We start from the raw sequence: 57,138 nt of genomic DNA, 5'->3' as shown, positions 1-57,138 counted from the left end.
TACAACGGCTGAACCGGCCGACCCGTCAATTGACGTGCCTGCGCCGTCCGGGCCGCCGCAGCCACCCGGGCGGCCCGGGCGGCGCAGGCACCGAACACGTACAGCAGCGGAAGGAAACAGGTCACCGTGCGGATGCGGACGCTGGGACGGACCGGCATCGAAGTCAGCGCCTACTGCCTGGGCACCATGATGTTCGGCAAGATGGGCAATCCGGAACACGACGACTGCGTGGACATGATCCACCGGGCGCTCGACGCGGGCATCAACTTCGTCGACACCGCCGACGTCTACGGCTACAGCGAGACCGAGGAGATCGTCGGTAAGGCCCTCAAGCGACGCCGCGACGAGGTCGTGCTGGCAACCAAGTTCAACGGGCCGATGGGCGAGGGCCCCAACCGCGGCGGCAGCTCCCGGCGCTGGATCGTCCAGGCGGTCGAGGGCTCGCTGAAACGGCTGCAGACCGACTACATCGACCTCTACCAGATCCACCACCCCGACCCGCACACCGACATCGAGGAGACCCTCTCCGCGCTCACCGACCTCGTGCGTACCGGGAAGGTCCGCGCGATCGGCTCCTCCAACCTGCCGGCCTCGGAAATCGTCGAAGCCCAGTGGGTGTCCCGACAGCGCTGCCTGCACCCGCTGCGCACCGAGCAGCCCACCTACTCCATCCTCAACCGCGGCATCGAGCGCGAGGTCCTGCCCGCCTGCCGCCGCCACGGCATGGGCGTCCTGGTGTGGAGCCCGCTGGCCATGGGCCTGCTCACCGGCCGCTACCGCAAGAACACCCCGCGGCCCGCAGGCGCCCGCATGCAGTGGGTCCCCCGGCACCTCACCGACGAACACAAGCTGGAAGCCGTCGAGCAGTTGCTCACCCTCGCCGAAGAAGCCGGCCACTCCCTCACGCACCTGGCCATGGCCTTCGCCACCAGCCACCCCGACGTCACCGCAGCCATCATCGGCCCGCGCACCATGGACCAGCTGGACGACTTGCTCGTCGGCGCCGCCCTCACCCTCGGCGACGACATCCTCGACAAGATCGACGCAATCGTCCCGCCCGGCACCGACATCAGCCCTCTGGACGTCTCCTACGTGCCTCCCTCCCTCACCCGCACGGACCTGCGCCGACGCCCGCCCCACGAGCGAGCCGCGGCCTGAGAACGCCCCGACCGTCTCAACAGCCGAGCCCTCGACCGCGCCGCCCCCGACCGCCGGCACCTGCTGGTGCGGCCTCATGGGGCTTCCCGCCACCCGTCACACACCCGGCCCGACGAGTGAGCGGCACGCCGTGCGTGCGCACCGTGTTCGTCGCGCCCGCCCCGGGGCGGGCTACCAGTCGTGCAGCGTTCCGTCGACGGTCAGCCGGCTGACCGGCAGGTACGCGGCCCGGTAGGGGAAGGCCGCGGCGGCTGCGAGATCCATCTCGACCCCCAGGCCCGGGCCGTCCCCGGGATGCAGGAGACCGTCCTCGAACCGGTAGCTCGTCCGGAACACCGTCAGCGTCTCCTCGCTGTGCTGCATGTGTTCCTGGATTCCGAAGTTGTGGATCGCCAGGCCGAGATGGAGCGCCGCGGCCATGCCGATGGGCGACACGTCGGTGGGGCCGTGCATGCCGGCCTTGATCTGGTGCATCGCGGCGAAGTCGAGGAGCTTGCGCAGGGCCGTGATGCCGCCGGTGTGGGTCACCGACGAGCGGACGTAGTCGATGAGCTGCTCGCTGATCAGTGTGCGGTAGTCCCAGACGGTGTTGAACGTCTCGCCGAGCGCGAGCGGCGTCGTGGTGTGCCCGCGCACCAGGCGCAGGCCCTCCTGGTTCTCGGCCGGGGTGCAGTCCTCCAGCCAGAACAGGTCGTACGGTTCCAGGCGCTTGCCCAGTTGCGCGGCCTGGAGCGGTGTCATGCGGTGATGGCCGTCGTGCAGCAGCGGCAGTTGCGGTCCGTACTTGGCCCGGACGGCCTCGAAGACGGTCGGCACATGGCGGAGGTAGGCGCCGGTGTCCCACTGTTCTTCGGACGGGCGGGCGCCGGCCCGCGCCGGCTCGTGGTCGTAGCGCTGCTCGTTCCCGCCGCTCGCCACCCCGTATATCTGACCCAGCTCCGGGACGCCCGCCTGGATACGGATGGCCTTGTACCCGGCGTCGAGGTGCTGGTCGATCGAGTCGAAGAGGTGCGGCAGGTCGACTCCGCTGGCGTGTCCGTACGCGAGGAGACCCCGCCGGCTCCGGCCGCCGAGGAGTTCGTAGAGCGGCATCCGGGCGTACTTCGCCTTGATGTCCCACAGCGCCACGTCCACGGCGGCGATGGCGGCCATCGTGACGGGCCCCCGGCGCCAGTAGGCGCCGCGGTAGAGGTACTGCCAGGTGTCTTCGATCGGGCCCGCGTCACGGCCGATCAGGATCGGGTTCACGTGTTCGGTGAGGTAGGCGGCCACGGCGTGGCCGAGAAACATCGGGTGACTTCGTCTCAGGTCGGGCAGTCCGGTGAGATCACCGCCGGGCGGCACCGGCCCCGCCGCGGAGCCGGTGCCGCGGCAGAACCACGGCTCCTGTGTCGGCTCCGGCTCCGGCAGCGAATCGAGCGACCGGCGCACCGGCCCGCGCGGGTCCGTCAGCCGACGCGGCGCAGAGCGTCCGGCGTGAGGTCCGCGAGGGTCGGGTACCCGTCGACCGCCATCAGCAGATCCGCCTCGGCGAGCAGGGAACGCAGGACGTGCACCAGCCCGTCGACGCCGCCGAGTGCGAGCCCGTAGGCGTAGGGGCGGCCCACGGCCACCGCACGCGCACCGAGGGCGAGAGCCTTGACGACGTCCGCGCCGCCGCGCACCCCCGAGTCGAAGATGACGGGCAGGTCCTGCGCCGCATCCACCACCCCGGGCAGCGCGTCCAGCGCGGCCAGGCCGCCGTTGGCCTGCCGGCCGCCGTGGTTCGAGCAGTAGATCCCGTCCACGCCCCCGTCCCTGGCACGGCGCACGTCCTCCGGATGGCACAGGCCCTTCACGATCAGCGGCAGTGCGGTCAGCGACCTCAGCCACGGCAGGTCCTCCCACGTCAGCGGGTTGCCGAAGACACCCGCCCAGTGCAGCACCGCACCCGGCAGGTCCTCCTCCACCGGCCGGGCGAGCGCGGCGCGGAACACCGGGTCGGTGGTGTAGTTCGCCAGGCAGTGCCCCCGCAACTGGGGGAAGTTGCCCGTCGACAGATCCCGGGGACGCCATCCGGTCACCCATGTGTCGAGGGTGACCACGATCCCGCGGAACCCGGCGGCCTCCGCGCGCCGCACCAGGCTGGCGGCCAGGTCCCGATCGGTGGGCGTGTAGAGCTGGAAGAACCCCGGTGTCGCACCGAACTCGGCGGCGACCTGTTCGAGCGGATCCACCGACAGCGTCGAGGCGATCATCGGCACACCGGTGGCGGCGGCGGCCCGCGCCGCGGCCAGATCGCCGTGCCCGTCCTGCGCGCACAGCCCCAGCACCCCGATCGGCGCCATCATCAGCGGCGAGGGAAAGGACATCCCGAACATCGAGACCGACAGGTCCCGTTGCTTCGCTCCCACGAACATCCGCGGGATCACTCCGTACCGGGTGAACGCGGCGGCGTTCGCCCGCTGCGTGTGCTCGTCACCGGCCCCGCCCGCCACGTACGACCACACCGAAGGGGACATCGCCGCACGCGCCCCTTCCTCCCACCCCTCGTACGTCATCGGGAAGCGCGGCACCACTCCGCGCAGCCCGTCGAGATAGATCTCATCCTGGTACCCGCCGAAATCGGCCACTGTCGACTCCCACCTCTTCTTCACCGTGACGAAGCGCCTGGCACGCCCCGGAGATTGTCGCCTGCCTCCCCCGGGGTGCGTGGGTTCCTGCCGGTCGGTCTTTCCCTGCCGGGAGGACACCTGCGTACTGGCCGGCCGCCACCGTTCCGGAAGCCGGTCCGTCATTCCTCGGGGTGACACCGGCGTGCTGGTCGATCCGCTCGCTGACCGACCAGCAGCGCACTGTTCGACGGCGGGCCCGTCGAGGTCACCCGGCGGTGGTGGCCGCGACCGAGTGGGCCACGTCGCGCTGGGCCTCGTGCTCGGCGAGCCGGCGGGTGAGGGCGGCGTGGACGTCGTCGTAGGTGTCGGGGCCGAGCGGGAGGCGCAGCGGGGTCGCGCCGGAGTCGACGAGGCCGATCATCGCGTCGGTGATCTTCTCCGCGCTGTTGGGCACCGGGAAGCGCCCCTGAAGGAACGTCCGCCGCATCTCGCCCGCGGGGGTCTTCTCGTACGCGGGCAGGGGCGGCGCGGTGTCGAGGGAACTGCCGAAACCGGTGGGGGTCGCGCCCGGTTCGACGATGGTCAGGGCCAGGCCGAACGGCTCGATCTCCCGGGCGACGGTCTCGCAGAACCCCTCGATGCCCCACTTGGCGGCGTGGTAGTAGCCGAGGCTCGGGTAGGTCGTCTGGCCGCCCGCGGTGGACACCTGCAGGATGCGGCCCCGGCCCTGGGCGCGCAGGTGCGGGAGGGCGGCGCGGATGACCTGGATCGAGCCGAGCAGGTCGGTGTCGATGACGCGCCGGATCTGTTCGTCGGACGCCTCCTCGACGGATGCGAGGACGCCGTAGCCGGCATTGTTCACGACGACGTCGATCGTGCCCAGGGCCGCGAACGCCTCGTCCACGACGTGCCGCACGCGCTCGGTGTCGGTGACGTCGAGCCGGGCGGTCCACAGCCGGTCGCCGTACTCGGCGCGCAGGTCGTCGAGGGCTTCGGGCCGGCGGAGCGTGGCGGCGACGCGGTCGCCCCGGGCCAGCAGGTGTGCGGTGAGCAGCCGGCCGAAGCCGGAGGAGGTGCCGGTGATGAACCAGGTGGTGGTCATGCGTCTTCCCTGAGAGGTGAGGAGGTCCGGGTTGACCGGGGAGTCCGGGTGAACCGGGCGGTCCGGGTGAACCGGGCAGTCCGGGCAGGCCGGTTGGATCGGGTGGACCGGGTGTGGCTGATGGCGTGCTGCCTTCGTCGATCCGCCGGAGGGGATCGCCGTCCGGTCGCCGTCAGCGGGTGCCCGCCTCGGCGCGTGCGTAGAACGCGGCGAGTTCGTCGGGGTTCTTGGTGTAGACGTCGATCTTGACCACCAGCCCGTCCTCGACCTGGTGGAGCTCCACCATGGTCAGCGGGAACTCCTCGCCGGTGGTGTGCGCGGTGAGCGTTCCGGTGAGGGTTCCCACGACGCCGGCCGGGCCCTCGTACACCTCGGCGGCGGTGATGGCGACCTCGGCGTACCCCATCATCGCGCCGAGGACCGACTGCACGAACACCTCGCGGCCCTGGTGCACACCGCCGTAGGGAAGCCGGTTCGGCTCGTCGACGATGACCTCGGGGGCGAGCCTGGCGAGGACACCCGGTACGTCACCCGTGCTCAGCGCGGCATACAGCCCTCGTACGACATCCACGGGGCGCTGCGTCGCGGTCTCGGTCCGGTTGCTCATCTTGTGCCGTCCCCTTCGGGCTTGTCCGTATCCAAGTCCGCGGACGGGACTCGGTACTGGACAGTCGGCCGACCGGGTGCGGTTTGCGTTCCGGCCGGGCCCCGGAGGACCGGGGCAGGCACTATGCAACGGGATACGGCCGGGCCCGGGGAGTCCGCGCCGTGAGGGGTACTGGCAGGGTCCCCATCCGGGACGCGGCCCGGGGATCGCTCCTGCCGCGCCGCCGTGTGTCCGTCGACGCCGTTCCCCCACAGCAGGGTTCCCCCTGCACGCGCGGCCGGCCAGACGCTCGGCGATCGTCAGCGCCTCCTCGTCGCCGACGGACGGGTCCTGCACGGCGCCCCCGCCTCGGCCGCCGTCGCCCCTCGGAGTGCCGCAGGGCTCGACCGTCGCCGGGAATCCCAGGACCGGGGCTCGCCACAGCGATACGGCCGGGCGGGACCGGTCCCGGGCCCGCGGGGTCCGAGGGCCGGACGGTCAGAAGGCCACAAGGTCAGAAGGTCGGAGGGTCAGGTAGCCAGAGGGTCAGGTAGTCAAGGAGCCGAAGGGCCAGTGACTCAAGGAGTCAGGACGACCTGCCCCGTGACGATGCCGGTGTGCAGCCGGGCGCGAAAGCTGTCCTCGCGAAGGTCGCGGCCCGCCCGGTTGTCGGCGGAGTGGGCGCGGCGGCCCCTGGGGAGGGTGTTGTTCCAGGTCCAGGCGCGGGCGAGGATCTTCCGTACGGGCCGCCGCGTGAAGCCGTCGGCGTCGCCGCGGGCGGAGGCGGCGGTCGCCTCCCTGGCGATCATGATCTGCCCCGGGACGGGGTCCGGTGCGGTCGGGTGCCGTGTCTCCGGGGCTTCCGGGGCCAAGACGCCCGGCAGAACGGTCTGGACGAGGGGATGACTGCTCACCGCCACGCTCCATTCGCTAGCGATCCTTGCGTGTGTTAGAAGTTGTAACACAGGTGCTCCGCGGCGGTCTAACCACAGGTCAGACGAAGGGCTGCGGAAGCCTCCGGTCGGACATCGCCCAGTGGATCCGCAGACGGCAAAGCCGTTGCCGAGGGGTGAACATCCGCTCCGCAAAAAGGAATCGTCAGCGCGGCGACGCCGTAGGAGAACGAGCAGGGGCCCTGTTCGCGGTCAGGCGAACAGGGCCCCTGTGTATGAGCCGTCCTGCCGGACGGACGGGTGAGATGTGCCGTCCAGCAGGAGAGACGTACTCCGTTCTACTTGAGGGCGAAGGCCCGGATCAGGGTCTGGCTCACGGTGTTTCCGGCGGTGTCCCGCGCGGTCGTACGCAGGCTGGCGTACCGGGAGCCGGACGGTGCGTCGAGCAGCGCCCGCCGGACGCCGTCCGTGCCGCGCGACGTCGCCGGGTGCCAGGTGGTCCCGTCGTCGTAGGAGACATCCACGGTGACGGTGCGGACCGGGGCGGCGCCGGTGGCGCCCTTCAGGTGCGACGCGGTGACGGTCAGCGCGGTCCGCCGGTGCGCCCGGCCGGACAGATCGGTCGCCACCGCGTAGTCGAGCTGGATGAGCGGCAGCGGCGTGAGGGCCGTGTAGTCGGTGGTGCCGGAGGTGAATCCCCATTCGGTGCGGGTCCGCGTCGAGTACGGCCTGCCCGGCAGGTCGCGCCTGCCCTCCACGACGAGCCGGTACGGCTGCGGGTCCGGGGACAGCCCGTCGACGGTGATGATCCGTTCGTCGGCGTCCTCGCCGAGGAGTTCGTCACCCTGGTAGAGGGAGATCTTCGAGGTTTCGCCGTCGGCCCACACGACGCCCGCGTGGCCGCCGGAGTCGCCCCAGGCGGTCATCGAGGACGTGCTGATGATGTCGCCGGCCCTGAAGGGTGCCTGGTGGGCGGCGTCGTTGAGCAGCCGCGGGTGGTGGACGGGCGAGAGCCAGGTCTCCGCCGTGACGCTGCGCGGCGCGTACGAGCGTACGGCGCCACGCTCGCCGAGGTCGGCGACGGCCGTCTGCGCGGCCCACCGGGCGCCGGGATCCGCCGTCACCCACGAGGTGAGGCTGCCCTGGGCCGGGACCGGCGTCGGCAGCGCGGCCAGCGCCACGTCGGCGCCGACGGCCAGGTCCGAGCGGACTTCACGGGCCTGCGACTGCCGGGTGTCGCGGAACGTCTCGTCGATCCGGGCCAGTTCACCGGCGCCGGGACGGTAGGACGGATCACGCGGGACGGCGCCGGCGTGGTGCTGGAGAAGGTCGTACAGGTAGCGCGGGTTCGGGTGCGACACCACCTTCAGCGTCGCCCGGCCGGGCTTGCTGATCCGGCTGAGCAGTCGCGTGCTGTCGTCGGTGCCGAGCGAGGCGACCGGCAGCGGGGCGGCGTCGGGCAGGTCGGCCCAGGCGTCCAGTTTTCCGAAGCCGTCGTTGAGGATGAGCAGTTGCCGGGCGCCTGCCCGCGCCGCGGCGGCGGCCTGGTCGGGGGCGGGCACGGTGTCGCTGCGCCGGACGACCGCCACCTGGCCGCGTACCTCCAGCCCGCGGAAGTCCGCCGCCGATCCGTCGCCGGCCCAGACCGCCCGGTAGGTGCCGGTGCCCTCGGGCAGTGCGGGGGACTGGCTCTGGACGACGACGTCGTCATAACCCTGCGCACCCGAGGAGAACGTCAGGGGCGGCTGGATCTGCCGCCATCGGGTCGCGAAGGTGTAGGAGCCCTCCGTCACCTCGGGCGTCGGGGTCGCCCACAGGCTGTCGTACAACCAGTATTCGGGCAGGTAGCTTTCCAGGTAGGGGCGCAGGTCGCCGTACGACCGGTACTGGTCCGCCCGTACGAAGCTGTTGGCGGTCGGCTCCGGGGTGAGGGCCGCCGCCTTGCGCAGGTCCGAGGCGTCGAAGCCGAGCGTACGGTCGGCGTCGAGGTCGACCTGCGGCGCGGCGAACACCCCGAGGCCCAGGCTGTGCGTCCCGTCGATGCCGGGCACGGCGGCGTACATCCAGGCCGCGTAGGTGCTCGGGACCAGACTCAGTGTCAGCGACCCCGAGTCGTCGACGGCGTACACCTTGGGCGCGGTGTTCCTCTTGACGTCCTTCAGGACGAGGGTGCCGGCGAGTCCTCCGCTGGTGCCCTTGGCCGTCACGGAGAGCGTCGCACGCCGTCCCACCTTGTTCACGCCGATGGGCGTGCGGGTGAGAACCGTGCCGTCGGGACCGGTGGCGGTGAGCATGCCGGTGTAGGCGGTGTTGTCGTCGGCCGCGTCGAGATGCGTGAGGACGCCGGCCGACGCCGTGCCGTGCGCGGGCACCGTCAGGTGGTCGTCGGTAAGGGCGAACAGGCCCCCGGGGACGCCTCCGGTCAGGCCCAGGTCCACGGTGACGGGCGCCGACCCGGTGTTGGTGTAGGTGACGTCCTTGCGGGCGGTCTGTCCCGGTGAGTACGGGTAGTGGGCCTGGGTGAACACCGCCGACGGCCCGACCAGCGTGGCCCTGACGGCGGCCGCGATGTCGAGCCGGCCGCTGCCGCCCTGGTAGGGACTGTACTGGCGGGTGCTCGACGTGGTGCTGACCAGCGCGTCCTTGAGCTGTGTGCCGGTCCAGTCCGGGTGCTCGGCCGCCAACAGGGCCGCGGCTCCCGCGACATGCGGGGTGGCCATCGAGGTGCCGCTCATCGTCGTGTAGGCGCCCTCGCCCTCCGGCGAGTACTGCGAGCGCGCCGCGAGTATGCCGACGCCGGGCGCGGTCAGATCGGGCTTGATGGCGTTGTCGCCGACGCGCGGACCGCGGCTGGAGAACGCCGCGAGCTGGTCCACGCCCTTGCCGGGGCCGTTCACCGCGCCGACGGTGAGCGCGGCATCCGCGGCACCCGGTGCGCTGACGGTGTACGGGTCGGGGCCGGAGTTGCCGGCGGCGATCACGAACAGGGCCCCGGTCTCCGCACTGAGCCGGTTCACGGCCTGGCTCAGCGGGTCGGTGCCGTTGCCGGGGTCGCCGCCCAGGCTCATGCTGATGACCTTGGCGTGCTGGTCGCGGGCGGCCCACTCCATGCCGGCGAGGATCCAGGAGTCCTGGCCGTTGCCGTCGTCGCCCAACACCTTGCCGATGTGCAGCAAGGCGCCGGGGGCGACGCCCTTCTCCTTGCCGTCGGAAGCGGCCCCGGTACCGGCGACCGTCGAGGCGACGTGCGTACCGTGGCCGTGCCGGTCGGTGACCTCCTCGCCGGGTACGAAGCTCTGCGCCGCCGCGATCCGCCCCGCGAAGTCCGGGTGTTCGGCGTCGATCCCGGTGTCCAGTACGGCGACGTCGACACCCTGCCCGGTGTCTCCGCCCTGCCAGACCTCGGGGGCGCCGATCTGCGCGGTGGTGTCGGCGAGCGTGGCCTCGGCCTTGCCGTCCAGCCATACCTTGGCGATGCCGCCGGCCAGTTTTCCGGCCCGTGCGGCACTGCCGTCGGTCCGCGCGCCGTCCGTCCGCGTGCTGTCCGGTGCTGCCGCCGTACCGGTGAGCGAGGACCAGAAGTCGGCGGCTCGTGCGTGCTCTGCGGAGAGGGCGGCGCCCTGGATGCTGCTGAGCGTCAGGGTCCGGCGGGCGCCGTCCGGGGTCTTCGTGCTGCGGGCACGGGCGGCGCCGTCGGTGTAGGTGACGATCAGCGGCAACCGGTCGCTGCGGACGTCGTCGTACCCGTCCTTCAGCAACTCGGTGACGTTGAAAAGCCGCTCGTCCAGCGCGCCCGAGGCGATGTACGGCAGCGCCACGTCCGGGTACACGTAGGTGTCGTCGCCCACGGACATGACGTGGGCGCCGCCCGGCCGGCCGTGCGGATCGACCACGGACGTCGACGCGTGCCCGTCGGCGGTCGTGGTCACCGTCACCTTGTCGCCGGTGATCAGGGTGACGACACGTGGGGAGCCGGCACTCAGGGCAGTGGAGACCGTCGCGGCGGCCGACGGCCTGTCGGCCGTCGGCCTGTCGGCCGCGGCGGTCGGCCCGGTGACTGTCAATGCCGCCAGCACGGCGACAGCCGCTGTCAGCCCGCGTCTGCGGGACGGAGGCATGCGCAAGGGAACCTCGTGGGCTAGTGGGGCAGGAGTTCCCCGCAGTCAGCCAGCCGTTCGCCGCGCTGTAAAGAAAGATCTTTGACACTCAGGTGTCATGTCACCAAGTGGACAGGCGCAAATACGGTCCAGTCGACCCACATGCGACTCGGCAACAGCAGGTATTCAGGTTTGCCCGGAAGCAATCGCGTTCAAGAAGGTGTCGGCAAGGAGAATCTCCACTGCACGCCGGCCGAAGCGTCGCCGGGGAGCCGGCCGCGGTCGCATCCGGCTCCGCCCACGTGCGCGCCAACAGGCGGGAGCGGACCTTCAGACGAGGGTCTCGCGGACGGCAGCCACCCAGTGGCCACTGTCCGAGAAAGGCTCCAGAAAGGCTCGATCTGGCCGGAGGAAGAGACTCCTTTTACCCTTCCGAACTCGTACGGTTACTGTCCGGGTTTCTTCTGCGGGAGAGGGTTGCATGGACCCGATCGTGTTGGCCGCCGGGACGGCGCTGGTGAGTGCGATGGCCGTGGACTCCTGGCAGCAGGTCAAAACAGCTACGACAGCCCTGTGGCAGCGGCTTCGTCCGGAGCAGGCGGATGAGATCACGGCCGAGCTGGAAACGCTGCGCGCCGGCGTTCTCGACGCCCGTGAACAGCAGGACCACGACACCGAGGAGGCGCTCACCTGGGTGTGGCGTCTGCGGCTCCAGCAACTTCTCGTGAACGAACCTTCGGCGGTCGGCGAACTGCGGCGCCTGCTGGAGGAGCACCTCGCGCCGGCCCTGCCCCCGGACGAACGGCGCGGCGTCCAGTCGATCGTCATGAAGGCGGAGGCCCGGGACCATGGGCGGGTGTACATGGCCGGCCGCGACCAGCACATCACCGACTCATGACGACCCGCACGGACGGGGACGACGATGCGGCGGCGACGCGTATCGAGATGCGCGTCGAGGGCAGTGCGCAGGGCTACGTGGCCGGGCGGGATCAGTACATCACTCAACAGGCGCCCGCGTCGGTGACCGCGGTGCGGACACTGCCGCGGGATGTGGCGGCCTTCACCGGCCGCCAGGCCGAGGTGGAGAAGATCCTGGCCGCGGCCCAGCCGTCCCGGGTGGTGTCCATCCACACCATCGGCGGCATGCCCGGAATCGGTAAGACCGCCCTGGCCGCCCACGCCGCCCGCCAACTCACCGACCGGTATCCCGACGGGCAGATGTTCCTCCGCCTCAACGCCCACACCCCCGGCCAGAACCCCGCCGACCCTGCCGACGCCCTCGCCGCCCTGCTGCTCAGCCTCGGCATCGACCCCCGCAGCATCCCCGACGGCCTGGAGGCCCGGGCCGGACTCTGGCGTGACCGGCTCACCGGGCGGCGCATGCTCCTCGTCCTGGACGACGCCGCCGACCACGCCCAGGTCGAGCCGCTGCTGCCCGGCGCGGAGGGCTGCCTGGTGCTGGTCACCAGCCGCCACCGCCTGGCCGCGCTGGACGGCGCCGCCCCGCTGCCCCTGGACATCCTCTCGGCGGCGGACGCGGCCCTGCTGTTCACCCGTCTGGCCCATCGCACCCCGGCCACAGCAGCAGACACCGACGCCGTCGCCCAGATAGTGGAGCTGTCCGGCTATCTGCCGCTGGCCATCGCGCTGCTCGCCGGCCGCTTCGCCCATCACCCCCGCTGGAACCTCGCAGAGTACGCCGAAGAGTTCGCCGCCACCCAGGACCGGCTGGACGAACTCGCCGCGGGCGACCGCGCGGTGACCGCTGCCTTCGACATGTCCTACCGGGCTCTGCCGGCACAGCGGCAGCGCCTCTTCCGCCGCCTGGGCCTGCATCCCGGCCCCGACACCGACGCCCACGCCACTGCTGCCCTCGACGATGTCACCCCGGCCCAGGCCCGTCGTGAGCTGGAAGCCCTCTACACCGACCATCTCATCGACTCCCCCGTCACCGGCCGCTACCGTCTCCACGACCTCCTCCGCGTCTACGCCCAGAGGCTCACCGGCGAACACGACCCGGCCGACGACCGAGAGGCCGCCACCGGGCGGTTGCTGGACCACTACCAGCACACCGCCGAGGCGGCCGACCAGCACCTGGCCGACACCGCCCTCCGCGCTGCCCCGCAGGCTCCCGGCATCGCCACCGTCCCCACACCCGGTCCGGCCACCCGCCGGCAGGCCCTGGTCTGGATGCGCGCCGAACACGCGAACCTCACCGCCTGCATCCACCACGCCGCCGCAGAAGCACGGCACACCCATGCCATCCGACTCACCGCTGCTCTGGCCGCCTACCTCCGCCAGCAAGGCCCCTGGCACGAAGCCGTAATCCTCCACCAGGCCGCAGTGGCCACCGCACACCGCACCGGCAACCGCGACAGCGAAGCCAACGCCCTGCAGGAGCTGAGCCGGGTACGACACCTGACGGGTGACAACCGGGCGGCGGCCGACCTGACACAGCAGGCACTGGACCTCCACCGCTCCCTCGGCAACCGCCTCGGCGAAGCCACCGCCCTACGGGAGCTGAGCCGGGTGAGGTACATGACCGGGGACTATCCGGCGGCGGACGACCTGGCACAGCAGGCACTGGACCTCTACCGCTCCCTCGGCAACCGCCACGGCCAAGCCACCGCCTTGCAGGAGTTGGGCATGGCAAGGCTCGCGACCGGGGACTATCCGGCGGCGGACGACCTGACGCAGCAGGCACTGGACCTCCACCGCTCCCTCGGCAACCGTCAGGGCCAAGCCCAGTCCCTGCAGCACCTGGGCTGGGTACGGCACGCGACCGGGGACTTCGAAGCGGCGGCCGACCTGACACAGCAGGCACTGGACCTCCACCGCTCCCTCGGCAACCGCCTCGGCCGGGCCAGCACCCTGGGGGATCTGGGCTGGGTACGGCACGCGACCGGGGACTTCGAAGCGGCGGCCGGCCTGGCACAACAGGCACTGGACCTCTACCGCTCCCTCGGCAACCGCCACGGCGAAGCCACTGCCCTGGGCGTGCTGGGCATGGCAAAGCTAGCGACCAGGGACCATCCGGCGGCGGCCGACCTGCTGACGCGGTCTCGGAACCTGTTCAGGAAACTCGGCGACATCCAGGGCGAGGCCGAGGTGCTCAACGGCACCGGCACGCTCCTGGCCGAAACTTCAGGGCCTCAGCAGGCCCTGGACGTATACCGGCAGGCCCTGCACCTCGCACGTCAGGCACAGAGCCCGCAGGACGAGGCCCACGCCCTCGAAGGAATCGCTCGCTGCCAGGTACGCACCGGTCAGTGGCAGGCCGCTCTCGCCGGCCTTCGCGAAGCAGTGACCATCTACCAGCGCATCGGCGCTGCCGAGGCACCCACCGCCGCCGCCTACCTGGCCCAGCTCCAGGCCGAACACCGCGAAGAGGCTTCCGGCCAGGAACCGACCGATTGATGAGCATGATCAGTAAGCGGCTGCTTGCGGCTGACCACGGATCCACGCCCTCACCGAAGCGGGCTGCATCCAGGTACCGGGATGACATCACCACCACCTGCCACCGCGGCACCGAGCCGGCTGCCTCGTTGAACTCCTCGGCGCGCGCCCCCTACGTCGTCCGAACCGGGACGGCGCAGGGGGCATACGTCCGTCCGGAGAACACCGCCGTACGGCGAACCGCGGGTATCCCGTGATCCGGTCCCGAAGCGGACCGGCACGCCGTCCGGGACGCGGATCTTCGTGCTGCGGGCGACGAGGGAGCCGCGGCCGTCGCGGAAGCGCGGTCACACCCGCTCAGTTGGCCACTCTGACGCTCAGCGCCGCGCCGGTCGGCTGACGGAACTGGGGGAACCGCTCGGCCTTCGGGTCCAACACGTCGATCAGGGTGATGAGGTTCTGCTGGAGTTCGGCAAGCCGGGGTACGGCCTGCGCGGTGTCCTCAGCGAGCCGGTCGACGTCCTCAAGGAGCGAAGCGAACCAACGGTGGAACACGTCGTCGTCATCGAGCTTCGCGCAGAATTCGGCGTAACCGAGGCACCTGCGCCGGCCCGATTCTCCTTCCGGATGCACCATCAGTTCTCCGATGGCCCGTTGCTCTGCCCGCCACAGGCGCAGCACGTCGTCGGCCGACGACGTACGGTTCAAAACCGCGCCGATGGACGAGACGACCTTCACGACCCTCTGATTGGCCCGTGACTGACCGAGGTCGAGGAACTGGATGTCCCGCCGCAGGATCTCCACCCATCCCAGGTACTCGGCGAGCACGAACACCGTGCTGCGGCGGACGTACTCCCGCTGCTGCGGTGTGCCCTGGAGGTGGAAGGAGGTCATGAAACCGCTGTAGGTCCCCGGTGAGAGGTCGATCTCGTGGCCGCGCAGGATGTTGTACAGCCTGGACTGCAGGTCGTACGCGGCCCAGGCCAGCGAGGCCCCGTAGGTGTCCATCAGGTTCCGCTGGTCCATCAGGCGCAGGCGGCGCTGGGTCCAGTAGCCGAGCACCGCCGTCGCCGCTGCGCCTACCAGCGCCACGAACGCGGACACCAACGTCAGTACATCCATCGCACCCGCCCCTGGACTCTCGCCTGCCGACCGCCTGTCCGCGTCGGCCGACGCGTGAAGATGACGAGCACCGAGCGTATCCGGACCCGTACGACTGAGCGTCTCAGTTGGCGAGTTGAGCCGCATGATGGGCGATTCGCAACGGCCGGACGCTTGAGTCGGGCCGTCGCTCTCGGCCCTGGTCTCCTGTCCCTGACTTGCGGTGCAACGATCTGATGCTCGCGGCAGGCGTCCTCGGCCTCGCTCGAACTGATCGATCCGCTCGGCTCGGCCATGTACCACGCCGTGGATCAAGCGCCGCCCGCGCCCCCGGCGCACCCACGGCCACCCGTCAGGGCGGTTTCGCCCATGCCACGCCCATGTCATCGGTTCCCTGTGGTGATGATCGGAACAGGCAATGCGACTCGAAGGAGAACATATGCGTCGGAGCATGGGAGTTGTGGCCGTGATGGTCGCGGCGCGGCTTCCGGGCAAGCTCGGTCGCGGCGTCGGGTAGGCGGTGCTCTGGGTCTGGGCCGGTCATATGAGTTGTTCATTCACAGAAGTGGGTCCCCTGTCCGGCCCCGCGTGCCGAGAGCCGACGGTGGAATGAACAAGAAGTGAAGACGGCGATCGGTGCAGCTCAGTGCCCTTGGCCCGCCGGCCGCCGTGAACCTCTGCACACGCGGCAATCGCCGCGCCGGACAAGATCCCGGGAATTGGGCGCAAACTCATCTGGATCAGGGAGTGACGGTGGCACGCAAGATGTCCTCGGAACAGCGAGAAAAATTCCTTGCCCAGCCGCATCTCGGCGTGCTCTGCATCGCCGCGGAGACAGGCAGGGCCCCCATGGCCACACCGATCTGGTATGACTACCGACCCGGCGGCGACGTGAAGGTGTTCACTCCACCCCGATCGCGCAAGGCCCGGCTCATCGCCGAAGCCGGACGGTTCTCGCTCTGTGTCCAGGAGGCCGAAGGCTTGCGCTATGTGTCGGTGGAAGGGCCCGTGGTCGAGACCGTGCCCAGCACCGAAGACGAGCGCAACGAGATCGCCAGGCGCTATGTGGAACCGGAGCGCGTGGCGGCATTCCTTGAAGCCACCTACGAGACACACGCCACAAACGTGGCCATCAGCATGCGCCCAGAACGCTGGAACGCCATTGATTTCTCCGACGTCGCTGCTCAGATCGCCGAGCATGTTCCCACTCGAACGTGACTCGACGACAGCGGACGTGGTTCTTCTCATGCGGGGGTACGAGTCGCTGCAGGGTGAGATCACCCAGCGTGTGACGTCGAGGATGCAGACGCTCCGGCAGCCGACTTGCGCCCTCACTCACCACATGAAGCGCTCAGTCGCAGCCCGCCTCCGCACCTCGACTGTTCTTGAGTTCGCTCGGGAGAGGTTGACAAGATCCCGCCGATCTTCATGATCGGTCGGGATCTTTGTCGTTTCCGGGGTCTGTTCGAGCCTGTTCGGGGTGATGGATGGCGGCGGGCGTCGAGCGTGGCTGTGTCGCTGTCCCGCTTTTCCGTGTCGCGGGCACCGCAGCCAGCCCCGGCACACCGGGGCTGGCTGCGGTCGTGTTCGGTTCTTGTGGTTCAGCGGCCTGTGGCGGGTGGCGGCGGCCGTCCGGCCTGTGCGGGTGGTTTAGTCGTGGGCCATGTCGACGGCTGGGGATGGGTGTTGTCGAAGACGCTGTCGGTGAGGTGGGTGCCGGTGCGCTGGTAGAGCCAGGTTTCGAGGATGTCGAGGTTTCCGGCGGTGACCATGAGGGCGACGAGGAACGTCTGGGCGGCCTGGCCCGGTGCCGGGCGGTGCTTCGGGTTGCCGATGTCGATCTCGTCGCTGTTGAGGCGCCCGTGGATAACTCAACGCTTCGCGTCTCACAACAGGCAGGCCCCCCGACGATTGCGCCCAGCGGCTGTCGGCCCGCCGAATCCCTTCGCGTCCACTACAGTGCGGGGTGGGCCGTGACTGGCGCTGAGGTGGAGCACCACCGGGGAGCGGTCTGACGAATCGGTCGATGCCGTGCGCCTGGGCGAGTGGTCAACGACGCCTGGGAGGCGACCATGTCCCCGACACAGACGGCCCAGCTCATGAACGGTACCGGACTCGCCCGGCGCATCATCGAGGAGACCACCGCCCGTGCGGCGCAGATCTCACGGCGCACCAGCGTGCCGCCCTGCCTGGCGACTGTACTGGTGGGTGAGGACCCGGCGTCCGTGACGTACGTCCGCATGAAGCGGGCCCGCTGCGCGAAGGCCGGCATCACCTCCCGCCATGTCCCTCTGCCCGCCACCACCACGACCGCCGAACTGGTCGACACGCTCGCCGCCCTGTCTCAGGACCCCGGCGTGCACGGCATCCTGCTGCAGCACCCTGTTGGTGAGCACATCGACGAGCGCGTGGCCTTCGAGGCCATCGCCCCGGAAAAGGACGTCGACGGCGTCACGATGCACTCCTTCGGCGCGATGAGCTTCGGGCTACCCGGCTTCGTATCGTGCACGCCCGGCGGCATCATGCGGCTGCTGGACGAGTACAACGTCGATCCCGCGGGCCAGCACGCCGTCGTAGTCGGCCGCAGCGCGATCCTCGGCAAACCGGTCGGGATGCTCATGCTCGCCAAGGACGCCACGGTGACGTACTGCCACTCCCGCACCGCGGACCTGTCCTCGGTCGTCCGGGAAGCGGACATCGTGATCGCGGCCGTGGGCAGGCCCCGGCTGATTTGCGCAGAAGACATCAAACCCGGCGCGGTAGTGATCGACGCCGGCTACAACCCCGGCAACATCGGCGACGTGGACTTCGACACCGCCCACACCCGCGCCCGCTTGATCACCCCTGTTCCCGGCGGGGTCGGCCCGATGACCATCGCCGTCCTGCTGGCACAGACTGTCGACGCTGCCGCGAGGCAACTCGGAGTCCCCGGACGCTGACACCAGCCTCAACCTGTTCGGGCCTGGGGTGGTGGATGGGGACAGGGCGGTCGATTCTCGCCGCCCAGTCCCGTTCCGCCGCCGATCGAGCCGCGTTGGCTCAGTGTCGGTCTGTGGCTCGCGGGTGCCCGGTCCCCGCGAAGGTGATCCAGCAAGTCTGCCTGGCGGTGTCCAGGAGGTACCAGATGCGGCCGCCGCCGGTGACCTCGATCTGCCACTGCTCGCAGGTCTGCCCGCGGTGGGTGCCGTGCGCCAGAACGCCCTTGAGGCGGTGGTGCCGGGGTGTCTCGGTGGCCGGTCTGGGGGCGGTGCGCATGGTGATCCAGGCGCGGTAGGTGTTCTCCCGGGCCTGTTGGGCGAGGCTCTCCCAGCCCTTGGCAGAGGCGGCATCAGCGAAGCGGACTTCCCAGTGGCCGTCCGGTGCCGGGGGCGCGGCGCGGTCGCCGCGGGCCGGGGTCATGCGACGTCCCGAGGGTCTGGTGCCGGGCCGTAGTCCTCGCCGTGGTCTCTGGTCAGTGCGGCGAGCAGTTCGGGGTCGGAGTGGACCTCGGCGGTGTGCTGCCAGGCGATGAGCAGTTGGGCGACGGACGCGCTGTTGCCGAGGGAGTCGGCGGCGCGCATGGTGTCGACCAGCTCGACGGCGAAGGCGTGGAGATCGGGCTCGGGCAGGAATCGGACCCAAGGGAAGGCCTCCGGCAGTATGTCGAGGAGCAGTTCCATGCTGCCGGGCTCCCGGCGTGCCATCGCGGCCAGCATCCGGGTGGCTGCCGACACCACGGTCTGGTCCTGCTCGGCCCGCGCCGCGGTGGTCAGGACCAGATCCTCGCCGTCTCTGCGGTGCAGGAGCAGTCTCGGCGATTCCTGGAGCCGGGCCAGCGTCTGCTTGTTCTTGTTCACCAGCTCGGAGAAGTTCACGGCCGCGTTCTCAGTACCCATGACTTTGAAAATACTTCGAAACTCACCCTGGTGCTATCACCCAGAAGAGGGGCACGGAGCGGTGGACCGGTCATACATCTCGCGAACGGTCGGTCGCAGTCAGTCGGCCTGGGTCCCCCTCACCACTGGGGAATGATCTTCGACGACACAGGGAACGATCTTCAGAGCCTCTTGTTGTCGCAGGTCACCTGCACTCGTGAACACCCGTGCGACACGAGGTCGCACTGAGAAAGTAGGGACAGTTGATGAAGAAGAGATAGAACGGCTCTCCCTCGAACCAGTATCCAGGTTCGTCCCCGCGCTCACATGCGTCGCTGGTAACGGCGGGGTGTGAAGCTGAGCGTTCAAGCCCAAGGGCACCCCGGCCATCGGGGTGCAACAGGCCAGGGGAAGACCGGACGGACGAACGAGAGTGAACCCCTATTAATGCCCCGTGACACGAAGGCTGTGCGATGGCATGCAGACGGCAGTCACAGGACCCGGTGTTGCAAGGCACCAAGTGCCCTCTGTTCAGGGTGAATCAGAGGGGCGGATACCGCTGGTCCCGGGGTCGAGGGGGCGTCCTGCCCCGGTCGTTTCTTTTCAGTGCGGAACGTGGAAACCCCGTCAGGGTCCGGGAAACACCCGGTAGGCCAACTGCAAGGAAGGCTCAACTCCCCGGCGGGAGAAGGATGATCCAAAAAGCGAAGGCCGGCGGGCCGAAAGGTCGGAGGAAAACGGGACAACGGGATCTTCACCCGCCCCCGCATAACTCGTCGGATACGAGCCTGGTGGCTCGGCCCGAAAGGGCGCCCACGTGGATCAGGTGAGCCTTTGAAGTCACCACTGCAAGGACGCTCGAACCGAGGGACAAGTTAGACACTGGAGGTGAACATGGAAGTCACGGCACCTGTCGTGATGACCTCGCCTGCGGCGAACGGACCCGAAGACGACTTACTCGACTGGCACGACATCGATTGGGCCACGTGCGAGGAGAACGTACGGCGACTGAGGCAGAGAATCTTCAAGGCGACGCAGGAAGAGGACTGGAAGAAGGTCCGCAACTTGCAGAAGGTCATGCTGCGGAGCCGCAGTAACACGCTGGTCAGCGTGAAGCGGGTGACGCAGCAGAGCCATGGTCGCAAGACCGCTGGCATCGACAGGGAAAGAGCCCTCACCCCCAAGGCGAGAGGCGCGCTGGCGGCCGAACTCCATCGGTCGCCGGAGCCCTGGAAAGCCAGGCCGGTCAAGCGAGTGTTCATCCCCAAGAGCAACGGGAAACAGCGACCACTCGGCATCCCGGTCATCCGTGACCGGGTCCTCCAGGCCCGCGTGAAGAACGCACTGGAGCCTGAGTGGGAAGCGCGGTTCGAGTCGAAGTCTTACGGCTTTCGGCCCGGTCGCAGCTGTCAGGACGCGATATCCGCAATCTACTGGACGGTATGCGGCTCAGCCGCCAAACGTCTGTGGGTCCTGGACGCGGACCTGTCGGCGGCATTCGACCGGATCGACCACAACCACCTGTTGGCTTCCATCGGACAGTTTCCCGGAAGGAGACTGATCCGAAGCTGGCTGCAGGCCGGAGTGATCGATCGCGGTCGGTTTGCACCGACTGACGAGGGGACACCTCAAGGCGGTGTAATCAGCCCCCTGCTGTTGAACGTTGCCCTGCATGGAATGGAACAGGCCGCTGGATGCCGAAAATCGGCGACGCGTCGGAGCTACGCAAGCTATGAGCCTGGCGCAGAACCCGGCACTCCAGTGTTGGTGCGGTATGCCGACGACTTCGTTGTGCTTTGCCACAGCGAGGAGGAAGCACACCAAGTCAGAGCCCGACTAGTCGACTGGCTGAATCCCAGGGGGCTTTGCTTCAACGAGGAAAAGACCAAGATCGTTCACCTCGCAGAAGGATTTGACTTCCTCGGCTTCAACGTCCGTCGGACCAAGGGAAAACTGATCACCCGCCCCAGCTCCACGGCCTGTAAGAGGCTCCGGGAACGCTTACGGACCGAGATGAGGAACCTGCAAGGTTCCAATATCGAGGCCGTACTGCGCAGGCTGGTCCCTATCGTTCGCGGTTGGGCAGCCTACTACCGGACGGTGGCTTCCACGACGACATTCGCGTCGCTGGATCGCTATATGTGGCAACTGGCCTATAAGTGGGCCAAGCGCAGCCACCGCAACAAGCCGAGATACTGGGTGACAACCCGGTACTTCGGTAGATTCCACCCGACCAGGCGGGACCAATGGGTCTTCGGCGACCGCAGCAGTGGTGCCTACCTTCCCAAGTTCTCCTGGACGGGCATCGTCCGCTGGAGCGTCTCCGGACGACCCCTCCCTGACGAGATACTGGCAAGACCGCCGCAAGAAGAAAGCGCCTCCGCCGATGGACAAGACGAGTCTTGTCCTGGCAGCGAGGCAGAGAGGGCTTTGCCCGCTCTGCAAACAGGCGCTGATCGCCGGAGCCGAGTACGAGCCGGACAGTCCACGCGAGTGGATCAACTGGTTCGCGGCATCGAAGAAGATGCTCCATAAGCATCACTTCACCTACCGGCGAGACGGCGGCACGGACGAGCGGAACAACCTTCGCCTCGTGCACTCCGAATGCCATCGTCAGCATCACGCAGGCGACAGCATACGGGCCACGTCAACCTGCTGACTGCGAAGCCCTTGGGGCTTGCTTGAGCCGGATGCCGGGACGACTGGCACGTCCGGTTCTTAGGGGGCGGGGACGCAGCAATGCGTCCCCGCTACCCGACCGCACCTCAGGGGAACCGGACACCTACAAGTCGAACTCCACGTGCTCCACATCCGTGAAGCGGACCTCCTCCAGGCTGCCGGCACGGCGGCCGTCGTCCTGGAAGTAGACCTCCTTGAGCCCTTCGGCGGCGATCTGCTGCAACTGCTGGTCGCCGGCGCCGGTCTGCTGGGCGTCGAAGAGGCGGGCCGCATACCGCGGCGGCAGCGCGACGGTCAGGTGCCGCATGCGGGCGTCGTCGGTGGAGCCGATCGGCGCGGTGTAGCCGATCCGGGCCCGTGTGTCGATGACGATGCCGTCGGTCGTCACCGCCCGCTGCCGCACCCGCGCCCGGACCTGCGGCTGCCACCGCTTGCGCACCTCGTTCACCAGGCGTGCGGCGAGGTCCGGGCGCGGCTTCTTGATCTGGTTCTTCACGTACCGTTCGACGGTGCGCTGGGAGATCCCCAGCAGTTGGGCGACCGCCCTGGTGCCCTTGAGCTGTCTCACCAGGTAACGCATCTGCGCACCGGCCGACTTGGGGACGGGACGGGTGAACGAGCGCTGCACCGCCTGCTCCAGGCCGTCCCCGAACATGGTCATCGCGGTCTACTCCCCGGTGTCCTTGGTGGTGACCTCGCCGGTCTTGATGTACCGGGCGAGGTTGAGTTCCGGGGAGTCGAACTGCTCCCGGACCCCCTCGCCCCACAGCACGGTCTGGGTGCCCTCGTGCTTGACCATGCCGGGCGAGACACCGAGCCGCCAGCCGCCCGGCAGCGGTTTGCCCGCCCGGTACGGCAGGAAGTCCAGCGGACCCGGCCCGTCGGCGGCGTACACCGCGCAGTCGGACAGGACCGCCACCGGGTACTGGCCGGTGAACGCGGCGTGCTTGACGATCTTGCGGTGCATGTTGACCCGGGTGCGGGAGATGACCGCGGCCCGGATGTCCGGACGCCAGGTCGGGCGGGCCAGGGCCCGCCACGGCTGCCCCGGCTTCCAGCCCTCGCCGCGCGGACGCTCGCGCAGCTTGCCGATGCCGCCCTTCACCGTCGCCTTGACCGCGGCCACCACGATCGCCAGCTGCGGGTCGCGCAGCTTGTGGCCGTCCATCGCCTTCAGGAACTCGTCCGGCGGCACGTCGGCCGGCACGCCGAGGTCGGCCATCGTCGCCACGTACGCGTCACGCAGCCGGTTGTACCAGGCGTCCAGGTAACGGCCGCTCTCCTCACGGACGTACGCCTCGACGGGATCGACGTCGTATCCCAGTTCCACCGCGTACGCCACCGTCGGCGTCGCGTACCAGGCGGGTCCCGCCGGCCGCTCGCCGGAAGGGGTGAAGGGGCCGGGCAGCAGGCCCGCGTCCAGGTCCGCCCACTCCTTGCCGACCTTCACCCTGGACAGGTCGACGTGGGACAGGTCGACCAGCCACGAACCGGGCAGCTTCGGGTCGAAGGCCGGACGCCGGACGTGTGTCGGCACACCGAGACCGACGATCACGCCGTTGGCGCCCGCGGCGAAGGCCATGTTGACGTCGATGCCGACCAGGAACCGCTTCATGCATTCGGCGTCGGTGAGCGGGCGTGCCCAGTCGTACGCCTCCTCCGCCAGGACCTCCGCCGGGGTACGGCGGTGGAAGCGGGGCAGGCCGGCCAGCAGGGGGTGGCCGTCGGGTACCTCGCAGGGCGCCGGGTCGACCGGGTCCGTGCCCAGTGAGCCGGGGTTGTGCTCGCTGTGCCGCTTGCCGTCGGCGTCCGGCTCGGACGCACGGGTCGGCGGGTGCAGGGCCGTCATCAGCTCCAGGCCGGTCACCGCGGTCGACCCGCGCGGCGTCATGACCCGCGTCGCGTACACACCGAGGAGCCGGGCGAGGTCGGCCGGTGCCAGCCCGGCGGCGCCGTCCCAGTGCCGGGCGTCCAGCGCGTGCCAGGACGGGATGCACAGCTGCACGCACGAACGCTCCGCACCACGCGCCGGGCGGTAGATCCGCGCCCACGGCCCGAACCCGCGCTTCGTCAGCTTCCACTCCGCGCGCGCCAGTTGCCTGACGGCCTTGTGGTTCTCGGGCAGCCGGCCGGCGAGGCGCTCCTCGTCGGTGAGGGTCACCGGCAGGCCGTAGCGCTTGAGCGCGGTGTCGGTGAGCACGACCAGGGGGTCGGCGTCCTTGCCCGGGCCGGACAGCTTCGGCTGCCCCAGCCGGGCCTCCTGCAGCGTCCAGTCGATCAGGGCCGGGAGGGATTTCGCGGGTACGTCCAGGATCAGTCCGCCGACGCAGTACGCCACGACCTGTCCGTCCACGTCGGCGTCGACGACCGCGAGCGGCCCGTTCTCGAAACGCGGGTCGGTGCCGGCCGGGCCCGGGGCGGCGGGCTTCGCCGTCGTGGATGTCGCCGCGGACTTCGCCGTGGCTGTCGCGGCGGACTTCTTCGTACCGGGACGCGGGGAGGGGCTCGTCCGGGCGGGGCGCGAGCCGGGGGCAGCCGCCGTCTGCGGCCCGGTCCCGGCGGACACCGGCGCATACGCGTCCCGTTGCTCCGTGGGACGGGTTGTCCCGGGAGGAGTGGCCGCAGGCGCGGGACAGCGCCGGGCAAGCCCTTCGAGGAGCCTTCGATACGCTTCGCGGCGCTCGCCCTTGGGCTCGGCGCGGCCCGCCTCCCAGGCCTGGATGCTCGGTACGCGCACCCCGAGGGCCTGGGCGACGGCCGCCTCGGTCAGCCCGGCCGCCTCGCGCAGCCTGACCCGCTCGGCCGGGGCGGGCAGCACGGTGCCGCCGTCGACCGCGGCGAGCAGCGAGTCGACCGCGGCGAACAACTCCTGCGGCTGGTCCGTCACCGGTGTTCTCCTTCCCTACCGGATGCCCTGGCGGATCTCTTCCAGGCGGGTCATCAGCCGCTGGTAGCGCTGGGACGCGGCCTGGGAGGAGTTCAGCCCCTGGTGCCGGGCGATCTGCCGCCAGTCCATGCCGCGCCGCCGGGCCTCGATGACCACCTGCGTCTCCAGCCGGTCCAGGGCCACGCGCATCTCCTCGAACAGGCTCAGCCCGGCACCGATGTCGTCGACCGTGGCGTCGGCGTGCCGGCCGGCGTGCCGACCGTCTTGCCGGCGGTGGCCTGCGGCGGGCGTCAGCAACCGCCCCAGCAGCGCCACGTCCTCCTCCAGCCGGCGGGCCGCGCCCCGCCCGGCGGCGGGCCCCTCCTCCAGTGCGGACAGCCGCCTGCGGGCGTCGTCCTGCGCGTCGAGAGCCATGCCGTCACTCTATCCCCGCCGGGCAACGGGACAACGCATTGTTGTTCCGTTGCCCGGTTGTCCGGCGGGGACCACGACGCCACCGAGCCCGTGGACCCGGTACCACCTCGTTCAGGCGGAGCGCGGCCAGCCGCGCAGCAGTGCCGCGATGCCCGCGGCGGTGCAGGAGGGGTCACGCAGCAGGTCGCGCAGCGCGACGGCGTCCTGGTAGCCGGGCTTGACCGGGATGCCGGACGCCTCCAGGTACATCACGCCCGTCGCCGCGGCGACGGCCAGGTTGGACCGCTCCAGCCAGTGGCACCGGCCGAGTACGTGGACCAGGGCGGCGGCCCGCTCGCAGGGGCCTTCGTAGACACGCTGTTCGAGCAGTTCTGCCCGGTGGCAGGCCACCGCGGCGACCGGAATGCCGTAGTCCTCGGGCGCCGGGTCCGCGGCGCCGGCGATCTCCGCGACCTGCAGGATCCAGGGGACGTCGATGTGCAGGTCCATTACGCGGCGTGCGCCCCCCTGGGCTTGGCCTGCCGGTCGGATTCCTCGGCCTCGTCGAAGACGCTCTGGTACTCGTCGAGGAAGGTCCGGGCCGCGTCCAGGCCCCGCCTGCGCAGTCCGGCGACGTCCTCCCGGACCAGCTCGGCGATGTAGTCACCGATGCTCAGACCGCGCTCCTTGGCCCGGATCGCGGCGAGTTCCTTGACCGAGTCGTCGACGCGGGCGCCCCATTGAGTCTTCGGCATAGCGTGATGGTAGCAGGTGTTACCAGCTAGGCCGGCGGCCGGTTTCCCGCGCGGGCGGGCGTGGCGACGGGGGCGGTGCGCACGCCGGGCGGCACACCGCGTGCCGTGTGCCACCGGTCCACACGGGGATCCACACGGGTGAACCGCCCGGCGACCATGGGGGATCGCCGGGCGGCCGGTTGCCGTCAGGGCCGGGTCATCCGGTGATTCCCGCGGCGCGTACGACGGTCTGCGTGACCGTGTTGCCGCGGCTGTCGCCGGCCTGCACGCGCAGCGTGAGGTACTGGGCCGAGGCGGGCGCGTGCAGTGCGACGCCCGCTGTGCCGTGGCCCCGGTCCTGCAGCCGTGCGGTGGTCCAGGTGGCGCCGTCGTCGTAGGACAGTTCGACCTTGGCGACGTGCGGTGCCGAGTCCGGTCCGCCGGTCAGGTGCACCGGCGTGACGAGCAGCGACGCGTCGCCGTCCGCCGTGCCGTCGTCGGACGTGGGCAGGGTGTAGTCGAGCTGGACGAGGGGAAGCTGCCCGCTCTCCTGCTGAGTACGGGGCCGGGCCGAGGTGAAGGTCCACTCCGTACGGGTGGCCGTCGAGTAGGGGAAGGCGGCCGTGGCGGTGCGGGTCGCCTCGTGGACCAGACGGTAGGTGCTCTTCGGTGACGGCACGGTCGCGGTCAGCGCGCTGCCGCCCTCGGCGACCAGGGTCCTGTCACGGTAGAGACGGGTCTCCTGGGTGGTGCCGCTGCTGCCGAAGGGCGTCCAGTTGACGTGGTTGCCGCCGGAGTCGCCCCAGGACGGCAGGGTCACGTCGATCTCGTCGCCCGTGCGGACCGGGGGCGCCACGGCGTCGTTGATGCGGGGCCGCACGACGGGGCCGAACCACTCCGCGTGTGTCGTCCGGCCCGCCGGGTACCGGACGGCACCGGAGGCGCTGTAGGACAGCGCCTGGAGTTCGCCCTCCTCGGCCCAGGAGAAGGAGTCGTCGGTGGTGACGTAGTCGGTGCGGTGGGCGCCTGCGGTGCTGAGCCGGTTGCTGCCGACCAGGTAGGCGGTCCAGGGGTGGACGTCGTAGCGGTTCTCGTACACCTCGCGTCCGGTGGGGTTGTGGAACGTGGTTTCCACACGGGCCAGTTCACGGGCCTTCGGCGCGTAGACGGGGTTCGCGGGTATGCGGCCCTTCCAGGTGCGGACCAGGTCGTAGAGATAGTCGGTGTCGGGGTGCGAGACGGCCCGCAGGGGCGCGCTCCCGGTGGGGCTCGCGTCCAGGGCGGCGATGAGCTTCTCGCCCTCGGTACGGGACAGGCCGGCCACTTCGAGGGAGGTCTTGATGATGGGCTGGCGCAGGCGTCCGTCGAGGTCGTTGACGAACAGCAGCAGTTTCACGCCGGCCTTCTGCGCGGCTCTGATCTGTTCGTCGGCGGTGTCCTCGTCGTCGGAGTCCCAGCGGACGACGGCTGCCTTGCCCGCGGCGTCGACGCCCTCGTAGTCCGCGCCGAGACCGTCACCGGGGTGGATGGCGTCGAGGTCGTGATCGCCCTCGGGGAGCTTCGCGGAACCGGGCAGGATCCACAGGTCGTCGAATTCCTGCCGGCCGGACGTGACCGTCAGCAGGGGCTCCTGGTTGCGCCAGCGGGCGGTGAGGTACTGCTCGCCGTCCGCGGCCCGCTCGGTCGGGGCGGTCCACAGACTGTCGTAGCCGTCTCCGATCAGGGAGCTGTCGAAGACCGAGGTGCCGTCGTCGAACGCGCGGTAGTAGTCCAGGTGCCGGGTGAAGTTCTCGGTCTTCTGCGGGGTGACCGCGGAGATCTCCCGCAGTTCGGTGCCGTCGAAGACCAGGTCGGTGGAGCCGGTGATGTCCACCTGCGGGAGAACCATGCGGGCGTATCCGGCCGAGGCCGCGCCGTGCGTGCCCTCCACCCGGAAGTCCGCGTAGACGGTGTAGCGGCCGGGCGGCAGCAGTTCGTCCGACTGGCCGCCGTCGAAGAGGGAGTAACCCGCGTACTCGTCGCCCTTGCGGAAGAAGGTGAGAGCGCCGTAGGCGGGTTCGCCGGAGCGTCCGGTGATCTTGCTGCGGACGTGGAAGAGTTGCTGCCGGGTGCTGACGCCGAGCAGGGTCCGGGTGAGCACGCTGCCGTCGGCGGACGCGGTCAGCCGGCCTGTCCAGTGCTGGAGTTCGCCCGCCTTGTCCAGGTCGGTGGTGACGGTGACGTCCGCCGTGCCGTGCGCGGGGACCTCCAGGTGGTCGGCGGAGAGGGTGAACACGCCGGTGGGTACTCCGGGCGCGTCCACGGCGAGGTCGACGGTGACGGCGCGGTCACCGGTGTTGGTCCAGGTCGCGGTCTTCTGCACGGTGCCGTTGTCGTCGCCGGGCGCGTGGATGCCGGCGTTGACCGCACCGGTGGCGCTGAGGCTCGCGGTCGCGGCCGCCGCGGCGTCCACACGGCCGTTGCCGCCGTCGTCGACGGTGTTGTCCGGCGTCGCCTTGACGGTGCTGATCAGCGCGTCCTTGATGCGGCTGCCGGTCCACTCCGGGTGGGCGGCGGCCACCAGGGCGGCCACGCCGGCCACGTGCGGGGTGGCCATGGAGGTGCCGCTGAGGCTGACGTAGGAGCCGGAGCCCTGGCTCATGTACTGCGAACGGGCGGCGAGGATACCGACGCCGGGCGCGGTGATCTCCGGCTTGAGGGCGTCGTCGCCGTAGCGGGGGCCGCGGCTGGAGAACTCGGCGACGGCATCGGAGGAGTCGACCGCTGCGACGGTCAGGGCCGCGTCCGCGGTGCCGGGCGACCTGACCGTCTGCGCGTCGGGGCCGTCGTTGCCGGCCGCGATGGTGAACAGGGCGCCGGTCTCCGCGCTGAGTTCGTCCACGGCCCGGGCGAGGACGGTCTGGCCGTCGGCGTTCACACTGCTGCCGAGGCTCATGCTGATGACGCGGGCGTGGACGTCGCGGGCGGCCCACTCCATGCCCGCGATGATCCCGGAGTCGTAGCCGGACCCCGCGTCGGACAGGACCTTGCCGACGTGCAGGTCGACGCCCGGGGCCACGCCCTTCTCCGTACCGCCGGAGGCCGCGCCGCTGCCCGCGATGGTGGAGGCGACGTGCGTGCCGTGCCCGTTGCGGTCGGTGACGTCCTCACCGGGGACGAAGCTGGCGCTGTCCTCGACGACGTCCTTCAGGTCGGGGTGGTCCTGGTCGTAGCCGGTGTCGAGGACGGCCACGTCCACGCCCTCGCCGGTGTTGCCGCCCCGCCAGACCTCGGGCGCGCCGATCTGGGCGACCGAGTCGGCGAGCGTGGCCTCGGCCCGGCCGTCGAGCCAGACCTTGGCGACACCGCCCGCGAAGCCCGCGTGGCCGGCGGGCTCGGCGGCCGACCTGCCGGCGGCGGCCCGGTTTGCGGTGAGCGTCTTCCACAGGGCGCCGCAGTCGTCGCGGGCCGCGCCGAGGGCTACCCCGTTGACGCTGGTGAGGGGGCGGACGCCGGTGACGTCCCCGGGCATCGCGACGGCTCGCCGGCGCAGCGTGGGTGCCGAGGTGTCCTTGCCGCCGTAGGTGACGATGAGGGGCAAATGCTTCTGCGAGGCATCGTCGTACCCGTCGGCCACGAGCCGGGTGATGTCGAAGAGTTGGTCGTCCAGGGCCCCGGACGCCAGGTAGGGGCGGGCGGAGTCGGGATAGACATAGGTGTCGCCGCCGACGGTCAGTACACGGGCCGCGCCGGGCTCGCCGTCGGGTCCTTGCACGGTGAGGGTGCCGGGACCGCCGCCCGCATCGGGGGTGACGGTGACCTTGTCACCCGTGATCAGGGTGACGACGGAGGTGGCAACGTTGTCAAAAGCTCGGGTCGCACCTCTCGTGTCACTGGTCGAAGAGGTGTCTGCGGAGGCGGTCAGGTGCGGGGTCGCCGCGGTGACCAGGAGGGCTGCCGCCAGTACGAACAGGCGGCGCCTTCTTCCGGACGTATGGAGTCTCAAAGGGTTCCCTCGACTCGACTGGATGTTCAGGCCGACCGGAATCTATGCCTCCTCCATGGATCCGGTGAAGACCCTGGCGACGCTGAGAGCGGCTGGCAACACGCCTGCAATGAGGCCGAGTTGCGGCCGGAATGCGCTGGACCAGGGGCGGGACGGAGCCACGCCGAGGTGTGCGTATTTGCGTACCTGCGCACTTGCCCACCCCGGCCGCCGGGGTCGACGATCCGAAGCGGCCGACAGGCAAAGGGGCCTCGTGGCCGGGTGGCACGGTCCGGTTCAGCACGGCCAGGAGGCCCCGGCGCCCCGCTACCGCTGCGCGCCGTCTCGAACGCCGTGGATGCCACGGCGTCGCCCCGGCCCCTGCCCTCAGTCGCCCCGGCCCTCTCTCTTCCCCTGGCCCTTCTTCTGCCGCGCCGGGGCTGTGGCAGGCCGCCGCCCATGCCGTTCCCGGACCGGGTTGTAGGGCCTGACCGGGGCCTTCTCGCCCCGGATCTCCTCCAGTCGGCGGGTGATGGCGGCCATGATGACCTCGGTGACCTCCCTGAGGACGTCCGGGGTCATTTCCATGCCGTAGAACCGTGACAGGTCCACGGGCGGGCCCGCGAGCACGTGGTGCGTCTTGCGCGGCAGGAGGTTGAGTCTCTTGGCGTACGGCGGCAGCAGTTCGTTGCAGCCCCACTGGGCGATGGGGACGACCGGGCACCTGGTCTGCAGGGCGACGCGCGCGACACCCGTCTTGCCGACCATGGGCCACTGGTCGGGGTCGCGGGTGAGGGTGCCTTCCGGGTAGAACGCGACGCATTCGCCGCGCTCCACGGCGTCGACCGCTGCCCGGAAGGCGCTGAGGCCGTCCGTGGTCTCGCGGTAGACGGGGATCTGTCCGGTACCACGCATCACCGCCCCGACGAATCCCTGCTTGAACAGACCGCTCTTCGCCAGGAATCGCGGCACCCGTCCGGTGTTGTACTGATAATGCGCGTAAGCGAACGGGTCGAGGTGTGAATTGTGGTTCACCGCGGCGATGAATCCGCCTGCCGCCGGGATGTTCTCCATGCCCCGCCAGTCCCGCTTGAGGAAAATCAAGAGGACCGGCTTCACCAGCCATGCCGCAAGCCGATAGGAGAAACCGCGCCGTCCTGGTTTTCTTCGGACGGTGCCGCGGACGGCCGAAGCCCCGGGTGCAGGGTCCTCCGTGGGGCTGTCCGGTGCCGGTGTCAGTCCGTCGAAGGAGCGTCGCAGCCGTTCGGCGTCCTGCTCCCCGGGGCTGCGGACGAGACCGATGTCGCTCACCGCGCGTGCCGCTTCTCCCACGGCGTCCGGATCGGCGCCGGGTACGGCCGAGCCGATCATCTCGCGGATGATCTGTTCGGCGGGGATCTTCTCCGTCATCGGTCCACCCCGCCTCGCCCGGTGTCGCGTCCGTCCTGCGTGCAGGCCCAGCAGCACCCTCGCCGGAGCAGCCCCAGGCACAGGGTACGGGCCAGGTCCTCGGCGCGACGGCCTGCCTCCGCGGCGGTCATGTCGTCCAACTCCTTGGCCCGATCGGCGATGTGCTGAACGGTGCGGGTCCAGTGGTCCTTGGCCAGTCCCCAGTCTCCGTCGTGCAACTGCCCGGTGAAGTCCTGCGCGAACCGCCGGGCGTCGCCGCCTTCGTCGTATAAGGCACCAAGCGTCCTCATCCGCTGTCTCCGGCATGGGGAGACGGCCGTACCGAGCCCTGCGCGGTCATCTGCTCCAGCAAGTCGTCCTCGGGCACGCGTCGCCGCTTGTCGATCTCCCGGTTGACCAGGTAACCGGTGGCGCCGCCGACGACGGCGGGGACGACGAGCCAGCCGGTCAGGGACAGGAGCCAGGCGTAGACGGGGAACGGGGTGTCGGCGGGGGAGGTGATCCCCACGAGGACGTCGTAGGCGACCGTCCAGCCCAAAAAGAGGCCGCCGACGGCGTACAGGGCGACGATGCACGTACCCCACTTCAGGAAGCGGGTCAGCAGCCAGTGCAGGGGCCGGTTGAGCCTGGAGACGGATCTCCGCCAGTCCCGGCAGCGTTCCCGCCAGGTGTCGCGGGGCGGCGGGGCGGGCGACGGCGGAGCAGGCTGTGACACGGCACGAAGATAGCGAAATCCCCGGGCGTACAGGGGTGGTATCGCCGACTGCGATGCGATCCGGCCGATGTCCGACGCCCACGCGTCTGGTATCCGGTCTCCCCGGCCGGGCCCCGCCCATTTAGTTGCTGTCTGCACACATGAGGTCAGCTCCCGGTCACAGTTCGGCTTGCGCTTCAGACCTGGACAGACATTTGATCTCCGCTGGTCATCTCACGTCTGCCCGGCTTGGGCCAGTTCCGATTAGCTTCAATTCGTTTGCAGTTTCCACCCCGGAAGGACCCCTATGTGCACCCATGGTGACCACTCGTCACACGATGCGGCCGGGCAGAACCGCCGAGGTTTCCTGCGCAACGCGGCGCTGGCCGGTGCGGGAGCGGCGGCCGCGGGCGTCGGTGCGTCCACGCTCGGCGCGACGCCCGCGTTCGCCGCGGACACCGCGAAAAGCGGCCGGATCGGCACCTGGAAACCGGATGCGACCGCCCTCCAGTTCACCCTCGCGGTCATGCCGGACACCCAGTTCCTGTACTGGGGCAGCCAGGACAGCGTCAACCGGACGCCGCAGGAGGAGTCGTTCCGCTACATCATCGACAACAGCGGAAACGGCGGTGACAACGGCGACAACGGCGACAACGGCGACAACGGCGACAACATCGTCTTCATGACGCACCTCGGTGACCTGACGCAGGACGCCGACGCGTCGTCGTTCCAGCAGGTCGACAAGGCGTTCGCACTGCTGGACGCGCACGGTGCCGCGTACAGCGTGGTGGCCGGCAACCACGACGTGTCCGGTGACGACAGCCGCGGCGACACGTCGTACCTGCAGACCCTGGGCCCGAAGCGGTTCAAGCACGCGAAGACGTTCGCCGGGTCGGACGCGACCGGCTACAACACCGCGCACATCTTCCAGGCCGCCGGCCGTTCGTGGCTGGTGCTGGCCCTGGACTGGCGGACCACCGACCAGGGCTTCGCCTGGGCCAACGACGTCATCAAGGCCCACCCGAAGATGCCGGTGATCCTCACGGCGCACGACATCGTCTACTCGGACTACGATGACAACGTTTTCCCGTACGAGTCCGGCGACCCGGAGAACAATGCCGCCCTCTCCGGGTACGGCGAGACGATCTGGGACAAACTGATCAAGGACAACGACCAGATCTTCCTGACCCTCAACGGCCACTACTGGCCGTCCGGGCGCACCACCAAGAAGAACGCCGCCGGCAACGACGTGCACATGCACATCACGAACTACCAGAACCGCTATTTCGGCGGCGGCGGCATGATCCGGCTGTACCACTTCGACCTGGCCCGCAACACGATCGACGTCGAGACGATCAACCCGTGGATCCTGGCCCAGGACCCGGAGTCCCGCAACGAACTGGCCGCCGAGCACGCCCGGATCACCGGGCCGGTCGACGACTTCTCGATCGCGATCGACTTCGAGAAGCGGTTCGCCGGCTTCATCCCGGTCCCGGTCCGGCCCGCCCGCCCGGCCGACAAGGAGCTGGTGAAGGGCACGCTGGCGTACTGGCGCTTCGACGGGCAGGGGGCGCCCGGCACCCCGCTCAGCGCGGGCCAGACGGTCCGCGACCTGACCGGCAAGGGCAACGACCTGACGGCGGTGACCCTGCCGGGCACGGCCGCCGACGCGCTGACCTGGTCCGCCGACCACCACCCCGACCAGCCCGGGCACGCCAGCCTGAAGTTCGCCGGCGGCCGCAACCCGCTGCACGGCACGTACCTGACCACGGGGCCGAAGGCGCCGCTGAACTCCGAGACGTTCAGGTCCGGGTACACCTTCGAGACGTTCGTGATGATGCCGCTGGACTGGGACTCGGGCAACAACGGCTGGGCGGCGATACTCAGCCGTCGGGGCTCCGCCGCGGCCGCCGGAAAGCACGGCAAGAACACCGACCCGAACGACCCCCTGGTCCAGTTCGCCATCTCGAACAACGGCCGCGAGCCGCAGTTCAACCACTACCCGCTGAACACCACCTATCCGACGACCAACTGGGGTCACGGCCTGGTGGAACTCAAGTGGTGGCACCTGGCGGTGGTCAACGACGGCCGGTACACGAGGCTGTACGTCGAGGGCGCTCCGGTCGTCGACAACCCGAAGCGGATCTCGATCGGCCTCACCTCGCTCGGGCTGCCCTGGCTGCTGGGCGGCCACGAGCGCGAGGGCGCCGTCGACATCGTCTTCCACGGCAACGTCGGCGACACCCGCATCGTGAACCGCGCCCTGTCCCTGGACGAGTTCCTGACGGCCCGATAGGGCGGATCGGGCCACGGCCCTTCCGATTCCCCCGGCCCTCCCGGCTCCCCCGGGGCGTCTTGGCCCTCCCGGCTCCCTGGTCCTCCCGGCTCCGGCCCGCCCGGCGGAGACGGGAGGCACCGCCGGCGGGGGCGCACCGCCCCTGCGGGCACCACGAGCGGAATAGCCACGGCTCATCATGCCTTGCTGGTAGGCATGCGGATCTTTCGTACCTATGCGCGCGTCTATGCCACCGACCTGGATGCGGTACTGGCAGCACTCAGCACCGTTACCGATGAGCCGATCACCAGCCGTTTCACGATGCCGAACGGCCTGGAGCTGGCCGCCGTCGGCCAGGTTCTGGTAGTGGCGGGGGACGAGCAGACACTGGAGCCGTACACGGAGACAGCGGCGACGCTGATCGTGGACGACCTCGATGAGTGCCAGGTGCGTCTCCACCGGACGGGAGCACAGATCGTGCGGGGCCCGCAGAACGTTCCCACGGGGAGAAACCTGACCGCCAAGCTGCCTGGTGGCGTCCAGCTCGAATATGTCGAGTGGGACGAGGCGCAGTGGGAACGCGCCGGAGGCCGGCCCGCCTAGGGTCTCGCTTCTTCAGGAGTATGTCGCCGCCGTTCGGACGGCTCCCTACGGTGTCAGCCCGGTCTGCGCCCGCCCATGCTCGCGCATCACGACGATCGAGTCGGGATTACCCCTGGACGCAGGACGCCCCTGGTCCTGGGTGATCATTTCTGTTCTCCACGCAGAAGGATCACTGGGGAGCCACGAGCTTGGTCAACGACACGACGTTGCTGCTCGGCCTCGACGGGGTGTCCGTCGTGCGGGTCGAGTCACTGGCCGACGGAACACGTCGGGCGCACCTGATCACGGCGGACGAGGCGGTTGCGGGCCTGCCCGTCCTGCGGGGTCTTCGCCTCCCGGGTGAAGGGACCGGCGGTGACCCGGCCGCGTGACCTGCCCTACGGGAAAAGGAAGTTGGAGTGGGCAGATCTCCGCAACGCCGACAACCAACGCCTACGCACACGCTACGTCACCACCCACCGAGCCCGAGGGCACCTTCGCACCGCTCGACTTTGAAGACCCGCTTTGGCAGGGAGAACTCCCGTTGACGGGAAGCAGCAGACAGAGATCGCGGTAGACGGGACGCAGGCTTGACGGGACTCAGGAGGCCGCGAAGTGATCGCCTGGCAGGAGGCGTTCGAGTACGTCGAGACTGGAACGTGCCATGGCCAGCGCCGACCTGGCCGAGTCGACCGGCCCGCGGGCCCCGTCGCCGGCGGCCACCATGTCGACGGCTGCCTGACTGATCTGCCGTGCCACCGCGTCGATGTCGTAGTCGGGACCCGGGTGGTACCACCAGGCCACCCAGTTGCACATGCCGAGAACGCTGAACGCCGCCACGCGCGCGTCGAGCGGCTTGAACTCGCCCTGTTCGATGCCTTCCTCAAGCACCGCGGTGAGCGCGGCCAGGACTTCCTGGCGAGCCTGCCGATGCTGAGTCCGCAGCGGCTCGGACAGGGCTGACTCGGTCTGGTCATGCACCCGGAACTGGTGCGGCGATTCGGCCCGCTGCCGGACCAGCATGTCGGTCAGCTCCCGGAGCTTGCCCTCGGCCGTGAGGTCCGTACGGTCGCGGAGCTTGCCCACGGTGTCGGCAAGCCCCAGGCTCATCTGTTCGACCAGCATGGCCAGCAGATCTTCCTTGCTGGTCACGTAGTGGTAGAGCGCGGTACGGGACACCCCGACCGCCTGCGCCACATCCTGGAGCGTGGTGTTCTCGTACCCCTGCTCCGCGAACAGACACGTGGCCTTCTCCAGCAGGTCTCGGGTGACGAGGGTCCGCCGGGCGGTGCTGCGACGTGGCACGCTCGCCGCCATGGCCGACTCGTTCCGCTGCGCGGCGGTGCTCTTCCCCGAAGTCTTCCCTGGCATGCCGTCGATCGTAATCGAGCGTCGGTGAGCATGTCGAAGATGGCTCTCGCCCACCGTGAAAGAGCCTCATCGGACGGGGTGCGTTCCGGCGTTGCGCCGCGGTTCGGTCCGGCGCCGGGCGGAACGGGAGACCGTGTCCGGCCGTCGCACACCGTGCCGGCGAGGGGCAAGCCCGCCGTCAGCCATGACCGTCCGGCCGGGACCCCGCTGTTGCCCTCGCCCGCGCCGACATCGTCGTACGTTCCGTCCATGGCCGGACGGAGCAACCTGCGCACGCCCGCGCAATACACGCGCGCGTATGGGTGTGGGCGTGTTGTGTGTGCGCGTGTATGACATTCCACTTCTGCCGTGAGGTTCGAGCCCAGTTCGCTTCTCAGGCCGCGGCTGCCCTGCGCTTGGGTGAAGTGTTACGGGGGCGGCGGGAGCAGGTGACCCCCGGGGTGTTGCTGGTGCTGCTCCTCCCGTGCCTGTGGTGGCTGACCGTGCCGCTGCTGGTCGGTTACCAACTGGCCCGTACGGCACGCCGTATGGCACGCCGAGTCTTCCCCGTACACCCGGAAGGGCAGGTCGAGGATCCCGAGGTGGTCCGGGTGCAGCGGGTGCGGGCCTGGGTGGCCCTCGTCATGTCGGGGCTGCTGCTGGCCGTGTTCGGTGGCTGGCAGGACGTATGGAAGGCTCAGGCGCAGTTGCTTCAACGGCTCTTGTTCGCACCCTGGTTGGCCCTGTTCAGTGCCGTGATGGTGGTGGCGCTGATCTTCTGCGCGGCGGGCGGCTTCTGGCTGAACGTGTCTGCGCAGGTCGCCCGGTCGCGCAGGTCGCGGCGGAGATGGGCGTCTCGCGGGGCACGGCTCACAAGTGGGTCCGCCGCTGGCGGACAGCGGGCGAGCCGGGTCTCGGCGACCGCTCCAGCCGGCCGAGGACAACACCCCACCGCACGCCCGCGATGGTGGAGGGCCGCGTGTGTGCCAACTGCGCCAGGCCCGCAAGCTCGGCCCGGCCCGCATCGGCCCCGTCCTGAGCCTGCCCGTCTCGACTGTGCACCGCATCCTGGTCCGGCATGGTCTCAATCGCCTGGCTCACCTTGACCGGCCCACTGGTGAGACCATCCGCCGTTACGAACGCGACCGCCCAGGCGAGCTGGTCCACGTCGACGTCAGGAATCTCGGCCTAATCCCCGGACGGCGGCGGTCACAAGGTCCTGGGCCGCCAGGCCGGCCGTGCCCGGCGCAACAGCATGGGCTTCGACTACGTCCATTCCGCCGTCGACGATCACAGCCGCCTCGCCCACAGCGAGATCCACCCGGATGAGAAGGCCGACACCTGCGCAGGCTTCCTCCGCCGCGCCGCACTCGGCGGCCACCCACCGATCAGCCGTGTGAACAACGCGTCAGGTCAATACAACCAGCTGCCGTCCGTGCGGGGTCAGTCCTTTGCCGGTCGCCGCAGGGCGATGAGGCTGTTGCCGTCGGGGAGTACCTCGTAGCCGGTGCGGTCGATGATCTCGTCCCAGCGCGCGGCGACCACTTCGGGGGTCAGGGCCCGGTCGACGATGCCGAGGGTGGAGCCCGTGAAGAAGGCACCTACTCGGCCGCCGCCCGCGTCGAGCGTGATCCCGCTTGCGGGGCTGGTCTCGTGCGCGAGGTACAGGACGACGGGAGAAACCAGTTCCGAGGGCATCTCCTCTCTCAGGCGTGCGAGGGTTGCGTCGTGGCCGGTGAGGGATTGAGCGGCCATGTCGGTGAAGGCACCGGGCGCGATGGCGCTGACGGAGATGTTGTGCTCGGCGCCTTCGACCGCGAGCGAACGGGTCAATGCGTAGATCGCGCCCTTGCTCATCGAATACGCGGCCTGGCCGGCGTTTCCGAGCATTCCGGCGGGCGAAGTGGTGTTGACCACCCGTCCCTGTCCGCGGGCGACGAAGTGCGGCCAGAAGGCGCGCGTGACGTGGTAGATGCCCGCTACATTGACCTTCATGATGAGGTCGAAGTCCGCTTGCTTCTCCTCGGCGAAGGGGGCGAAGCGGCCTACCCCGGCGTTGTTCACCAGGACATCAACGGAACCGAACGCATCGAAGGCAGTGCGGGCAAGACCCGCTGCACCTTCCGGCGTCGAAATGTCGTGGCCGTCCGCTACCGCCTGCGCGCCGGTTGCACTGATCCCCTCGGCGGCTTGATCCGCACCCGCCAGGTCGTTCACGACGACGTTGGCGCCGCGAGCCGCGAACATGACGGTGTGGGCGTGACCGAGGCCACGCCCGGCGCCGGTGACAACAACCGTCTTCCCATCGAAGCGCAGCTTCGACATGTCTCCTCCTTGTATGTGTGGACCAGCGTCGTCCAGGCGCTGTGGCCGGCCGTCAGGTGCAATGGGGCATCCCGACAGACTCAGAGCGTGGTGCCGCCGTCGATGGTGATGCTCGCGCCCGTCGCCGCGGCGCCGATACCCCTGGAGCCGCCGAAGACCAGTCCGGTCTTGCGGCCTTCCACGTTGGTGTCTGACACGAATCGCTCCCTTTTTGATACGTCAGTCGATGAGATCTCTGCGGTGCGACGGCTGCCGCGCGGGGGATCGGCAGTGTGCAAGGTGCAAGGCTCCGTGCCGTTTGGCGGAGGTGCTCGAATCACCACCCCCCGTCAGCGCAGTAGCCCTGCTGAACTCGGCCTGCCGCACGACCCGAGCGGGTGATGCCTGGCACTTCGCTCGCAAGGGGAGCGCGCCGGCCGGCTTCCGGGGCCCGGTCCGGTGGCGAACCTGACTGCCGCGGACGCCTTCGACAGGATCCCTGCCGGCTTCGATCGCGGACGGCCCCGACCACGCCTGTGCTCAGCGCAGTCGACGGAAGGTCTCCCGGACATCGCCGACGAGAGCTGCGGGGTTCTCGTAGTGCACGAAGTGGCCGCCCTTGTGGTGGGCGTTGACGTAGACGGGGTTGAAGAAGCCGCGAGTGGGACCGTGTTCGAAGGCGGTGATGCGCTCCTCGGGAGTGCGCACCCCGGGCGGGTAGACGTCGCCGAGCAGGAAGGTGAAGCCGGCCGGGGGCTCGACCATCGGCTGCCGGTCGTGCACCGGCACCCACGGGTAGCGCACCGCATTGCGGTACATGCGGATCGAGGAACCGATCGACTGCGTGACCCAGAACGCGGTGGCCTGGGTGAGGATGAAGTCGCGGGAGAAGGCCCGCTCGAAGTCGCCGTTCTTGTCGCTCCACTTCTTCCACCGCTGCACCAGCCAGGCGAGCAGGGCGGCCGGGGAGTCGTTCAGCCCGTGCGTGAGGGTCTGCCCGTCGAGCATGTGGACAGCGACGTGGGAGGCGTACGTGGAGTGCATCTTCAGGATGTCTTCGCGCAGCTCGGGCGAGGCGTCCCCGGGGATCGGCGCCCCGCCGGTGAGGTCCCAGAAGCGGTCGTGCTGGAACATGCCGGGAGGAAGGTCGTGGCCGTAGTGCAGGCCGATGATGTTCTCGGCGTACTTGTGGCCCAGGGCGCTGTTGACCAGGGCGCCGTAGTCGCTGCCCACGGACCCGTATTTGCCGTAGCCCAGCACCTCGGTCATCAGGGTGTTGAGGATGTCGGCGATCTTCCAGTAGTTCAGGTCTCCGCCGGCTGGGGTGGACCAGGTGAAGCCGGGAAGGGTCGGCACGATGACGTCGAAGGAGTCGGCCGGGTCGCCGCCGAAGGCAGCGGGATCGGTCAGCGGGTCGATGACGGGGTAGCTGAACTCCCCCGGCCAGGGCCAGCCGTGCAGGACCAGCAGCGGGGTGGGGTTGGGGCCCTTGCCGGCCTTGCGGATGAAGTGGACGGGTATGCCGTTGATCTCCACCTTGAACTGGGGGTAGGAGTTCAGGCGCTTTTCTGCCGCACGCCAGTCGAAACCGTCGGCCCAGTACTCGACCAGCGGCTTGAGGTAGGCCGTGCTCAGGCCGTAGTACTCGTCCTCGTTGTCGAGGTCCTCAGCGAAGCGGGTGGCCTTCAGGCGTGCCTTGAGGTCGTCCAGTACGTCCTGTGCCACGTCGATCGTGAACGGTGCCGCCGAGCGGCCGACGCTGTTGTCAGTCATGATCCTGTTGCTTTCTCGCGAAGGTACTGAGAGGCGGTGACGTCCGACGGCCGCAAGCGGACCGCCCGGTCATATTCGACTATACGCACATCCGGACCGGCCGGTCATGTTAGCTGGACCACAAGCGGACCAGCCGGTCAGATTGGCCGTAGAATCGGATCGGGTCGGGGCCGCCGGGACGGGCCGGCGTCACCGACAGTTACGCCCGCAACCGAAAGCGTGACCCATTAGTCCGTTTAGAGGAAAATTAGTCGTTCGAAGAGAGGACGCCATTCGATGGACCCGGCAGTGGCGAAGCCGATGCGCAGCGATGCGGTACGGACGAGGAAGCTCCTGGTTGAAGCAGCCGCTGCAACCTTCGCCGAGCAAGGCGTCGAGGCGTCCATCTCGGAGATCGCGGAGCGAGCGGGCATCGGCAAAGGGACCGTGTTCCGACACTTCAGCACGAAAGAAGATCTCCTGGCCGCCATCGTCTCCGCGAACCAGTCCTCACTCGTGGCGATCGGCGAGCGGCTGGCGCAAACCGAGGCTCCGGCCAACGCGCTGCTGAAGTTCATGAGCGCCGCCATCGAGCTCCAGATCAGGGACCGCGCCTTCTGCCAGGTCGCCCACGGGGAAGCCAGTGATCACCCGGACGTACGCAGCGGCCGTGCGGCACTCGACGCGATCACTGCCGCACTGACCGACCGCGCCCGCGCGCACGGCGCCATTCGGCAGGACGTCACCGGGCAGGACGTCATGCTGCTCATGAGCGGGATCTTCCAGACCGCATCGCCCCTGCTGTCGACCCAACCGCACCTTTGGCGACGCTACCTACGTCTCGTCTTCGACGGCATGCAAGCTGACACGCCGGCGCTGCCAGGTCCTGCGCCAGAGGCTTAGGGGCCGGCGAAGTGCGGTACTACAGCGCACAGTCAGCGGCGTAGGACGTGTTTCGAAAGTAGCGTCGGATCAGGTCGCGGCGTCTGGTGCCGCGCATCGCAAGGCGGAGGATCGTCCTCGTACTGGGCGTACGTGGAGGACCCCGACAACGCGGCGAGGTGCCGCGCCTGGGGACACCTCCCAGCCGCCAGGCCGGGGGAGCGTCGCGGCCCGACGGGACTTCCGAAACACACCCTGGGCCGCGAAGCTGCGCGTTCCGTCCGGCCGGGGACAGGGCGTCAGGCCGGCTGTACCGAGCGGCCGGAGCCCGCCTGTTCCCAGCTGGGCCGGGGGTCAGCCCGCTGCACGCTCCGCGAGCGGCCGGCGCCGCCGGGCGACGTCGACGAGCGCGGGGGCGCGCCAGGCCCCGTCGGGGTGGTACTGGTTGGATCCTGGCGGCACGATGCCGTCGATCTGGTCGAGCGTGTCGTCGTCCAGGGTGAGTGCGCCGCCCTTCAACGTGCCCTCCAGCTGCTCCGTGGTCCGCGGGCCGATGATGACCGAGGTGACTGCGGGGTGTGCGAGGGGGAAAGCCACGGCGAGTTGGGGAAGCGAGCAGCCCATGCTGTCCGCGAGCAGCGCGAGCTTTTCCACCGTTTCCAGCTTGGCGACGTTCTCGGGGATCGACGGATCGAAGCGCGCCGGGGTGAGCGCCGCACGGCCCGTGGACAGGTCGACGGGCCGGCCCTTGCGGTATGCCCCGGACAGGAAGCCCGAGGCGAGCGGACTCCACGTCAGCACCCCCATCCCGTAACGTCGGCAGACCGGGAGCACGGACGTCTCCACCCCCCGGGCAAGCAGCGAGTACGGCGGCTGCTCCGTCCTGAACCGCAGCAGGGCCCGCCGCTCGGAGACATGGTGCGCCTCGACGATCTCCTCGGCCGGGAAGGTGGAACAGCCGAAGGCACGGATCTTGCCCTGGTGGACGAGGTCGCTCAGGGCGGAGAGCGTCTCCTCGATGTCCGTCGTATGGTCGGGGCGGTGGACCTGGTAGATATCGATCCAGTCCGTCCGCAGGCGCCTGAGGCTCTCTTCGACCTCCTTGATGATCCAGCGGCGTGAGTTGCCGCTGCGGTTGGGGCCATCGCCCATGCGGAAGTGAACCTTGGTGGCCAGCACCACCCCGTCGCGGCGGCCTTGGAGCGCCTTGCCGACGATTTCCTCGGATTCGCCCGCCGAGTACATGTCGGCCGTGTCGACGAAGTTGATCCCTCGGTCGAGGGCCGCGTGGACGATGCGGACGCAGTCGTCGTGATCAGGATTGCCGACAGCGCCGAACATCATGGTCCCGAGGCAGTACGCACTCACTTCGATGCCGGTCCCGCCGAGCACCCGGTAACGCATGGCCAGCCCCCTCAGTCCTTGGTCGTGGCGAGGATCCCATCAGTTGGAGCGCGCTCCATGTCAACCGTTGGCGAGCCGGAGTCGAGCCTGCCGGGACGCCACCGGCCTGACAGCATCCGATGCAGCGCCTTCAACAGTGGAAGCCCATGGCAACGCACGGCATGTCGCACGCCTGGGCGGAGCCGCCGCCGACGCCCGCCCACAGCATCTCGGCACTCGGCGTCTCGGCGGACACAGCGGCTGAGCGACCGAAGCGACTGAAGCGACTCAGCGGGCTCCTTGCTCGCGCCGTCGCTGGTGAGCGGCCTGCGAGGCGGGGTGTCCGTCGCTTCGGTCGCTGCGCCTCCCCGTCCCGGCGGCCGGAGAACAGCGACCGAAGAACAGTGACTGCTGAGCAGCGACTGAGGAACAGCGACTGTGGTTCGGTTCAGTCGCTTGTGCCAAGGCCGTAAAGATGCAGGTCAAAGGGATGATGAGAGGGCATCAGCGACTGAAGCGACTCAAGTTTCGAATATATGAAGGCATTCATGTGTGCGCGTGTGCGTCATATATAGGGAGCTTCAGTCGCTTCAGTCGCTGTTTTGACTCCCGGACATTATCTGACCTGGGACTTTTCCCTTGCCGGCGGACCAGTGACCGAAAGGGCTTTGGTCGCTGCCGACCTGCTTCGGTCGCTGCGGCCCGCCCCCGCGGACAGCGATCGACACGGGTGTGGATTTTTTGGCATGGGCTCCGTGGCCCCGCAAGCCGTGTTCGCTAGTCTGTGTCCGTCGTTCGGTCGCTTCGGTCGCTGAGAGGGGAACACAAGGTGCCCGCTGAGCTGCATCTTCCCCACCCCAGCCCCGAACCTGCCGCCGCCGGGCGTTCAGTCGCTGTTCCGATCGCAACCGCCCGCTGGTGCGCCCGCCGAGGCTGGCCGGTGCATCCACTCGCCCCCGGCAGGAAGACCCCGGCGGCCAACTGCGCCGAGTGCCGGACCTCCCCCCACGCCCCGGCCGACTGCCCCTGCCTGCCCGCCGGGAAGTGGTGCCACGGCTTCCACGCCGCCACCCTCGACCAGAGCAGGATCGAACGGTGGTGGGGGGCACATCCCGACTTCGGCGTGGGCGTCGCCTGCGGAGCCGCCAACCTGGTCGTCATCGACATCGACGCCCACCTCACCCAGCCCCCCTCAAGGGACCGCCTCCTGCCGGGGATCCGCATTGCCGAACACGTGGACCTGAGGGGTCTGGCGACGGGCTTCCACACCCTGGCCGTGCTGGCCGCCCTCCGCGGCCGGCCCAGCCCCGCGGACGACGCCTCGACACTGCGCGTGCGAACGCCGTCCGGCGGGCTGCACGTCTGGTACCGGGCCATCGACAACCGCCGCTGGCAGTCGTCGGCCGGCTCCAGCGCCGGGCGGGCGCTCGCCTGGCAGGTGGACGTCCGTGCGCACGGCGGCTACATCATCGCCCCGGGCACCACGACGCAGGACGGCGCCTACACCCCCGTAGGAGAGGTCCGCGAGCCGGCCGCGCTGCCGATGTGGCTCGGCCAGGAGCTGGAACGCACGGGCCACCTGCCCGCGCCCAACATTCCCGCTCCGCGCCCGGTCCCGCCCCGGGCCCAGCAGGCGGTGCTCGCGGCCGGGGGCGGCAAGAGCCGCGAGGGCTCTCTCCTGGCGGCGCTGCTGGCCCCGGTCGAGGCGTGCGGCGAGTCCTTGGAAGGAGCCGGTTTCTCGGACGCCCTCAACCGGGCCGCCTACACGGCCGGCGGGCTCATCGCCGCGGGACGGCTCACCCGACAGGAAGCCGAAGAAGCCCTGAAAAGCACCGCCTTCGCCGTCCGGCCGGGACAGGAGCGCCGTGCCGAGCAGATCATCCGCAGCGGACTCGCCGCCGGGCTGAAACGTCCTTTGTACGCCACGGGAGGGCGACTGTGACTTCGCCCCGCCATGAAACTCTCTTCGAGTTCGATCCCGCAGCCGTCGCGTCCCAGATCCGCAGCCAGGGCGGCCCCCTGCCGCTGCCGGCGCAGACCGACCCCACGCGAGCCGCCGTCGGCGAGGCGACCGCGGTGGGGCTGCTCCCCGACACTCTGACCGACCGCGGCAACGCCAAGCTGTTCGTGAAGCTGTACGCGAACGACTACCGGCACGTCCCGGGTATCGGCTGGTACCGCTGGGACACCACCAGGTGGCAGATCGACGAGGACGACACGGTCCTGTGGGCGGCGGGTGATCTGGCGGAGAACATCGCCGGTCATGACGCGAGGGGCCTGTTCACCTCGCAGGCCCTCCAGCAGCACCGGCGCCGGGCACTGTCCACGACCGGTATAAACGCCATGCTCACCCAGGCCAAGTCGGCCCCGGGCATGGTGCTGAACGCGAACCGCCTGGACGCCGATCCCTACGCCCTGTGCACCCCCGACGGCATCGTCGACCTGCGCACCGGGCTGATCAAGGTGCCGGATCCGAACAAGGACTTCCATTCGCGGTCCACGACCGTGGGTCCGCAGCACGTGGCCACACCCAGGTGGGACCGCTTCCTGACGGACACCTTCGGCGACGACGCCGAGGGCGCCGAGATGGTCGCGTTCCTCCAACTGCTGCTCGGCTACTCCATCACCGGCGACGTGGGCGGGCAGGTCCTGCCGTTCCTCTTCGGCGCGGGAAAGAACGGCAAGTCCGTCCTGCTGGACGTCCTCATGAAGCTGCTCGGCGACTACGCCGACGCCGCGCCGCCCGGCTTCCTGATGTCCCGGCCCTACGAGGGACATCCCACCGATCTCGCCGAACTGCACGGGCGGCGCGTGATCGTGTGCTCGGAGGTGAAGCACGGTGACAAGTTCGACGAGGCCAGGGTCAAGCTGCTGACGGGCGGCGACCGCATCAAGGCCCGGCGGATGCGCCAGGACTTCTTCAGCTTTCAGCCCACCCACCATCTGTGGCTGCTCGGCAACCACCGGCCCGAGGTCGGGACGGGCGGCTTCGCCTTCTGGCGGCGCATGCGGCTGATCCCTTTCGAACGGGTCGTCTCCGACGATCGCAAGATCGACAACCTGGCCGACATCCTCGTCACGGAGGAAGGCCCCGGCATCCTCGGCTGGCTCATCGACGGGGCCCGCCGCTACCTGGCCGGGGACCGGGACCTGACCGGCCCGGAGCGGGTCCGCATCGCCACCACGGCCTACGCCGAGACCGAGGACCACACCGGCCGGTTCTTCGAGGAGTGCTGCGCGTTGGGGCCGGATCTGCGGGCCGAGCAGACGGGGCTCTACAAGGCGTACAAGACGTGGTGTCAAAATGAAGGAGCACCTGCCATGTCTTCGCGCACCTTCGCGTCCCGCGCCCGTGAGCTGGCGGGGCTGGCCTCGCCCAAGGAGATGATCCTGTCCAATCAGCGCAAGTATTACCCAGGCATCGGACTGCTCGCCGACGAGGAGACGGAGGCGACGGCATGAGCTCCCTGATCGTCGAGGAAGAGATCGCGCACGAGATCGACATCGTGTGGCTTGAGGACATCGCACCGCTCGACTACGTACGCCAGAGTCTGGACAGGCTTCCCACCAGGCGCGGAAAGCCTGCGTACCACCGTGACGGCCGGATGGTGGGATACGCCCTCCTCGGTCCTGATGCCAGACCGTCGCGTTCTTCCGGCACGTTCCGCCGACGGGTCTTCTGGCTGCTCCCGCACGACCGGGACACCGAGCCGACGGGCCTCTACGCGAAGGGCGCCCCTGCGGAGGCAGTCGATCCGCGGACCATCGCCGCCCGCACGAAGGGCTACAAGACCGAACGGTCGGAGGGTGGCCCGCCGTCCTCCGCCATGCAGGAACTCGGCATAACGCTGCCGCTGTAGGCGGCCTCTCGCGGCCCTCCCGGGGAAGCGGTTTCCCGGAGACCAACCCAGGCGGCAACAGACCGGACAGTACCAAGCCATACGTTGATGAACCGGACAGCGTGGCGCGAGGATTGCCGCGCTGTCGGGAATCGCGCCTCTCCCCTCTCCCCGGCATCCGGTTGCGAACGGACCGTCCCGACGCACGGGTTCACAACGACGCTCATTCATGTGCATGCGCAAGCCCCGCGCCCCCTTCACGGAGCGCGGATGTGCCGGACGTCGACACACCCCGCGTCGCAGGCAATTCGGAAATTCGGTCGCTTCAGTCGCTGATTCCCGCGGGACAACGCACTGACCTGCGAAGACGGAAGCCCCTTGGGCACAGCGACTCGGTCACTGAACCGACCCGTCGGTCGCTGACACCCCACTGACACACCGAGAAAGCCGAGCCGACCGAGCCGGAGATCAAGACACCGTTCGCCGGCCGTGGCGCCTGCGCCGGCCCTCGGCCAGAAGGCCGGTGGGCACCAGTCACTCCTCGATCGCCCGCTTGGCTCACGGCAGCTCGCCAACCGGGTTCCGCCGAGGTTACCGGGACGGCGGACCGAAGATCCGATGAATCGATATCACCAGCCGCCAGACCTGGCGGGAGAGGGCGTCGGGCTCCGCGCTGATCAGCCCGTGGATCCAGTCGGCGAACACGCCGGTGAACACGGCGGCGACCGCTGAGTCAGCCATGTCGGAGTGCGGCGCCCCGGCGCGCTCCCGCTCAAGCCGAGAGCGGGTCCTGAGCTCGCGATGCAGTAGTTCGCCGAGGGGCCCGCTGCCGCCCGTGTGGAGCAGCCCCCTGTACAGGTCGGTGTGGGCCGCCACCGAGGTGAAGAACGCGGCAAGCGCGGACGGGGGCAGTGCCGGATCGGGAAGGCCCTCGAAAGCGTGGACCGCTTCCACCGCGTCTCGCACCACCTCCGCGCAGGCATCGACGGCCAGCGCCTGGAGATCCTCGTAGTGCAGGTAGAAGGTGGCCCGGCCGACTCCCGCACGGCGGACCACCGAGGAGACGCTCACTTCTTCCAGCGGACGGCCGGCGCACTCGGCGAGCAAGGCATCACGCAGCCGTCCCCGGGTCCGTACGGTACGCGGGTCCTTCCCCGCCGTCGGATCACTGCTCATCCGGCGAGGAGCACAGCGGCCAGGGTCAGCACTCCAGGAGCGAACTGCGAAAGCAGAATCTTCCGGCTCGACGTGCTGGCCGCCCCATAGGCACCGGCCACCACGACACAGCTCGCGAAGAAGACCTGCGCCTGGAAGTCCACCGGGTCGGCTGCAAGCAGACCCCATATCAGACCAGCCGCAAGGAACCCGTTGTACAGGCCCTGGTTCGCGGCCATCGACGCAGTGTTGCGGGCCGTCTCCTCGTCCATGCCGAAAGCCGCACGGCCGCGGGGCCGCTGCCAGAGGAACATCTCCAACACCAGGATGTACACATGCAGCGCCGCAAGCGCACCGACCAGAACCTCTGCAACGACCTGCATCGCAACCCACCTGCTCTCGAATCAAGCTTCGCCCGCGGCCACTTGCCGCAACTTCCTGTACAACTGTACAAGAAATTATGGACAGTTGTACAGAACCTGGCGGTGGTCCCTGCGGGCACACATCTTGACCGGCCCGGGCGTGAGGTGATCGGCGATTTCAGCCCCGAGCCTCGCTCCGTGTCAGAGACGGGCGGGACCCAGTCGGCTGCGGCCCGTCGCCGACGTAGCGGAGTCGGGGGCCGTGGCGGTGTTCGCCCCCTCACCCGATCTGGATGATGTGCTTGCCGCGGACGCCACCGGCTTCCAGGGCCCGGTGGGCATCGGCGAGCCGGTCGAGAGGGTGAACGGTGTCCACGACGGGGACGATGTCGCCGCGCTCCGCGTAACGGGTGATCTGGGCCAGCAGCTCGGTGTCGGGGTTGCCGCTGAAGACGCGGATGCGGCGGCTCCCGTGGACGGTCGAGGCGAGGACGGAAGCGAGGCTCGCGAGAGGTCTGTTGAAGTCCAGGGTGACGGCGACCATGCGCCCGCCGGGTGCCAGCAGGCGGCGGAAGCGGGACTGCTGGGTGCCGGCGGTGTCGATGACGACGTCGAAACGACCCAGCTCAGACAGGCGGGTCGTGCGGTAGTCGAGTGCTTCGTCGGCGCCCAGGCCGCGGACGAAGTCGAGGTTCTTCGCGCCCGCGAGAGCGACGACGTGGGCACCGAAAAGCTTGCCGATCTGCACCACGACACTGCCCACGCCTCCGCTGCCCCCGCGCACCAGGAGTCGCTCACCGGGTTTGATGGCGGCCTTCTCACGCAGGGCGGTCACCGCCGTGGCCCCGCCGGCGAGCAGTGAGATGGCCTGCACCAGGGTGAGATTCTCCGGAGCGGGGGCGATCTGCCGGGGGCGCACGGCGACGTACTCGGCCATGCTGCCCGTCCTGCGCCCCAGCAGCCCCCACACCCGATCCCCTTCACGTACTCCGGTGACCGACGAACCGACTTCGGCGACCTCGCCGGCGAAGTCGATCCCGCTCGTCTTGGGGAAGGTGCGGCCAGTCACCAGGCGCGTTTTCCCGGCCCGGTCGAGCAGCTCGCCGCCATTGACGCTGGCGACATGCACCCGCACCAGCACCTCCTCGGGCGCGGGGGCCGGCGTCGGACGCTTGCCCACGTAGAGGACCCCCGGGGGGCCGAATCGGTCGAAGAGGGCTGCGCGCATGTCGTTCATGTTTTTGTCCCGTGTCGCATGTCGGAGCTGCGGAGGCGCTGTGCGCGCCCGCTGGTACTCTCAACGCTAGACCCGTAAGTGGATGACATCGTCCATTTAGCTTGAAGTGAGAAACATTGCCTGCTCAGCCATCTCACAAGCCGTCCGGGCACGTCGGCGGTGTGCCCGGCGACGCAGACCCTGAGGGCCTGCGCGCCGATGCCCGGCGCAACCGGGAACGCATCCTCGAAGCCGCACGCGAGGTGTTCGCGGCCCAGGGCATTGACGCCCCCATGAGCACCGTCGCCCGCCGCGCCGGCGTCGGCGTGGCCACCCTCTACCGCCGCTTCCCCACTCGCACCGCGCTTGCCACCGCGGCCTTCGCCGAGCAACTCGCCCTGTGCGCGGCCGCCTTCGACGAGGCCCTGGCCGACCCTGACCCCGGACACGGCCTGTACGCACTCCTGGAGAAGGTGTGCGCCACGCAGGTGACCGACCGCGGCTTCGCCTCCGTATTCCGGGATCAGTTCCCCGACGCCCTTGATCACGATCAGGAACGCGACTGTGCCGAAGAGGGTCTGGCGCGGCTGGTCCAGCGTGCCCGCGAGGCCGGACAACTGCGCGACGACTTCGACCCCGCCGATATCACCCTTCTGCTCCTCGCCAACAGCGGCCTCGCCGGACAACCGAGAGAAGCTGCCCTCGCGGCCTCCCGGCGCCTGCTGGCCTATCTCTTCCAGGCTTTCCAGGTCCAGCGCCCCGGCTCCCTCCCGCCTCCCGCAGTGATAGAACTGCGCGAAATCCACCAGCCACCGGGCCGCCCGTGAGACCGATCAGGCAACGTGTGCCGTCGAATCAGCAATGTAGTTGTAAATTCAACTAGATAGTTTGTTTCATCCGAATGGGACGGACCCTCGCCCGACATGCCCCTGCTGTATGCCCGCTCCCGCGTTCGGGCCAGTCGACGGCGGCGCGGAATAAGGTTTCGAAGAAAGTCGTCGTCGAATGTCGAGAACCCGTTTCCCGCTCCGACTGAGGGGTGACAGCGCACCAACAGGGTGCGCGGGACCAAGGGGACACCCGAGATGAAGTACATCGCGATGATCTACGGCAACAAGGCCAAGTGGGACTCCTTCCCTGCCGAGGCATGGCCGGAGGCGATCGCCAAGCAGGAGGCGTTCAACAAGAAGTACCGCGAGAGCGGTGAACTCCTCGGCGCCTACGGCCTGGCGGACGCGGCCGACGCCCAGCTCGTGCGCCGCAAGGACGGCGTCCCGGCGGTCACCGACGGCCCGTACCTGGAAACCAAGGAGTACATGGCCAGCTTCTACCTGCTGGAGTGCGACGGCCTGGAGCGGGCGCAAGCGATCGCCGCGGACATGCCGTTCGCCGATGTGGAGCCGGTCGAGCTGTGGCCGGTGCTGCACGAGTCCGCCGCGGACGTGTGACCGCCGAGGGCCACGCCGCCGAGGACCTGTCGCCACCTCCGCGGCGCAGAATCTCCCGGCCGGCCGCGCGGCCGGTGAAGAGGCTGCCCGGCCCTCCGCCCACGGCCGGTGCGCACACCTCACCCCCTCCTTCGGGCGGGCGCACCGGAACCTGGCCGTGCGGCTCGTCCCGGACCGGACGAGCCGATCGGCTACTGAACCGCACGCGGTCCCGACCATCGCACGTTGACGTCTCCGCAGCTCATGACCGCCTTTCGCGGAGAACAGCGACTGAAGCGACTCAAGTCCCGGACATGAGCAACGCACCGTGTGCACCGGCCACGACAGAAGCGAGCCCTCAGGCGTCAACTCTCACGCATGAACCTTCCGGCGTGCGCCCCAGATGCGAGCCTGCAGATGTGAGCCCGCAGGCGTAAGCCCCAAATGTGGGCTCCCAGACGTACGCCTTCAGGCGTGTGCCCTCAGGCGTGTGCCCTCAGACATGAGCCTTCGGTCACGTCCCTTCGGTCACGTCCCTTCGGTCACGTGCCTTCGGTCACGTGCCTTCGGTCATGTGCCTTCGGTCATGTGTCGGGGGCTTTTCCTCTGCCCCGCCTGCCGCTCCGTGTCCGCCTCTCGGTCGCTTGGGTCGCTGTCCGGAGCCGCGCGTGGCAGTTGAGCTGCGCGTTTCCAGCAGCAACGCAACGGTCCCGTCAGCAGCCGGCCCGCCACTCATCGCTCGTAGGACGGCCCACCGTCCTGCCGGGCCCGCGGGCCGCCCGGGCCGCGGTACGGCGGCATCGACCCGCCGCCCCGGAAGGGCTCGGCCCCGAGCGCCGGACGTGCCGACCCCCGCCGACCGGACGGTACCGCAGGCAGCGGCCACGTGTGACGTCCCTCTCTCCAAGCCTCGCCCCTTCGACAAGAGGCCAGTGGACCTTTATGGTGAAGTGCATAAGGTTCCAGCGGCCTCTTAGAGAGAACCGCTGATCGGGTTCTGCGGGACACGCGAGACAAGAGAGAAGTGGTGCAGGTGATGGCGTCGTACGACGACACTTCGGCCGCGCTCCAGGGTGCGGGCGCGACACACGCGGCCCGGACTCCGCTGGGCGGCTCCGGCATCTCGGTGCGGCCCGTCGGCCTGGGGCTCATGGGGATGTCGCAGTTCTACGGCGCGGCGGACCCGGACGCCTCGGTCGCCACCGTCCGGGACGCGATCGAGCTGGGCGTGGAGTTGTTCGACACCTCGGACTACTACGGGGCGAGCAGCGCCACTCCGGGCCGGCCGGTGGCCGGCTTCGGCCACAACGAGGAACTGCTCGGACGCGCCCTGCGGGGACGCCGGGACCGGGCGGTCGTGGCGACCAAGTTCTCCGCGCGCGCCACCCCCGAGGGCAGCAGCTACTTCGACGGCCGCCCCGAGTACGTCAGGGCCGCCTGCGAGGCCAGCCTGCGGCGGCTCGGCACGGACCGGATCGACCTGTACTACTACCACCGGCTGGATCCGGCCGTCCCGGTCGAGGACACCGTGGGTGCCATGGCCGAGCTGGTCGCCGAGGGCAAGGTCCGGGCGATCGGTCTGAGTGAGGTCACCCCGGAGATCCTGCGGCGGGCCCACGCGGTCCACCCGGTCTCCGCCCTCCAGAGCGAGTACTCGCTGTGGGAGCGCGGCGTCGAGGCAGAAGTGCTCCCGGAGTGCCGGCGTCTGGGCATCACCCTGGTGCCCTACAGCCCGCTGGGACGCGGCATGCTCACCGGTGCCTTCCGCCGGGGTGCCTCCTTCGGCCTCGACGACTTCCGGTCCACGCTGCCCAAGTTCCAGGGCGACAACTTCGCACACAACCGGCAACTCGTCGACGCGCTGGAGGAGTTCGCCGCGAGCAGGGGCCACACCCCCGGCCAGCTCGCCCTCGCCTGGCTGCTGGCCCAGCCGCACCACATCGTGCCCATCCCCGGCGCCAAGCGCATGACCTACGTCCGTGAGAACTTCGCCGCCGCCTCGGTCCGGCTCCGCGCCGACGACGTGGCACACCTCAGCGCCCTGTTCGACCCCGCGGGGGTCAAGGGCGGCCGGTACGGAGCTCTCAACAAACTCCCGGACGGCTCCGATGCCTGAGCACCGGCGCCTTTGGACTATCCAGAAAGAGGAACACGTCTGATGAATTACGACGACCAGTTCGCCGGCCGGACCGCCTTCGTCACGGGCGCAGGCAGCGGCATCGGATCCGACATCGCCCGGCTGCTCGCCGCACGCGGGGCGGGTGTCGCCCTGGTGAGCCGTCAGGAGCCGGCGCTGCGCCAACTCGCCGACGAGATCACCGAGGCGGGCGGCAAGGCCCTCGTCCTGCCCGCCGACGTCAGCGACCCGCGCGCCGTGGAGCACGCCGTCGCCGAGACCGTCCGCCACTTCGGCGCCCTGCACCTGGCGGTGAACAACGCGGGCACCTCCGGCGCCTTCCACGAGGTGCCCGACCTCCCCGAGGAGGAGTGGAACAAGACCATCGGGATCAACCTCTCCGGTGTCTTCTACGGGATGAAGTACCAGATCCCGGCGATCCGGGAGGCCGGCGGCGGCGCCGTCGTCAACATCTCCAGCGTCTTCGCCGACCGCGGACTGGCCGCCCGCGCCGCCTACAGCGCGAGCAAGCACGGCCTGCGCGGACTGACCCGCACCGCCGCCGCCGAGTGGGCCCGGCACGGCGTCCGGATCAACGAACTCCAGCCCGGCGTCATCCCGGTGCCCCGCCAGCAGGGCAACCCCGAGGAGGTCGCGAAGATCGCCGAGCGCATCCCGGCCCGTCGACTCGGCACCGGCACGGAGGTGGCGAAGGCCGTCGCCTTCCTGCTCTCCGACGAAGCCTCTTACGTCAGCGGCGCCCACCTCGCCGTCGACGGCGGATTCCTCATCTGAAACCCACTGATGTCCCGACCACGGACATCCGAACAAACCTGTAGAGAAACAGAGGCAGCATCATGAGCAAGACCTGGCTGATCACCGGAAGCTCCCGCGGGCTGGGCCGCACCGTCGCCGAGGCCGTCCTGGCGGCCGGCCACAACCTGGTCGCCACCGCCCGGCGCACCGAACCCCTGAGCGACCTCGCCGACAAGTACGGCGACCGGATCCGGCTGGTCACCCTGGACGTGACCGACGCCGAGGCCGCACGGCGGGCCGTACAAACCGCCGTCGAGGCGTTCGGCCGCCTGGACGTGGTCGTCAACAACGCCGGCTACGCCGACATGGCCGCCATCGAGGACATGGCCGACCAGGCTTTCCGCGACCAGATCGACGCCAACCTCTACGGCGTCGTCAACGTCACCCGCGCAGCCCTTCCCGTCCTGCGCGAGCAGGGCTTCGGCCACATCATCCAGATCTCCTCCGTCGGCGGACGCGTGGGCGGCCCCGGCCTCGGCGCCTACCAGGCGGCCAAGTGGGCCGTCGGCGGCTTCTCCGAGGTCCTGGCCAAGGAAGTGGCCCACCTCGGCATCAAGATCACCGTCGCCGAACCGGGCGCCATGCGCACCAACTGGGCCGGCTCCTCCATGGCCACCCCGCCGGTCAGCGAGCCCTACCAGCAGGTCATCGAACCCGCCATCGCCCGTCAGCGGGCGGCGGACGGCAACCAGCCGGGCGACCCCGCGCGCGTCGCACAGATCCTCCTGGACATCACCGAGGCGGAGGAGCCGCCGCTGCGCCTGCTGCTCGGCAAGGACGCCGTCCGGGTCGGCCAGTTCGTGGCCGAGACGCTCGCCGCCGGGGACGCCAAGTGGCGCCACGTCAGCGAGTCCGTGTGACCCGCGTCTCCGGACCCGGTGCACGGGTCCGGGTTCTGACTCCGCCGGTGCCGCCCCCCGGGGCGGCACCGGCGGGGCTTAGGGTTACCGCAGGCGGCGCCGGACGCGGGCCGCGAGGAAGGTTCCCGAGGAAGCCACGATGACAGACGACCGGTCGAGCGGATTTCAGCGCGCGCGCAGCGCCGAGCAGCGTGAGATCCGCAAGCAGGCCATCCTCGATGCCGCGACGCAGCTCCTGGGCGAGATGCCGGTCAGCGAGATCAGCCTGCGGGAACTCAGCCGGCGGGTCGGGTTGTCGAAGACCAACGTCGTGCGCTACTTCGAGACCAGGGAAGCGGTCTTCTTCGAACTGCTCAACCGGTCCCTCGCGCAGTGGATCGAGGAGTTGTCCGCCGACCTGGCGGCCGCCGACGCGGCCGGGCCGGCGTCGGCCGAGGCCGTGGTGAGCACTCTGGCCCGCTCCCTCGCCGGCCGGTCCCTGCTGTGCGACCTGCTCAGCGCGCTCGGGTCCGAACTCGAACGGAACATCTCCGCGGAATCGGCGCGTGAGTTCAAACTCACCCACGGCCGGCTGCTGGGCATGCTGGCCGATCTGCTACGGCGCCACATCACCGCACTGACCCCGTCCACGGCCCGCGAACTGGTCTCCCTGACCGTCGTGTGCACGGCCGGGCTCTGGCCGTTCGCCCGCCCCTCGGCGGCCGTCGCCGAAGCCCAGCGGGACCCGGAACTCGCGGACACCAAGGTGGACTTCGCCGAACGGCTCGGCCGCTCCCTGCACATTGCCGTCACCGGACTGCTGAGCCTGGGCTGACGGGCAGGGCAGGCGGCCGACCGCGGTCGTCCGGAGAGCGGGGGTGTCCAGGCGCCGGCATAGGTGTCTGGGGGGGGTGTCCCGCCGTCCGTATGGGCGCCCGGGTGTCCTTAGCGTCGGCACGGGTATCAGTGCCGTTCCGCCGTCGATATGGGTGTCAGGGCCCGTTCCGCCGTCGGCATGGACGTCCGTACGGGCCATGCCGTTGTCACCATCGGCGCGCTACGGCCGCTTCAGAACCGGTCCTGCGGGAGCCCGATGGTCCGGGCGATCTCCCGGACCCGCTCGGACCAGGGTGTGGGCTTCAGGGTGGTCCGGTCGAGGCGGACGGTGGTGCGGCGGCCGTGTGCGTACGTCGTCGTCCCGTCGGCCGAGCACACCCGGTAGCCCGCGGTATGTGAGGTGTTGCCCAGGTGGTCGGTCCAGAAGTGGACGGCGTAGTCGCCGAGTTCCGACACCGGCAGGTCGTAGGTGATGTCGAACGCCTTGAGGACGCTGAAGCCATCGCCGTCGAGGCCGGTCCTGCCGCCCTGGCCCCGGTCCCGCCAGAAGGTGCTCCAGGCCCGCTCGACCAGTAGCGCGTACCGGCTGTTGTGCAGCAGACCCATCGGATCCATGTCGTCGAAGTGAACGGCCACGGGCAACAGCACACCTACATCGGTGCCCGACGCGTCGACGGCGGGGATGGTGCGGGTCATCGTTCTTCCTTCTCTCCGAGCTGTGCGTCCGGCTCTCGGACTGTCGCAGCCGCTTTCGGACTCTGTCCGGGCGGGACCGGGACCGAGCACATCGGGCCCGAAATACATGCGTAAACATGCAGTTCGGAGAATAACAGGGAGTGCGGACGCGCCCCACGCGGCCGGCCCGCAGCCATCACGCGGCCCCCGAGCACCGCCACGCGGCCGGCGCGGCCCCCGAGCACCGCCCGGCGGGCACGGACGGTTCCGGGTGGACGGTTCCGAGTGGACGGTTCCGAGCGGACGGTTCCGAGTGGACGGTTCCGAGTGGACGGTTCCGAGCGGCCCGGACGGGCAGGCCGCACACCCGGGATCCGACCGCGGCACCGCGGTCGGGCGGCCCACTCCGGCCGCTTCGCGGCGGAAGGGCAACCCGCCCAGACAGCTTCGCTGCGGATGGGCAGCCCGCTCAGGCGGCTTCGCGTACGAGCTCCGCGGCGCGTTCCGCGATCGCGTAGACGGTCGCGTTGGTGTTGTTGGACGGGATCGAGGGGATGACGGAGCCGTCGGCGACCCGCAGCCCCTCCAGCCCGTGCACCCGCAGCGCGGAGTCCACCACGCAGTTCTTGTCCTCGCCCAGCGCACAGGTGCCGACGGGGTGGCAGTAGGACGTGAGTGCCGTACGCGCGTACCGGCCGAGCGACTCCGCGTCCGTGACATCCGGTCCGGGGGCGACCTCCTCGACTCCCCAGGAGGCAAGCGGCGAGGAGAAGGCGATCGCGCGTGCCGAGTCGATACCGGACAGGACCGCGCGGACGTCCCGCTCGTCCGAGAAGTAGGCCGGATCGAGCACCGGCGACGCATACGGATCGGAGGAGGTGATCCGCAGGGTGCCGCGGCTGTACGGCTGCATGGGCGAGACACCGATGGTGAAGCCGTTCTCCACCGGCGCGACCGGGTTCGGGAACGGGATGTCGACGAAGATGATCTGCAGGTCGGGGCCGACGAGTCCGGGCTCGCTGCGCAGCAGCCCGATGATCTCGCCGTGGTTGCCGCGGGCCGGGGGCACCGTGCGGCGGGTGCGGTGGACGAGGGTCACGAGCGGGTGGTCGTGCAGGTTGCGGCCCACCCCGGCCAGCGGGTGGAAGACCTCCACGCCGACCGCGCGCAATTCCCGTTCCGGTCCGATCCCGGAGCGCAGCAGGATCTGCGCGGAGCCGATCGCGCCGGCCGTCAGGACGACCTCGCGCGCGGCCCGTACGGTGTGCACGCGGCCGTCGATGCCGTACTCGACTCCCGTGCAGCGCCGCCCCGTGAACAGCAGCCGGTGCACGGTCGCCCCCGTGACCACATCGAGGTTGGGGCGGTCCAGCACCGGGGTGAGATAGGCGTCGGCGGCGCTCTGCCGGTGTCCGGCGACGATGTTGAGGTCGACCGGGGCGAAACCCTCCTCCAGGCCGCCGCTGATGTCGAAGGCCCGCGGGAGTCCGGTCTCGACCGCGCCGTCGAGGCAGGCGAGCAGGACCTCGTTGGGCTCGGCCGTCGGAGCGACGGTGAGCGGGCCGGCGGTACCGCGGCCGGTGGCGCCGCTCGCGGCGGTCTCGGTGCGCTGGAAGTAGGGCAGCAGGTCGTCGAAGGTCCAGCCCTTGGCGCCGCGTTCGCTCCACCTGTCGTAGCTGGTGCGATGGCCGCGGGCGAAGACCATGGCGTTGATGGCGGACGAGCCGCCCAGCCCCCGGCCGCGCGGCAGCAGGACGTGGGGACCCGGTCCGGCGGGGGTAGAGCC

General features: G+C 69.7%; 47 protein-coding genes, 3 pseudogenes and 1 riboswitch (2 of these 51 only partly in view). Of the genes and pseudogenes, 21 read left to right on the top strand and 29 right to left on the bottom strand.

What is annotated here, in order from left to right; genetic code table 11:
* On the top strand, nt 1-12 hold the 3' end of the coding sequence (locus ACFYPJ_RS25580) for a VOC family protein (protein WP_389021527.1). Its footprint begins 411 nt before the window's first position; the window shows 12 of its 423 coding nt (coding positions 412-423); the start codon falls outside the window, past its left edge; its stop codon occupies nt 10-12.
* A gap of 114 nt (nt 13-126) precedes the next feature.
* Nucleotides 127-1,158, top strand: a complete 1,032-nt coding sequence (locus ACFYPJ_RS25575) for an aldo/keto reductase (protein ID WP_389021525.1) — start codon at nt 127-129, stop codon at nt 1,156-1,158.
* Between the two features lie 171 nt (nt 1,159-1,329).
* Here ACFYPJ_RS25575 and manD read toward each other — a convergent pair.
* The 6 genes and pseudogenes from manD to ACFYPJ_RS25545 form a co-directional block, all read right to left on the bottom strand.
* A pseudogene (gene manD / locus ACFYPJ_RS25570) lies at nt 1,330-2,433 on the bottom strand (D-mannonate dehydratase ManD); the annotation flags it as partial.
* A 173-nt stretch (nt 2,434-2,606) separates the two neighbouring features.
* Nucleotides 2,607-3,770 carry an alpha-hydroxy-acid oxidizing protein gene (locus ACFYPJ_RS25565; RefSeq protein WP_389021521.1) on the bottom strand — a complete coding sequence of 388 codons (1,164 nt, stop codon included), beginning with the start codon at nt 3,768-3,770 and terminating at the stop codon, nt 2,607-2,609.
* Nucleotides 3,771-4,017: 247 nt separating this feature from the next.
* Nucleotides 4,018-4,854: an SDR family oxidoreductase gene (locus ACFYPJ_RS25560; protein WP_389021519.1), complete on the bottom strand. Its 837-nt coding sequence runs from the start codon at nt 4,852-4,854 to the stop codon at nt 4,018-4,020.
* Nucleotides 4,855-5,026: 172 nt separating this feature from the next.
* Complete coding sequence (locus tag ACFYPJ_RS25555) at nt 5,027-5,461, bottom strand: nuclear transport factor 2 family protein (RefSeq protein WP_389021517.1); 435 nt, start codon at nt 5,459-5,461, stop codon at nt 5,027-5,029.
* A 557-nt stretch (nt 5,462-6,018) separates the two neighbouring features.
* Complete coding sequence (locus ACFYPJ_RS25550; protein ID WP_389021514.1) at nt 6,019-6,354, bottom strand: hypothetical protein; 336 nt, start codon at nt 6,352-6,354, stop codon at nt 6,019-6,021.
* Nucleotides 6,355-6,671: 317 nt separating this feature from the next.
* Nucleotides 6,672-10,451, bottom strand: coding sequence for a S8 family serine peptidase (locus ACFYPJ_RS25545; RefSeq protein WP_389021511.1), 3,780 nt, complete (start codon nt 10,449-10,451; stop codon nt 6,672-6,674).
* A gap of 460 nt (nt 10,452-10,911) precedes the next feature.
* On the opposite strand from ACFYPJ_RS25545, the gene ACFYPJ_RS25540 reads away from it, so the two are divergent.
* The gene (locus ACFYPJ_RS25540; protein WP_389021508.1) at nt 10,912-11,328 is read left to right on the top strand and encodes a hypothetical protein; all 417 of its coding nucleotides are present in this window, start codon (nt 10,912-10,914) and stop codon (nt 11,326-11,328) included.
* Nucleotides 11,325-13,847: an ATP-binding protein gene (locus ACFYPJ_RS25535; protein WP_389021506.1), complete on the top strand. Its 2,523-nt coding sequence runs from the start codon at nt 11,325-11,327 to the stop codon at nt 13,845-13,847. The genes ACFYPJ_RS25540 and ACFYPJ_RS25535 overlap by 4 nt, the downstream gene beginning before the upstream one ends.
* A gap of 336 nt (nt 13,848-14,183) precedes the next feature.
* Here the strand turns inward: ACFYPJ_RS25535 and ACFYPJ_RS25530 are convergent, their stop codons facing one another.
* Nucleotides 14,184-14,948 (bottom strand): hypothetical protein, encoded by a 765-nt coding sequence (locus ACFYPJ_RS25530; protein ID WP_389021503.1) that lies wholly within the window; start codon nt 14,946-14,948, stop codon nt 14,184-14,186.
* 732 nt (nt 14,949-15,680) lie between these two features.
* Here ACFYPJ_RS25530 and ACFYPJ_RS25525 point away from each other — a divergent pair.
* On the top strand, nt 15,681-16,145 hold the full coding sequence (locus ACFYPJ_RS25525) for a pyridoxamine 5'-phosphate oxidase family protein (protein WP_389021500.1): 465 nt from the start codon (nt 15,681-15,683) through the stop codon (nt 16,143-16,145).
* Between the two features lie 383 nt (nt 16,146-16,528).
* Here the strand turns inward: ACFYPJ_RS25525 and ACFYPJ_RS25520 are convergent, their stop codons facing one another.
* The gene (locus ACFYPJ_RS25520) at nt 16,529-16,699 is read right to left on the bottom strand and encodes a hypothetical protein (RefSeq protein WP_389021497.1); all 171 of its coding nucleotides are present in this window, start codon (nt 16,697-16,699) and stop codon (nt 16,529-16,531) included.
* A 191-nt stretch (nt 16,700-16,890) separates the two neighbouring features.
* Nucleotides 16,891-16,977, top strand: a riboswitch (ZMP/ZTP riboswitch).
* A gap of 22 nt (nt 16,978-16,999) precedes the next feature.
* Here ACFYPJ_RS25520 and ACFYPJ_RS25515 point away from each other — a divergent pair.
* Complete coding sequence (locus ACFYPJ_RS25515; RefSeq protein ID WP_389021495.1) at nt 17,000-17,866, top strand: bifunctional 5,10-methylenetetrahydrofolate dehydrogenase/5,10-methenyltetrahydrofolate cyclohydrolase; 867 nt, start codon at nt 17,000-17,002, stop codon at nt 17,864-17,866.
* Between the two features lie 100 nt (nt 17,867-17,966).
* Here ACFYPJ_RS25515 and ACFYPJ_RS25510 read toward each other — a convergent pair whose 3' ends face one another.
* Complete coding sequence (locus tag ACFYPJ_RS25510) at nt 17,967-18,326, bottom strand: hypothetical protein (RefSeq protein WP_389021492.1); 360 nt, start codon at nt 18,324-18,326, stop codon at nt 17,967-17,969.
* Nucleotides 18,323-18,802 carry a hypothetical protein gene (locus ACFYPJ_RS25505; RefSeq protein ID WP_389021490.1) on the bottom strand — a complete coding sequence of 160 codons (480 nt, stop codon included), beginning with the start codon at nt 18,800-18,802 and terminating at the stop codon, nt 18,323-18,325. Before ACFYPJ_RS25505 ends, ACFYPJ_RS25510 begins: the two co-directional genes overlap by 4 nt.
* Nucleotides 18,803-19,675: 873 nt before the next feature.
* Between ACFYPJ_RS25505 and ltrA the strand changes: the two are divergent.
* Nucleotides 19,676-21,440 (top strand): annotated as a pseudogene (gene ltrA, locus ACFYPJ_RS25500) (group II intron reverse transcriptase/maturase).
* A gap of 123 nt (nt 21,441-21,563) precedes the next feature.
* On the opposite strand, the gene tpg reads toward ltrA, so the two are convergent.
* The 9 genes from tpg to ACFYPJ_RS25455 form a co-directional block, all read right to left on the bottom strand.
* Nucleotides 21,564-22,121, bottom strand: a complete 558-nt coding sequence (tpg, locus tag ACFYPJ_RS25495; protein ID WP_389021487.1) for a telomere-protecting terminal protein Tpg — start codon at nt 22,119-22,121, stop codon at nt 21,564-21,566.
* A gap of 6 nt (nt 22,122-22,127) precedes the next feature.
* Nucleotides 22,128-24,347: a telomere-associated protein Tap gene (gene tap / locus ACFYPJ_RS25490; RefSeq protein ID WP_389021485.1), complete on the bottom strand. Its 2,220-nt coding sequence runs from the start codon at nt 24,345-24,347 to the stop codon at nt 22,128-22,130.
* 15 nt (nt 24,348-24,362) lie between these two features.
* Nucleotides 24,363-24,761 carry a hypothetical protein gene (locus tag ACFYPJ_RS25485; RefSeq protein ID WP_389021482.1) on the bottom strand — a complete coding sequence of 133 codons (399 nt, stop codon included), beginning with the start codon at nt 24,759-24,761 and terminating at the stop codon, nt 24,363-24,365.
* A gap of 111 nt (nt 24,762-24,872) precedes the next feature.
* Nucleotides 24,873-25,250, bottom strand: coding sequence for a fic family toxin-antitoxin system, toxin component (locus ACFYPJ_RS25480; protein WP_389021479.1), 378 nt, complete (start codon nt 25,248-25,250; stop codon nt 24,873-24,875).
* Nucleotides 25,250-25,495, bottom strand: coding sequence for a hypothetical protein (locus tag ACFYPJ_RS25475; protein ID WP_389021476.1), 246 nt, complete (start codon nt 25,493-25,495; stop codon nt 25,250-25,252). Before ACFYPJ_RS25475 ends, ACFYPJ_RS25480 begins: the two co-directional genes overlap by 1 nt.
* A 196-nt stretch (nt 25,496-25,691) precedes the next feature.
* Nucleotides 25,692-29,459 carry a S8 family serine peptidase gene (locus ACFYPJ_RS25470; RefSeq protein ID WP_389021473.1) on the bottom strand — a complete coding sequence of 1,256 codons (3,768 nt, stop codon included), beginning with the start codon at nt 29,457-29,459 and terminating at the stop codon, nt 25,692-25,694.
* Nucleotides 29,460-29,825: 366 nt separating this feature from the next.
* A complete protein-coding gene (locus ACFYPJ_RS25465) occupies nt 29,826-30,560 on the bottom strand; it encodes a lysophospholipid acyltransferase family protein (RefSeq protein ID WP_389021576.1) in 735 nt (244 codons plus the stop codon).
* Between the two features lie 284 nt (nt 30,561-30,844).
* Nucleotides 30,845-31,066 carry a hypothetical protein gene (locus ACFYPJ_RS25460; RefSeq protein WP_389021470.1) on the bottom strand — a complete coding sequence of 74 codons (222 nt, stop codon included), beginning with the start codon at nt 31,064-31,066 and terminating at the stop codon, nt 30,845-30,847.
* Between the two features lie 68 nt (nt 31,067-31,134).
* Nucleotides 31,135-31,563, bottom strand: a complete 429-nt coding sequence (locus tag ACFYPJ_RS25455) for a DUF6313 family protein (RefSeq protein WP_389021467.1) — start codon at nt 31,561-31,563, stop codon at nt 31,135-31,137.
* A 286-nt stretch (nt 31,564-31,849) separates the two neighbouring features.
* Here ACFYPJ_RS25455 and ACFYPJ_RS25450 point away from each other — a divergent pair, with 286 nt between their 5' ends.
* The 3 genes from ACFYPJ_RS25450 to ACFYPJ_RS25440 all read left to right on the top strand — a co-directional run bounded on the left by ACFYPJ_RS25450 (nt 31,850) and on the right by ACFYPJ_RS25440 (nt 34,791).
* Nucleotides 31,850-33,838: a LamG-like jellyroll fold domain-containing protein gene (locus tag ACFYPJ_RS25450; RefSeq protein WP_389021464.1), complete on the top strand. Its 1,989-nt coding sequence runs from the start codon at nt 31,850-31,852 to the stop codon at nt 33,836-33,838.
* A gap of 195 nt (nt 33,839-34,033) precedes the next feature.
* Nucleotides 34,034-34,420: a hypothetical protein gene (locus ACFYPJ_RS25445; protein WP_389021460.1), complete on the top strand. Its 387-nt coding sequence runs from the start codon at nt 34,034-34,036 to the stop codon at nt 34,418-34,420.
* A 188-nt stretch (nt 34,421-34,608) separates the two neighbouring features.
* Nucleotides 34,609-34,791 (top strand): hypothetical protein, encoded by a 183-nt coding sequence (locus ACFYPJ_RS25440; RefSeq protein WP_389021457.1) that lies wholly within the window; start codon nt 34,609-34,611, stop codon nt 34,789-34,791.
* Nucleotides 34,792-34,999: 208 nt separating this feature from the next.
* Here the strand turns inward: ACFYPJ_RS25440 and ACFYPJ_RS25435 are convergent, their stop codons facing one another.
* On the bottom strand, nt 35,000-35,770 hold the full coding sequence (locus ACFYPJ_RS25435) for a TetR/AcrR family transcriptional regulator (RefSeq protein WP_389021454.1): 771 nt from the start codon (nt 35,768-35,770) through the stop codon (nt 35,000-35,002).
* 691 nt (nt 35,771-36,461) lie between these two features.
* Nucleotides 36,462-36,623, bottom strand: coding sequence for a hypothetical protein (locus ACFYPJ_RS25430; RefSeq protein WP_389021581.1), 162 nt, complete (start codon nt 36,621-36,623; stop codon nt 36,462-36,464).
* On the opposite strand from ACFYPJ_RS25430, the pseudogene ACFYPJ_RS25425 reads away from it, so the two are divergent.
* Nucleotides 36,546-37,115 (top strand): annotated as a pseudogene (locus tag ACFYPJ_RS25425) (helix-turn-helix domain-containing protein); the annotation flags it as partial. The gene ACFYPJ_RS25430 and the pseudogene ACFYPJ_RS25425 sit on opposite strands and share 78 nt — an antisense overlap.
* A 77-nt stretch (nt 37,116-37,192) precedes the next feature.
* Here ACFYPJ_RS25425 and ACFYPJ_RS25420 read toward each other — a convergent pair.
* On the bottom strand, nt 37,193-38,074 hold the full coding sequence (locus ACFYPJ_RS25420; RefSeq protein WP_389021452.1) for an SDR family NAD(P)-dependent oxidoreductase: 882 nt from the start codon (nt 38,072-38,074) through the stop codon (nt 37,193-37,195).
* Between the two features lie 519 nt (nt 38,075-38,593).
* Nucleotides 38,594-39,826 carry an epoxide hydrolase family protein gene (locus ACFYPJ_RS25415; RefSeq protein ID WP_389021449.1) on the bottom strand — a complete coding sequence of 411 codons (1,233 nt, stop codon included), beginning with the start codon at nt 39,824-39,826 and terminating at the stop codon, nt 38,594-38,596.
* Between the two features lie 276 nt (nt 39,827-40,102).
* Between ACFYPJ_RS25415 and ACFYPJ_RS25410 the strand changes: the two genes are divergently transcribed.
* Nucleotides 40,103-40,708, top strand: coding sequence for a TetR family transcriptional regulator (locus ACFYPJ_RS25410; RefSeq protein WP_389021446.1), 606 nt, complete (start codon nt 40,103-40,105; stop codon nt 40,706-40,708).
* Between the two features lie 333 nt (nt 40,709-41,041).
* On the opposite strand, the gene ACFYPJ_RS25405 is transcribed toward ACFYPJ_RS25410, so the two are convergent.
* A complete protein-coding gene (locus ACFYPJ_RS25405) occupies nt 41,042-42,091 on the bottom strand; it encodes an aldo/keto reductase (RefSeq protein ID WP_389021443.1) in 1,050 nt (349 codons plus the stop codon).
* Between the two features lie 919 nt (nt 42,092-43,010).
* Here ACFYPJ_RS25405 and ACFYPJ_RS25400 point away from each other — a divergent pair.
* Genes ACFYPJ_RS25400 through ACFYPJ_RS25390 form a run of 3 tightly spaced genes read left to right on the top strand, consistent with a single transcriptional unit; the run spans nt 43,011 to nt 45,930 of the window.
* The gene (locus ACFYPJ_RS25400) at nt 43,011-44,012 is read left to right on the top strand and encodes a bifunctional DNA primase/polymerase (RefSeq protein ID WP_389021440.1); all 1,002 of its coding nucleotides are present in this window, start codon (nt 43,011-43,013) and stop codon (nt 44,010-44,012) included.
* Nucleotides 44,009-45,532, top strand: coding sequence for a phage/plasmid primase, P4 family (locus tag ACFYPJ_RS25395; RefSeq protein ID WP_389021438.1), 1,524 nt, complete (start codon nt 44,009-44,011; stop codon nt 45,530-45,532). The genes ACFYPJ_RS25400 and ACFYPJ_RS25395 overlap by 4 nt, the downstream gene beginning before the upstream one ends.
* Nucleotides 45,529-45,930 (top strand): DUF6009 family protein, encoded by a 402-nt coding sequence (locus tag ACFYPJ_RS25390; RefSeq protein ID WP_389021435.1) that lies wholly within the window; start codon nt 45,529-45,531, stop codon nt 45,928-45,930. The genes ACFYPJ_RS25395 and ACFYPJ_RS25390 overlap by 4 nt, the downstream gene beginning before the upstream one ends.
* A 570-nt stretch (nt 45,931-46,500) precedes the next feature.
* Here ACFYPJ_RS25390 and ACFYPJ_RS25385 read toward each other — a convergent pair.
* The 3 genes from ACFYPJ_RS25385 to ACFYPJ_RS25375 form a co-directional block, all read right to left on the bottom strand.
* Complete coding sequence (locus tag ACFYPJ_RS25385) at nt 46,501-47,085, bottom strand: TetR/AcrR family transcriptional regulator (protein WP_389021433.1); 585 nt, start codon at nt 47,083-47,085, stop codon at nt 46,501-46,503.
* Nucleotides 47,082-47,447 carry a DUF1304 domain-containing protein gene (locus ACFYPJ_RS25380; protein ID WP_389021430.1) on the bottom strand — a complete coding sequence of 122 codons (366 nt, stop codon included), beginning with the start codon at nt 47,445-47,447 and terminating at the stop codon, nt 47,082-47,084. The genes ACFYPJ_RS25385 and ACFYPJ_RS25380 overlap by 4 nt, the downstream gene beginning before the upstream one ends.
* Nucleotides 47,448-47,706: 259 nt before the next feature.
* A complete protein-coding gene (locus tag ACFYPJ_RS25375) occupies nt 47,707-48,663 on the bottom strand; it encodes an NAD(P)-dependent alcohol dehydrogenase (RefSeq protein WP_389021427.1) in 957 nt (318 codons plus the stop codon).
* A gap of 116 nt (nt 48,664-48,779) precedes the next feature.
* Between ACFYPJ_RS25375 and ACFYPJ_RS25370 the strand changes: the two genes are divergently transcribed.
* From ACFYPJ_RS25370 to ACFYPJ_RS25345, 6 genes are all read left to right on the top strand, one after another.
* Nucleotides 48,780-49,469 (top strand): TetR/AcrR family transcriptional regulator, encoded by a 690-nt coding sequence (locus tag ACFYPJ_RS25370; protein WP_389021425.1) that lies wholly within the window; start codon nt 48,780-48,782, stop codon nt 49,467-49,469.
* Between the two features lie 258 nt (nt 49,470-49,727).
* The gene (locus tag ACFYPJ_RS25365; RefSeq protein ID WP_389021422.1) at nt 49,728-50,090 is read left to right on the top strand and encodes a YciI family protein; all 363 of its coding nucleotides are present in this window, start codon (nt 49,728-49,730) and stop codon (nt 50,088-50,090) included.
* A 1,015-nt stretch (nt 50,091-51,105) separates the two neighbouring features.
* Nucleotides 51,106-52,185 (top strand): aldo/keto reductase, encoded by a 1,080-nt coding sequence (locus ACFYPJ_RS25360; RefSeq protein ID WP_389021419.1) that lies wholly within the window; start codon nt 51,106-51,108, stop codon nt 52,183-52,185.
* 42 nt (nt 52,186-52,227) lie between these two features.
* A complete protein-coding gene (locus ACFYPJ_RS25355; protein WP_389021416.1) occupies nt 52,228-52,980 on the top strand; it encodes an SDR family NAD(P)-dependent oxidoreductase in 753 nt (250 codons plus the stop codon).
* Between the two features lie 62 nt (nt 52,981-53,042).
* Nucleotides 53,043-53,861 (top strand): SDR family NAD(P)-dependent oxidoreductase, encoded by an 819-nt coding sequence (locus ACFYPJ_RS25350; RefSeq protein ID WP_389021413.1) that lies wholly within the window; start codon nt 53,043-53,045, stop codon nt 53,859-53,861.
* 139 nt (nt 53,862-54,000) lie between these two features.
* The gene (locus ACFYPJ_RS25345) at nt 54,001-54,675 is read left to right on the top strand and encodes a TetR/AcrR family transcriptional regulator (RefSeq protein WP_389021411.1); all 675 of its coding nucleotides are present in this window, start codon (nt 54,001-54,003) and stop codon (nt 54,673-54,675) included.
* A 233-nt stretch (nt 54,676-54,908) separates the two neighbouring features.
* Here the strand turns inward: ACFYPJ_RS25345 and ACFYPJ_RS25340 are convergent, their stop codons facing one another.
* Together ACFYPJ_RS25340 and ACFYPJ_RS25335 are read right to left on the bottom strand one after the other, a co-directional pair.
* Nucleotides 54,909-55,373: an acyl-CoA thioesterase gene (locus ACFYPJ_RS25340; RefSeq protein WP_389021409.1), complete on the bottom strand. Its 465-nt coding sequence runs from the start codon at nt 55,371-55,373 to the stop codon at nt 54,909-54,911.
* 448 nt (nt 55,374-55,821) lie between these two features.
* A protein-coding gene (locus ACFYPJ_RS25335; RefSeq protein ID WP_389021407.1) for a GMC family oxidoreductase crosses the window boundary here: on the bottom strand, nt 55,822-57,138 show its 3' portion. Its footprint extends 270 nt past the window's final position; the window shows 1,317 of its 1,587 coding nt (coding positions 271-1,587); its start codon lies off the right edge, out of view; it ends in the stop codon at nt 55,822-55,824.

The sequence above is a fragment of the Streptomyces sp. NPDC006012 genome, from assembly GCF_042871185.1.
GTDB lineage: Bacteria > Actinomycetota > Actinomycetes > Streptomycetales > Streptomycetaceae > Streptomyces.
This window is presented reverse-complemented; position numbering and strand designations above follow the sequence as displayed.

Bases quoted from the DNA above. Each gene is read 5' to 3' on its own strand.
- ACFYPJ_RS25345 (WP_389021411.1), top strand. From the start codon at position 54,001: ATGACAGACGACCGGTCGAGCGGATTTCAGCGCGCGCGCAGCGCCGAG.
- ACFYPJ_RS25365 (WP_389021422.1), top strand. From the start codon at position 49,728: ATGAAGTACATCGCGATGATCTACGGCAACAAGGCCAAGTGGGACTCC.
- ACFYPJ_RS25535 (WP_389021506.1), top strand. From the start codon at position 11,325: ATGACGACCCGCACGGACGGGGACGACGATGCGGCGGCGACGCGTATC.
- ACFYPJ_RS25390 (WP_389021435.1), top strand. From the start codon at position 45,529: ATGAGCTCCCTGATCGTCGAGGAAGAGATCGCGCACGAGATCGACATC.
- ACFYPJ_RS25340 (WP_389021409.1), bottom strand. From the start codon at position 55,373: ATGACCCGCACCATCCCCGCCGTCGACGCGTCGGGCACCGATGTAGGT.
- ACFYPJ_RS25540 (WP_389021508.1), top strand. From the start codon at position 10,912: ATGGACCCGATCGTGTTGGCCGCCGGGACGGCGCTGGTGAGTGCGATG.
- ACFYPJ_RS25555 (WP_389021517.1), bottom strand. From the start codon at position 5,461: ATGAGCAACCGGACCGAGACCGCGACGCAGCGCCCCGTGGATGTCGTA.
- ACFYPJ_RS25530 (WP_389021503.1), bottom strand. From the start codon at position 14,948: ATGGATGTACTGACGTTGGTGTCCGCGTTCGTGGCGCTGGTAGGCGCA.
- ACFYPJ_RS25505 (WP_389021490.1), bottom strand. From the start codon at position 18,802: ATGGGTACTGAGAACGCGGCCGTGAACTTCTCCGAGCTGGTGAACAAG.
- ACFYPJ_RS25380 (WP_389021430.1), bottom strand. From the start codon at position 47,447: ATGCAGGTCGTTGCAGAGGTTCTGGTCGGTGCGCTTGCGGCGCTGCAT.
- ACFYPJ_RS25360 (WP_389021419.1), top strand. From the start codon at position 51,106: ATGGCGTCGTACGACGACACTTCGGCCGCGCTCCAGGGTGCGGGCGCG.
- ACFYPJ_RS25420 (WP_389021452.1), bottom strand. From the start codon at position 38,074: ATGTCGAAGCTGCGCTTCGATGGGAAGACGGTTGTTGTCACCGGCGCC.
- ACFYPJ_RS25485 (WP_389021482.1), bottom strand. From the start codon at position 24,761: ATGGCTCTCGACGCGCAGGACGACGCCCGCAGGCGGCTGTCCGCACTG.
- ACFYPJ_RS25355 (WP_389021416.1), top strand. From the start codon at position 52,228: ATGAATTACGACGACCAGTTCGCCGGCCGGACCGCCTTCGTCACGGGC.
- ACFYPJ_RS25475 (WP_389021476.1), bottom strand. From the start codon at position 25,495: ATGCCGAAGACTCAATGGGGCGCCCGCGTCGACGACTCGGTCAAGGAA.
- ACFYPJ_RS25545 (WP_389021511.1), bottom strand. From the start codon at position 10,451: ATGCCTCCGTCCCGCAGACGCGGGCTGACAGCGGCTGTCGCCGTGCTG.
- ACFYPJ_RS25510 (WP_389021492.1), bottom strand. From the start codon at position 18,326: ATGACCCCGGCCCGCGGCGACCGCGCCGCGCCCCCGGCACCGGACGGC.
- ACFYPJ_RS25445 (WP_389021460.1), top strand. From the start codon at position 34,034: ATGCGGATCTTTCGTACCTATGCGCGCGTCTATGCCACCGACCTGGAT.
- ACFYPJ_RS25375 (WP_389021427.1), bottom strand. From the start codon at position 48,663: ATGAACGACATGCGCGCAGCCCTCTTCGACCGATTCGGCCCCCCGGGG.
- tpg (WP_389021487.1), bottom strand. From the start codon at position 22,121: ATGACCATGTTCGGGGACGGCCTGGAGCAGGCGGTGCAGCGCTCGTTC.
- ACFYPJ_RS25415 (WP_389021449.1), bottom strand. From the start codon at position 39,826: ATGACTGACAACAGCGTCGGCCGCTCGGCGGCACCGTTCACGATCGAC.
- ACFYPJ_RS25560 (WP_389021519.1), bottom strand. From the start codon at position 4,854: ATGACCACCACCTGGTTCATCACCGGCACCTCCTCCGGCTTCGGCCGG.
- ACFYPJ_RS25405 (WP_389021443.1), bottom strand. From the start codon at position 42,091: ATGCGTTACCGGGTGCTCGGCGGGACCGGCATCGAAGTGAGTGCGTAC.
- ACFYPJ_RS25350 (WP_389021413.1), top strand. From the start codon at position 53,043: ATGAGCAAGACCTGGCTGATCACCGGAAGCTCCCGCGGGCTGGGCCGC.
- ACFYPJ_RS25450 (WP_389021464.1), top strand. From the start codon at position 31,850: ATGTGCACCCATGGTGACCACTCGTCACACGATGCGGCCGGGCAGAAC.
- ACFYPJ_RS25410 (WP_389021446.1), top strand. From the start codon at position 40,103: ATGGACCCGGCAGTGGCGAAGCCGATGCGCAGCGATGCGGTACGGACG.
- ACFYPJ_RS25480 (WP_389021479.1), bottom strand. From the start codon at position 25,250: ATGGACCTGCACATCGACGTCCCCTGGATCCTGCAGGTCGCGGAGATC.
- ACFYPJ_RS25515 (WP_389021495.1), top strand. From the start codon at position 17,000: ATGTCCCCGACACAGACGGCCCAGCTCATGAACGGTACCGGACTCGCC.
- ACFYPJ_RS25520 (WP_389021497.1), bottom strand. From the start codon at position 16,699: ATGGTCACCGCCGGAAACCTCGACATCCTCGAAACCTGGCTCTACCAG.
- ACFYPJ_RS25385 (WP_389021433.1), bottom strand. From the start codon at position 47,085: ATGAGCAGTGATCCGACGGCGGGGAAGGACCCGCGTACCGTACGGACC.
- ACFYPJ_RS25435 (WP_389021454.1), bottom strand. From the start codon at position 35,770: ATGCCAGGGAAGACTTCGGGGAAGAGCACCGCCGCGCAGCGGAACGAG.